This window comes from Flagellimonas lutimaris (assembly GCF_051494225.1).
In the GTDB taxonomy this organism is placed as follows: Bacteria; Bacteroidota; Bacteroidia; order Flavobacteriales; family Flavobacteriaceae; genus Flagellimonas; species Flagellimonas lutimaris_A.
The window spans coordinates 1-57,671 of record NZ_JBNPYE010000006.1 but is presented as its reverse complement, the minus strand read 5'-3'; the positions used below and the strand labels follow the sequence as shown (position 1 = coordinate 57,671).

The following is a 57,671-nucleotide window of genomic DNA, read 5'->3' as shown; positions in this document are numbered from 1 at the left end:
TTTTGGAATGAACTTGGCTCCTTTTTTCTTTACCTGTTTGGTGGTATAGATATCAAAAGGGAGAAATAAAAACCCAGGTTGATAATAATGGGTCTTATATTGATCTACCACGGTGATTTGCCATTCATTTTTAGGAAGTTTGGATACAAGATGGTTGGACATCATTGTTCCGGCTGTTCCCGCTCCTAATATGACTAAATTTTTCATGATTTCTAGATTGTATGATTTACTTGGGTAAAAGTAGTCAAAGGTTAAATTCGCAAATATGACAATTGTCAGTTTCCAGCTTTTTCCTGTGTAACAAAAGTTACATAAGTAATTGTTTTTTAATGATATAGTAAAACAAATTGAGCAATGACAACACCTTCGGAGCGCTGTCCGGTATTTTAAAATCGCGTTGATTTTGGTCGGAAATGTTTGAAAAAATCGCGAAAAATGAGATTTTGGGAGCTGTACTCAATCTAACCCTGCAACAATAGAATGCTAACCCACCGTGACGTCGAACAAATAACCTACCAATGCTGTAATTCCCATGGCAATGGTGCCCCAGAAGGTTATTCGAACCGTTGCTTTTACTATACTCGAACCTCCAGTTTTGGCCGCTAAGGCCCCTAAGGATATAAGAAAGAAAATTCCAAATCCATATAGGTAATACTCCAAATTTTTAATGGGTAACCATATCGAAACAAATAAAGGTAACAGAGCGCCAAAGGTAAAGGAAGCTCCGGAAACTAGTGCAGCCTGTATGGGTTTTGCCTGACTGATTTCATTAATGCCAAGTTCATCTCGGACATGAGCAGCAAGGGCATCTTTTTCTGTTAATTCCGTAGCTACTAATTTTGCAGTTTCTCTTTTAAGTCCCCTTTCTTGGTATATTTGAGTGAGCATTTCCAACTCCATTTCCGGCATTTCTTCCAATTCTTTTTGTTCCCGTTCAATATCTGCCTTTTCAACATCGGTTTGAGAACTTACGGAAACATATTCCCCTGCAGCCATGGATAGTGCACCTGCAACCAGTCCTGCCAAGGTGGCCAAGATTATAGGTTCCTTACTGTGACTGGCAGCAGCTACACCTATGGCAATACTGGTTGTTGATAAAATACCATCATTTGCACCAAGGACCGCAGCACGTAGCCAATTACTCCTTGTTATATAATGGGGATCTAGATAATTCTGTAATTGGGGCTGGCTTTCACTCATTGTAATAGGTTTTAACTCTAACAAGTTAAGAATAATGAGTAAAATATGATTGATTTTTATGAAGGGGTGTTGCTCGTTCTTTAAGGTATGTTTTTGTAGAGTCGCGGTATCTAGAATTTTTGTGAGGGAATTAAGCTTTAAACCGAATCGTAAAGGTGGTCCCTTGGTTAACTTGGCTGTCTACCTCAATACTCCCTCCAAGGCTGGTAACTTGTTCATGGACCAAATATAGACCGACCCCTTTGCTATCTTCATTGCTATGGAATTTCTGGTTCAATTTGAAAATAAGACCACCTATTTTCTCCATGTCAAAGCCAAGCCCATTGTCGGTATAGATAAGTTTTTTTTCTTCATTTTCTTGAATCGTGCTTATGGTGATTTCGGGGGGGATACTTGGTCTGGCATATTTAATGGAATTGGTGATCAAATTCAAAAAGATACTTTCCATGTAAATATCCTTGAAGTTTACGGCTGTCATAGCACAAAAGTCTATGTAAAATTTAACACTTGCCCTTTCTATCAGTGAACTTATGGAGTTCTTGACCTTATTAAAAACTTTCTTAAAATCTACCTCTTCCATTTCCATATCCAGAGCGTCTCCTTCCTTATAAGAGTCGATATAAGTATTCATGGAATCCTTCAATCCTTCGGCGGATAGTTGTATTAGGCTAAGTATTTCCTTGGTGTCCGCATCATCGATTTTGGTCAAGTCTATTAAATTGACCAAGGACATAATATTGTTCAATGGTGATCTAAGGTCATGCGCGGTGCTGTAGTTTTGCTGTTTAAGCTTTTTATTGATGTTGGAAAGTTGACTTAAATGTGAAATACGTTCTTTCTCTAGGTTTTTAGTATGAGTGATATCCTTGGCTATGGCATATATCAATCTTTCATTTTCCTGAGGCATAGATGTCCAATGTAGCCAGATAATGGCTCCGGACTTACTCAGGTATCTATTTTCAAAATTCACTAGCGGAACATTCCTCTTTAGTGCTTCCCTAAAAGAGGCTGTACGCTCTTGGTCTTCAGGATAAATAAATTCAGAAATCAATTTCGACTTCAATTCCTCTTCGGAATATCCCAAAAGTTTTATAAAAGCAGGATTTATTTTTACAAAATACCCCTCATAATCTGCAATGCAGAGACAATCCATGGATTGTTCAAAAAAGGGTTCTAATTGGGGATTCATTTTTTATAAGTTATGACATTTATAATTTCACCTCCCTTGGGTAGAAAGTAAGTTCAATTTAAGTGAAACATTTAGTGGTCGGTATTCTTTATCGTATCTATTACAATAATACAATTTTGCATACTTGATTATTGCATAAAGTAACGGAAATAGTAGCCAGTTATTTTAAAGTAGAAGGTGAGATGATAGAACATCACTTTTTAATTTTTTTAAGACGATGTCGGTTTGGTGCTTTTTTGATTGATTTTATATCAAATAAAATTAATAAAAGCCTCTAAATTACTGATTTACAGGTTTGATGTATTGTTTTGATGGTGTTTTGGTGTAGCCGGAGGAACCAGAACCTATCCCTCAAATCCCTTGTGAATAAAAGGATTTCAGCTATTCAAAATTTGATGCTCACCGAATAGGTGACTTTTTATAATTTTCATCGTTTATTTGAACTTTTATAGCATGTGCATTTAGGGCTATCGCTTTGAATATGGTCTTTTAACTCCAAAATCAAAGGAATAATCCACAATCCTTTTTATTGTCGCAATTTGTCCACAATGCCACATAGTATGCTTTATATTCCAATCAATCGCGTCAAATTTGGTTTTAGCAATTGGATGAGGAACTTTAGTGGGTTCAATGGTTTCATGCAAGTCGTTTACGGATAATGACCCGATTACTTTTAAAGATTTTCCCTGCATGATTTTCAAATGTTCCATTAATTGTTTTGGGTCGGTCTTTCCTACCATTTCTTTGGCATAGGTATCGTATTTACAAATTTCTGTGTAGTGACCTAAATTCAGTTTTTCAATTATTTCAGAAATATGCCCTACCGTTGTCATAATCGTGTGGTAATAAATGCTGATTATTTGATGACCGATCTGCCAACTTAAATTTGACCCGATTCCATCCGCTATGATATCCCACTTTTCGGCCGGTACAGAAACAATCAGTTTGTTTGTCCACTCGAATGCGCTTTCTGTCTGTTTGGTCAAGATTTGAATTTCGGTCATTTTATTTGTTTTTGCAATGGGTGATATATTGCACTATATATAATTCGTATATCGAGATATAAAACTACTTAATGGAATGTTCTATGTTGTGAATCATCGTTTATTCGAACTTTTTTAAATGTAGGAAACTCCTAATAAACAATATTTGAGTTTTCGGTGAAAAGAAAAGTGAAATGGTTAATAGAAGGTTCGCAAAAGGGGTAAGGCCACAGTGTAATAAAACGGTGAAATAATGTCTGCTTAAAAGAAAGAAATGGTTAGATAATTCAAGCAGAAAATTTTTCAATATCATTTAGTTATGATTCCGTGTTTTTAAAATTGGAAAGTCCAAAACTCACATGAGGATTTCCCAAAGAGTGTCCTATTCCTTATATGGGACACTGTCATACTTGTTATAGAGTTGTTCAAATCGATCCTGGGCAAATGGCTTTTCCTCTAAAACTTGTTTTAGACCTTTGAAAAAGCCCTCCCGTCCCATGGAGGGATTAAAGAACAAAAGTACCTTTACGGGTTCGTCGGTATCGTTCTTAAATCCATGTACCGTAAATTTTGGAATATGTACCATGGTGCCGGGTAGAGCAGTTTGCTGAGCATCCTTTGCCGTTATCGTCAGGTTTCCAGAGATCACAATGAAGAGCTCTTCCATGAACCGGTGATAGTGCAGGTCAGCTCCCATACTTTGAGGGGCAAGCTCGATTTGGTATACCCCGAATTGACCGTTTGTCATATCGCTGGTAATCTTTAGCAAAACGTTACTGTTATATATGCCAATGTCCTCACCCTCTTCTGGAGCGATTATCCGTGGTTTTCCTTTTAGGTCGTCAACCAGATATTCAGTCTCCTTATTTTGCATATTCATTGGTTTTAAAATAGTCCTCAATGGCTGCTTTTGAATTTTGTAGGGCGTATTCGGAACCTTCATAGGTTGTTCCGTAAATGCTAAAGCTGTTTATCTGGTCTATACCCATGTAATTCAGGATGCCCTCCAGGTAAGCCTCAACGCCATCGGGGGACTCCCCATTGATGGGCGCTCCACCCCTGGACACTATAACATTTGCGGACTTGTTTATAAGAAGCCCCTTCCTAATATAAGTTTTTGGATCGTAGGCAAACGTCTTGTTAATCCGGATTATATGATCGATATATGCTTTCAAGGTGCTTGGTACCGCATGATTGTATACCGGGGAACCGATAAGAATCTCGTCGGCCTGTTCCACTTCTGATATCAGTTCATCCGATAGGGTCAAGTCTGTCTCCCCATTCACATTCTTGGCAAAGGCACCATAGACCTCTTGGGTCAGGTGAGGTGGTTTGGTCCTTTCCAAATCGCGTCTTATAACCATACCATCCGGGTTGACGGTTTTCCATAGTTTTTCAAAATGGTCCGCCGCCTGTCGGCTGAACGAATTTGTTAGATTGAAACTGGAATCAATTCTTAAAAGTGTCTTCATATCTGTGTTTTTGTATACGACAATTATCTTATAAAAAAAGTGACGGGTAGAACAAGATTTTTGTTGTTCTATTTGAACCACAGTGCAGGATGATATCCTGGTACCCCTATTCCTTTAGTTCCGGGAATATAGTATGGACAAAGTAGGACTTGGTTGGGAAGAGGGCCAAAAAATTGAATGACACAAAGGATGAGTTGGATCTATGGTTCAAAAACAAATAGATAGGGTAGGGTACTATTCTGGCACTATTGATTCATTTTCTTGTGGAGAATCCCATTTGGCGACCATTTTTTAAGAGAACAATTGTTATCCATTATATCATTATTGATTAAATGATTCTCAGCACGGTAAAAGCGATAAGACCCGTGCATTACTCTGTTCGACATATCTGACTTCCTTGTTGACCTAAATAGGTGTGTCACATTATTTGATTGTGGCTTGTCTATATCTAGGAACTAACAATTGTAAAAATGTTACAAAATCGCTATGTCATATTCGAAACAAATAGGTCAGGGAACTATTGATGCAGGAGGGTTTGTGACACAATACAATTCTTTTATAAACTAATTTTAACAAAAACACTGTCCTTGGCAATCGGACCAAGGGTAGTACGTATTTAACAGTAAATCAAAATGAGTATGGAACAAAAACAAGTAATAATTAACGCCGTAACCAAATTTATAAAAGGGGGAGATGAAAGTGATATTAAAGCTTTAAAACATATTCTGCATGACCAATTTAGAAATGTACAATATGGTTTCTTTGGTAAAAAAGGAGTCTTTGTAATCAGTAAATCAGAATATATAGATCTTATTGAGCAAAAAACTTTTGGGGGAGTACCTCGCTCAATGGATATCCTCCAGATTGAAGTTTTAGGGAACATAGCAATGACCAAAGTTAAAATGGAAAGCACTGAATTGAAGTTCATTTCTTATATTTCCCTGATTCTTGATGACGGCGAATGGAAGGTAATTGAGAATTTTCCACATGTTGAATATAAGAGTAAATAAGATTTAGGGTTGGAAATCAAAAATTAAAAATGAAGGGGATAGATTGCCCACCAATCTATCCCTTAGATACACTGATTTAGTCCTTTCTAAAATCAGTTTTGACTCCATTTTTACTTCTTATAAGAACTAATTTTAAAGATTATCGGTGATCCCATAAATGACACATGTTTGAGTTCCCTTGGTTATCCTACTACTCAAAAAAATATAGGTAATTTATACACATGCATGAAAGTATGGGAAACCTTTGATGATAAACCAAGTTCTAATGGATATTGAAAAAATTCTAACAAAAAACAGGTTGACATTACCAGGACTCTCCAATCCTGGTGGTGAATATATTTCGGTCAACGTAAGGCATAAAATAATATATGTGGCAATTCAATTTCCGATTTTCAATGACAGGTTTCTGTACCAAGGCAGATTGGTCGATACTATTACTACAGAAGATGGACATAGGGCGACAGAACTTTGTGCATTGAACATACTTTCTCAAATACATCATAAAATTGGGTTTGAAAATGTACTCGGGCTCAATCATCTGGATATGTACTATCGGTCGACGGAGGATTGGGATGATGCCCCTAAAATTTTCGACGGGGCCTCTGGACTTTTTGCTAAAGTGTTGGGGGATAAGGGTCTTCATTCTAGGTCAATTTTTGGAGTAAATAAATTACCGAAGAATTTTTGTGTGGGAATAACATCATCTTTTACATTGGTATAATGGGATATACCTTTGATGCCTATACCCCGAGAAGACAGGCAATTTTTAAGGTTTTACTGATTCAGCACGTTACTGTATGTGAATTCTATTCATCAATTTGCTAAAGTTCGTGGGGTCTATTCTCAGGTAAGACGCCAAATCGTTTTGCGACACAAGTCCAAACAAATGAGGGCTTCTTTGCGAAAATATTTTAAAACGTTCTTCCGTATTGTAAGCTAAAAATTCGTGATGTCTTTCTATGATACCCAATAAAAAATACTCTGAAATTTTTCTGAATAGGGTTTCAAGTTCCCGATGTTCTTCAATTAGTCTATTGTGCTGAGTAAACGATAATCGTAAAAACGTACTGTCGGTTATGGTTTCCAAGTAATACTTTGATGGCGTTTGGGTAAAAAATGATTCCATAATTCCACTGAATGAAGGGGAATAAGCAAAGAACATGATGTGCTGTTTACCATTGTTCAAATAGTAGGATTTCTGAATACCGTCCAATACAAAATAGATGTAACGTTCAGTTTTGCCTTCCTCTGTCATTATGGTTTTCTTTGGTCTGGAGTACTCTTGCCAATGCGAGAGGTATTTATCCATAATAGAATCATCGACCTTATAGAAATTGTTAAGAAAATCTTTCATTAAACGGGTGCAAATGGATGGTTTATGGAAAATTTATTTTTATTAAATGAATATTCATTTATATTTGTCCCATGAGGAGTAAGGATGAAAATAAACGTTTGAGGATAAAGCAAGCTTGCATTGACTTAGCATTTGATGATGGAATTGAAGGTATATCCGCAATAAAATTAGCAAAAAAAGCTAAGGTCTCCGCAGCTAGTATTTATGTTTATTATGATAATATGAGTGACATGTTGCAGAAAATCAACGAGGAAATTCTTGTGGATTATTTTAATGAAATATCAGAGGTAATAGACTTGGATAGATCGGTCAAACAAAATTTTCTAACACTTTGGAATGCCGCATATAATTATTGTAAAAACCATTATAAGGAGTTTATTTTCACAACCCGAATATCCAATACCTGTGTTGTTGATCTTAAAAGGAAAAATGCCATTCCTCCACACCACAAAAGATTGTTCGAATATTTGGATAAGGCAATCAATGAGCATAAAGTAAAACCCTTGTCCGTGGAATGTTTCATTTATATTGCGTTTACGCCATTTTATGGTATTCTTAAAACCAACATTGAAAATGACGTTGTGAACATCGATGATGATATCCACAACTTATTGATTACAGCTGCCTGGGATGCAGTGAGAATATAATTTTTTTAATTTTAAAAATAAACGAATATTCATTTAATTATATATGACAAATACTTTTTTAATAAACGGGCATGAGCCTTATCCGTTCTCAAAAGGCGAATTGAACAAAACTTTTGTAGAAACTGCCAAAGAAACCTTGGAATCAATGGGGCATAATGTAAAATATGTTGCTATAACGGAGCCTTACGATGTGGAAAGTACCGTAGAGACCTTCTTCTGGGCAGATAACATCATTTATCAGACCCCTGTATTTTGGTTTGGTATTCCAGGTGCTTTTAAGACATTCATTGACAATGTTTTTAATACTGGTCTAACACGGTTTATTCAAATGGATCCTTCAATTGAATATGGAACTGGTGGCTTGTTGACCAATAAAAGATATATGCTTTCCACTACATGGAATGCCCCTAAAAGCTTTTTCAACAACCAAAATGGAAAACTTTTAAAGGACAAGAACCTAGATGATATTTTTTTGCCTTTTCATTTATCCAATAGGTATATAGGATTAAATCAGCTTCCAAGTTTTGCCACATATGATATTTACCATAACCCCAGTATAATGGAAGATATCGAAAAATATAAATCACATTTACAACAACACTTTATAAACTAGAAACATGAAAAGTATATCAATAATCGTATATGGCGGACCGGAAGAATTGATCATCAATCCGGAAACACCTGTGCCCCACGTTGCGGACAACCAAATTTTGGTGGAGAACTATGCCGCTGGAATAAATCCACATGACATGTATTTAAGAGGAGGTTTTTTAGCACCGTTCATAGGTGAAAATTTTCCCATAATACCGGGATTGGACATAGCTGGAAAAGTAATTCAAATAGGCAAAAAGGTACAGAAATTCAAAATTGGCGATTTGGTTTATGGCATGATGGATTCAAATGAAAAATTTTCCAGAACTGGATTTGCCCAATCTGGTGCCTACGCTGAATTTTGTGTTACTAGGGAGGATACACTTTCATTAAAACCTGAAATTCTCTCGTTTGAGGAAGCTGCTTCCATTCCCTTGGCGGCATTGACCGCATATCAAGCCTTAAGGAAATGTAACCCTGAAAGTGGTAAAACCATTCTTATCAATGGTGCTTCTGGAGGTGTTGGAAGCATGGCCGTTCAAATTGCAAAACATTATGGATTGCATGTCACTGCCGTGTGCAGTGAGGCCTCCGATAGTTTTGTCACCACCTTGAAGCCTGACTCGATTTTACATTATGACAAAATTGACTTTACTTCTTTAAAAAACAAATATGATATCATTTTTGATGTTGTTGGAAATAAGAGCTTCGAATTATGTCAATCCCATTTAACCGATAATGGCACCTACATTTCGAATGTTCCTAACGAGAAAACATTTCTTGCTTATCAAAATCCAAGTGAAGCCGAGGCTTATGGATTCAATGTAAAAAACCAATTCAATTGGGTGCTTCCTTCAGGGGCGGATCTCGAAGAAATTTCCAGGCTGATCGAAGAGGGGATCATAAAACCGGTGGTACACAAAAAATTTACACTTGAAGAAGCTACATCCGCCCATACATACTTTGATGAAAATAAAGTAAATGGCAAATTGGTGTTGAGTATCAAAAGTCAATAGGATGTGGACAAGGACCAATGGAAGAAAAATTTTCATTGGTCCAATTTTCCTATTTAATCAAAACGGGTATAAGAGATGTTGGTTTTTACCAAGAATTTTAGTCTTGACTTTATGGAAGTTTGTGCCGGTATGTAATGTAAACTGGCCCATTCAAATTCAATTTTAAATAATAACAAAGTTACCCTTGACCTTGTACGTTTTTCAAAAAGATAAACAAAATGACAAACCAAGAAATTGTAATAAAATTTTTAAGTGGGTTTAACAACCCGGAGATGATCGAAGATTCCCTGTCGTTATTGGACGATGACTATAAATTTAAAAATCCGATGGTTGAACTGGGTTCTAAAAAAGAGTTTATCGCCTTAGCAAGGGAAATTGGGGCGGTGTTGACCAATTTAAATATCATGTATACTGCTCAAAATGGTGAATGGGTAGCCGCATATTATGAGTTTAGGTCATCACTGCCGGGCGTAGAGTCAAATATGGCATCCGAATGGTTTAGGGTAGAAAATGGGATTATCAAAGAATCACATCTTATCTATGATGCTACCAACTGGAGAAAGATATATGCACAAATGGAATCTGATGATTGATTTCCTTACGGATAAAATCCTTTTTGTAATAACCAAATAAAAATCAATTGACAGCAAAAAACCGATAAGATGTCACGTTTTAAAGTTTTTGATGGTCATATTACCTTAATAACATAAACAATGAAAAGAAATTTAATAAGCTCCGGATCAACTTTTGAAGAAAAGATTTCTTATTCCAGGGTCGTCGTTGATGGCAATATGGTGTTTGTTTCGGGAACTACAGGGTACAACTACGAAACCATGTCAATTAAAGAAGATATTGTTGAGCAAACAGAGCAATGTTTTCTGAATATAGAGGCGGCCCTTAACAAAGCGGGATCTGGATTAAAAGATATCGTTAGGGTCATGTATATTTTGCCGGATGCCAAAGATTTTGAAAAGTGTTGGCCGGTATTCAGAAAGTATCTTGGGGACGTTAGACCATCTGCAACCATGATATCCGCAGGTCTGGCACATGAGGATATGAAAATTGAAATTCAGGTGACCGCTCTAAAAGGTAATACCGATTAATTTCTATAGTACAATGGAATCATCAAAGGAGATACTTCTTCAAAAAGTGGCCAAGATTGTAGGTTTCCTTTTCTTGTTCATTATGGGCACTGCAATGTATAATGAGTTCTATGTGCGCTCCAAACTTGTTGTAGCGGGTAATGCACTTCAGACTTTTGAGAATATTCGTGCCAATGAAGCATTATTCAGGATTGGAGTGGCAAGTGAATTATTGACGACGGTTTGTATTGCGGCCCTTGTTTTGGCACTTTTTGTTTTGCTCCGGGAAGTGAACAAAAATATTGCGCTATTGGCTCTATTCTTCCGAGGGGTGGAAGTCGTGGTATTTGCAATTATTGTATTGAACAGTTTTGTTGTTCTTAGGTTGGTCAATGGGTCAACAAGCTATTTTGGGAGCATGGATCAAGAAACATTGTCGTCATGGACCCTGTTGTTTATTATGGCTCATTCCAATGGGTACGATATAGCAGTGGTTTTCTTTGGCTTGGGCTCCCTTTTGTTTAGCTATCTATTGTACAGCTCGCGATATGTTCCTAAAATAATTTCAGGTTTGGGCATTTTCTCTGCTTTAACCGTGGTCATTTGCACTTTTGTTATGATTGTGGCCCCAAATACCATTGGGACACTATCGCCAATGTGTTATCTGCCTATTACAATATTTGAAGTATACTTGGGAGCTTGGCTCCTGATCAAAGGAGTCAAAATCTCGTGATAAACCAATTGAGATACTATGCCTACTGTTTTTAAAATAACTGAGAATTATAATCAATTACTATTCCCATATGCCTATAATGTCTTGGGATCGATCGAAGATTCCCAGGATGTCATACATGATGTCGTTAGCAAATTCTTGGGTAAAGGAATTGATGGTGAAGTTGACAATATAAAAGGATACCTAATCAAAAGTGTTATCAATAGGGCGATAAATGTCAAAAATAGACAAAAAAAGATAGTGTTGGATAGGGGGGAATTGCCAGATCCAATAGCTACGGATAGGGCGGATACTTCTTCGTACTTAAATGACATTGTTTCCTATTCACTATTGATTTTATTGGAAAAACTGAATGTTAAGGAAAGAGCGGTGTTTATCTTGAAAGAAGCCTTTGATTATTCACACGCCGAGATTGCCGAAGTTCTGTCAACTTCTACTGAAAACTCTAGGAAATTGTTGAGCAGGGCAAAATTAAAAATCAAAAAGGATGAACATTCCCAAAGAGTGTCTCCAAAAAAGACCCATGAATATTTAAATAGATATGTTCAAGCCATAAGAAACAAGGATATCGATTTTTTAGAAACTCTTTTAACCGATGATATATCGGTCGTTGCAGATGGTGGAGATAGCGTGAAAGTGGTGAGGAGGGTTACTACTGGTAAAAAGCTGAGTATGGACTTGCTTATCAGGGTGGATGAACTGTTCCTTCGGAATCAAGAGATTAAAATTCGTCATGTGAATCATCAACCTGCAATACTCTATTATGAAAACAACATCTTGACTTCCTGTCAGATATTTTCAGTGAACAAGGATCAACAGATTCATAGGGTGAGTTCGGTTGTCGACCCGCGAAAATTGCAGCAGGTCAATTTAATGTGTTAAGTTTTTTTGGCGGGAAGGTGATAGGTTATTTGATCTATTGCCCAATGCAGAAGCTTAAGAGCAAAATTATTTATAAAAATCTTGGTATCAAGATAAATTTAAACCTTCAATCATGAACCATTATAAACTATTAGGCATTTTTTTGTTACTCATTTGCCTTGGTTGCAATCAAGATAAACAAGCAACAATAAAGGAAGTAACTGGTTTTGTAAAGTCGGCAATGGACAGTATTCAAGTAGTACCGGGTGTTGCTGTTGCCATTGTGGATAGCACAGGTGTTGTAATGACAAAAGGGTTTGGATTTTCGGATCTTGAGAATGACATCAAGGTAACAGAAGAGACCAATTTTTATATTGCCTCGACCACCAAACCATTTGTGGGATTGTTGGGTGCTATTTTACATTACGAAGGGCTCTTGGACCTTGATAAAAAAATCGTTGACTATAAGCCTTTCAAGAATTTTGGTCGAAAGGACGTTTTTGAAAATGTAACGATAAGGGATTTGCTCTCACATCAAAGTGGTATCGACAATCCATACTTGTCCTTCAGACTTGCCTATACGGGCAGCTATACCAATGAGGATATCTTAAGGATCATTGAAGAGGAGACCCATTATCGGGAGGAGGGGAAAGAATTCGAATACACCAATTTTGGGTATTATCTTTTCAGTGTCTTGTTGCAAGAGGAATTTGGTGCCAAATGGCAAGATTTACTTGATGAAAAGGTGTTCGCCCCGCTAAACATGCCAGATGCTTCCGGATATATTTCAGAAAATAGACCGAGTTTATGGGCCCAACCTTATTATGGTACAAGGCCATCTACATTAAAAAAGGCAAGTACGCTAAAAACTGATGCTACCATGCACGCTGCCGGTGGCTTGGTCATGAATGCTAAAGATGTGGCCAATTTTATGCGTTTTATGATAAATAATGGGTACTTGGATGGTGAGCAAGTATATCCTGAGCAAGTTGTCCTGAACAATTATTCCAAAGAAGTGTCAACAGGAGATGATATTCCGGTCTTTAATGCACATGGATATGGTTTAGGCTGGTTGCTTGGAACCGTGAAAGGGCAAACCATGGTAAATCATCAGGGTGGTTATATAGGATATAAATCCAGCATCACCTTCTTCCCTGAAAAAAAGCTCGGGGTCGCTGTATTCACAAATCATCAAGAAATGGGACGGACACTCGCCAATACCATAAGTGATTATGTCTATGAATTGTATTTGGGAGAGAATAATGATTTGAACAGTTATGGCGAAAACCTATTTAAGGACATACGGGAAAGACTTCTGAAAGCCCAAAAGCGGGAGAATGATGAAATAGAAAAATGGGGAAGCCCCGATTGGAATCTAACATTGCCGAAAGAAGCTTACCCAGGGTCATTTTATAACAAAAATGATGGCACTGTGAATATTGAGTATGTCAACGACAAATTTGAAATTTCCAACGGGAACCTGTTTTGTATGGGCGAGCCATATTTTGATAAGGATTGTTTTAAGGTCGAATTGATTTCCACATCCAGAAAAACAATCTGTTTTATAATAGAAAATGGCGAAGTAACAGGTATTGATTTTAGGGATAAAGTGTTTGAAAAAATTAAAGACTAAATCGGATTTTGGGCAAAGCTGGAAATCGGATGCAAACAATTATGCTGAAAACAATACCAAAACAGTACGATCTACCTTAAACAAATGGAGGTGTCAAATTTTTGACACCTCTTATTTATAAACCTTACGATAAATTAAGAAAGCCCAATGAGAAATCCCTTGTCCGATACAGTTGGATTTGGTTCTCGGGAAAGGGCTTTTAAAAAAATTAACCAAAAAAATGCTTGACACATCTGTCTTGTTTTGGTCTTTAATGTGATTTGACCCATTCGACCGAATCCATGGCATATTCCATATTCTTAAAAGCTGGGAATCCTTGTTTTCTTTCAAAGGAGTCCATTTTCCAGGATTTTGTAAAGAGAACCTTCATCATAAACAGCATACCTCTTATTTTATTCCCAAAACCCTGTTTGGAGATGGGAAGTTCCAGGAGATATCTTTCCGTAATGGTTTTAAAATTATCTGGTTCTTTGCCGACTATATCCCTGACCGTGTTGTTTGGTGCTTTGAATGCAAACGCCCCTCTATGGGCTTCTTCCACATAGTATTTTACCTGTGATGCATCCATTTGCGGATAACCGGATGCCCGTAATACTTTGTAGATCATAGGAAAGGACATTTTGGATGCTTTTACTTTCCTTCCTAGGGCCTCTCCGATTATTTTTGCCATTTGGGCGGCTGTGAGCAGTTCATCTCCTGTAATTCGATAGGATTTATCTTTGTGTTTTTCCGGATCTTTCAGGATATGGGCTGCGACCAAACCTATGTCCTCGTTTGATGGCGGGGCATTGTTTCCAAAATCAGGCAGCATACCAAATTGGGTAAGAGGTTCTGGGGTCATAAAATATACAAATGCGAAAAGCCCAGGGTTTAGCAAAGTTACCTTTGACTTAGTCTGTCTTTTGAAGGCTTGGTCAACCAACCAATGTTCTTTGGTGTAAACCGATGGGTGCCTGTTGGAGGACAACCATTGTGTTAAGAGTACAACATGTTCAACCTTGGATTCCTCCAATGCATTGATAAAAGTTTCCCCTTGAAACAAAAGATTGGGGTAGGTGGGAACAAAATACACCCGGGAAATACCCTCCAATGCGTTCCTTACATCGTTAATGTCTTCGATGTTCCCTACAAACAACTCTGCGCCCAGTTGACCTAATAGGGCTGCTTTTTTTGCCTTGGAATTTCTTACAAATGCCCGTACAGAAAATCCGAGCCTTAATAATTCTTTGGCAGCGGGAAAACCGGTATGCCCGTTTGCTGCGGTAATCAAAACTTTAATATCCTTCATAAGTAACATGTTTAGTTTTATATTGTATATACAACTTGAATTGAAAATTTTTATTTGAATCCTTCCTCAAAAGTTGAAAATGCCTCTACCGATGTCTTTCCAAGTCGGTTATGAAGTTCATCCATGGCATTTTCCCAGGCAGGAAGTACCTCTTTCACCTTTTTAATTCCTGTTGGGGTCAGTCCTATTATCGGCCTGTTAATGGCTCCTTTTTTGATTACAAAGCCTTGGTTTATCAATCGTACCAGTATTCTGGTGAGGGAAGACGTTTCAAAATGGAGTGCCTCTGCTACCTCATGTTGTTCCGACATTCCAATTTTATATAACAACATCATGATACTTAGCTGGCTAGGAGTAACGTCATTTTCTTTTAAATGCTTTCGGTAAACGGCATCAATTATCCTGGTCAACCCATTTATTCTGGCCCCTAAACAACTATTTAGTTCATGTTTCATGGTGTAAATATAAAAAAATGTATTGTATATACAACTTAAAAATTAGAGATAGTAATAGATTGAATGATAACAGTCCTATTTGCATCGTCAAGGATATAAATTGTACAGTTTTGGTATTACTGGCTACATGGGAAACTTCCATAACGATGCTGATTTTATGTTTTTGAACGCAGGAGTAATGATAGCAAGATTCGGATTTTAACTTGGATTTTGAACAAAGAACTTTGCTCCAAATCCTGTTTTGATGAAAAAATCAATTTTTGTCTTGATATGCCTGTTTCATTTTACAATCATGGCGCAGCAAATAGATATCAACCAATTTAGTCTGATCGAGACCGCAGAGTTTATCGAGGAACCTAAAGATTTATTGGGACATGTTAAAAACTTGAAACCCGACCACCCAGTTGTATTTGTCACGTTCGAAAAAAGCAGTGGGGAATTATTGGACCATGCAACCATAACCAAAAAGGCGCTTATGGAGATTTTCAGTCGTTCCAATTTTGAACAACGATACTTTGTAGTTCTGATAGATGAAAAGGCGATTTTTTATATGGATTTATAAATTATCACCTACCTCAAATTTTACTAGCTGTTATTATTATTTCATCAAATCCCATAGTCGGGAAGCTGGTAATGGCCTTTTGTGGATACTTGTACCAAGAACCCTCATTTCTGGCATTTGACGACCAACACAATACGATGGTATACTTCTCCAACAATACTTTCCTTCAAAATCTGACCGATGGAAGTAATTCGATGAATTATGGAGGTATGAAGAAGTTTAATCGTGAAGAAATGTGGGTTTGGAAAACCATGTATAGAGGAACTATGGAATGTTTCTACATGTACTTCATTGAAACGACCCTGGAGTGAAAAGAGCAAGAATCGGGTTCTAAAAGGTCAAGAATTGTTCCTCCTTTGCGCCGCAATAACTAAATTCTAGACCAATGAAGAATACTTGTTTGCTTATTTTTTTAGGCTATTCAATAATGGGAATGGGGCAGGACCTTTTTGAACCGTTGCAAACAAAAATGAAAATTTCAGCTACCTATTCTCCACATAAAATAAAGATTGATGGTTATTTGGATGAACCCGTCTGGACCAAAGTGGAACCTATTGGAAACTTTGTCCAAATAGAGCCTAACCAAGGAGAACAAGCGACACACCATACCAAAGTCTGGGTACTCTACAACGAGGAAAATTTATACGTTGCGGCATTTTGTGCTGATAAGGAAGGTCGTAAATCGATAAGGGTGCCCGAGTTGAACCGCGATTTCAATTTTCGTCAGAATGACACCTTCGCGGTTGGTATCGATGGATTCCTTGATGAAAGGAACAGTGTTACCTTGGCCGTTAATCCCTATGGAGCACAAAAAGACTATCTGTCTTATGACGACACTTACTTTGATTCGGATTGGAACGGGTTATGGAAGGTAAGAACACGGATTACGAACGAAGGATGGTACGCGGAATTTGAAATTCCTTGGAAAACCCTGAAATACAAAGCAGCTTCAAACAATGATCAACAATGGGGGGTCAACTTTATACGAATGCATCGAAAATCCAATGAAATATCGGTATGGTCGGTCTATCCACGTTCTTTTGGTTTCAATAGATCGGAATATTTCGGGCTCTTGCAAGATTTTGAGGTTCCCAAACCTAAATCAAATATTCAGGTGAGCCCTTATTTTCTATCGGAATATAGAAAATTCAATACCAATGCGGTTGAAACAAAGGAAGATGCCGACCAGAAGTTGGGACTCGATGTCAGATGGGCCGTTAACCCAACAACTACTATCAATGCAACCGTCAACACTGATTTTGCCCAAGCGGATGCCGATGTCCAAGTGAACAACATTAGCAGGTTTTCCGTTTTCTTTCCCGAAAAAAGACAATTTTTCTTGGAAAATGCGTCGTTGTTTGGAACTGGTCTCTATGAAGATGCAGGCAATATGATCATTGCCCCCTTTTTTAGTAGAAAAATTGGATTGGATGAAAGCGGTGGCCCCATCCCCATGGATTTTGGAATGCGATTGGTGCATCAATCACCGACCGACAGTTATGGGGTCATGGCGATAAAGGAAGGGGGCACCTCTACCCAATCCTCCAGATATAATATGATTGCCAGGTATTCCAAAAATTTTGGAAAATCCAATCGTATCGGAACCCTTTTAACATCCCGATGGGATGACAACGGAACCAATATACTTGGTGGAATAGATGGATTCATGAGGTTCGATTCGGCCAACAGTCTAGGGTTCATGGGGTCCGTCACCCACTCAGGTAACAATGACGATATGGGAGTAGGGGGGCATGTACAATACCGTCACTATTCAAATGCATTGAATGCTTGGTGGACAACGTCTTTTGTTTCCAAAGATTTTGATCCTGCACTTGGGTTTGTTTCAAGAAGTAATGTTCTGGCAACAACTCCTGGAATATTTGCCAATTACAGGGGGAAATATCTACCTTTTAAAAAGTATTGGCGTGCGTTTAAGCCAGGTATAAGGGCAAATTGGTACCATTCTCTATCCAACGGACAACTTTTGGAAAGGGAATTGGCCATCACTCCTATTTGGATCGAAGGACAAAACGGCAATGGGTTCGGTACCATCATTAAATTTATAAAACAAGACCTGCAATCTCCCTTGACATTATTGGGAGAAACCATTGGTCTTGGTAAGTATGGGTATAGCCGATACAATCTTTTTTACGATACGGACCCTTCAAAAAGATTGGCGTTTCGTTCATCATTTGAGTTTGGGGAGTTTTATGACGGCCATCTCCAAAGTTGGAATACGACATTTACATTTGTTCCCATTCCCAATGTCTACCTATCCGCAGATTTGGACAATCATAATTTCAGTGGTCTCGGCACTGATGACAATGTCGGACATATCAACCTGTACACCCTTAGGACAAAATTATATCTAAACCCAAGGATAAGTTTGACGGGTATTTATCAAAAAAACTCCCAATACGATTCCGATTTTTTCAATATTCGTTTTTCATGGGAATACAGTCCGCTTTCATACATCCATTTGGTATTCAATTCAAATCGTACGGATGTATTGACCCAAGACCAGGCCATTGTCAAACTAAGCTTTTTAAAGCAATTCTGACCAGTAAATCAAAGAAGATGAAAGATTTCAGGTTATTTTTGGTAAAGAACAGATTATATGTGTTCATTGGTTACCATGTCTATGTAAACCTAGGTGAAATAGCCTGAAGACTCTTTACATTGCTCCACTAGGAAAACCAGGCTTTTTATAAATGGACAAGTAAGACACTAAATTTTTGGATGAATGTTGATAATACATATCACCCGTTTTTATCTTATTCAAACATAGCGTGTTTCGGATTTTATAGGAGCTTGCAATTTTGGAAATTCGTAGTATAAATTGAATGTTTTGAAAACACAGGCAATAATAAATTATAATCGAATAGCTGAGGCCATCGATTATTTAAAGGAAAATTTTAGAGCTCAGCCCACTTTGGATGAAGTGGCTAAAAAAGTACACTTGAGCCCAGCTCATTTTCAGCGGATGTTCACCCAGTGGGCCGGAACCAGTCCGAAGAAGTTTTTACAATATATTAGTGTGGAACATGCCAAACGATTGTTGTCCGAAGATCAAGCAACGTTGTTCGACACGGCATTTGAGACCGGTTTTTCCAGTACAAGCCGCTTGCACGATCTTTTCATCAACATTGAGGGAATGACTCCGGCTGAATACAAGAATGGAGGCAAGAACCTAGAAATCAATTACAGTTTCGCGGAGAGTCCGTTCGGTTCCTTGGTGGTTGCATCCACTCACAAGGGCATTTGTTATATGGCTTTTGAAAATGGGGAGGAAAAGGGATTGGACGAACTTAAATTGAAGTTCCCACGTGCAACCTTCCAACGAAAATTGGATCTCCAACAACAGAACGCCCTATTCATTTTCCAAAATGACTGGAACAAACTCAATGAAATTAAATTGCACTTGAAAGGAACCGATTTTCAATTGAAAGTATGGGAGAGCCTATTAAAGATTCCCATGGGAAAATTGTCCACGTATGGCAATATTGCCGAACAAATTGGGAACGCCAATGCTTCAAGGGCCGTGGGTACTGCCATTGGAAGCAATCCAGTTGCCTATTTAATACCTTGTCATAGGGTCATTAAATCTTCTGGGGTGTTCGGGGGTTATATGTGGGGATCTACCCGCAAGACCGCTATTATCGGCTGGGAAGGTGCAAAAGTGCGTTTAGAAGCTGACGGCAAATGATAGAACTGATTCAAAAAATAGAACAAACCGACTGGCAAAAGATAGCAGAATCAATGCATCAAAATGGTTATGCCACTATTCCCCGGTTGCTGTCGGACGAGCAATGTGAAAACTTGAAAGCACAATACTCCGACGAAGACCCCTATCGCAAGACCGTGGTAATGGAACGGTACCGGTTCGGGCTGGGTGAATATAAATATTTTGACTACCCATTACCAGAGATCATACAAACCATAAGATCTAGTATCTATCCGCATTTGGCACCAATTGCGAACATTTGGTTCAAAGCATTGAACATTAATGTTCGTTTTCCCTTGGAGCATGCAGAATTATTGAGACAATGCCATGGGAATGGGCAAAAGAAGGCTACCGTTTTGATTTTGAAATATGGTAAAGGAGGTTTCAATACATTGCACCAAGATCTGTACGGTGACATTTATTTTCCCATACAAATCGTTTTATTGCTCGATGAACCGGACAGGGATTTTACTGGGGGTGAATCGGTGTTTACCCAACAAGTTCCGAGAGCCCAGTCCAAAGCAATCGTCATTAAACCGAAGAAAGGGGATGTTTTGATTTTTACAACCAATTTTAAACCTGAAAAGGGGAAAAAGGGCTATTATAGGGTGAACATGAAACATGGTGTGAGTGAAGTAAAAAAAGGTGAGCGGCATGCGCTGGGCATCATTTTTCACGATGCGATCAGTTAGATGATGATACAACATACCGAAGTTACAGATACGGAGTTAAGACGATTGATCCAAAACAAGGAAATTTGTTATGGAGGAAACAGGAAATTGAAAATATATGGATTACTAAGTTGTTCATCGGGCAAGCGAATGAAAAAGAAAAACAGGGTTTTCTTTACCACTGAAGCGGCCGCTCTACAAAATGGGTACCGACCTTGTGGACATTGTATGCGGGAAGCTTATCATAATTGGAAAAATGGATCTATTCAATCAAACGATCGATAAAGGCAGGAATTGGCTGCCATATGATGGAACCGTGAACTATTACGGTAAAATTTTAAGTAAGGAAAGGGCCGACTTCTTTTTTAAAAAATTATTGAAAAACATTGTTTGGCGAAACGATGAAGCCATCATCTTCGGAAAAAAAATAATCACCAAACGAAAAGTGGCTTGGTATGGGGAAAGGCCTTATGAATACACTTATTCCAAAACCACCAAGCGGGCGTTACCTTGGACAAGTGAATTGCTGGCACTAAAACGAATGATAGAAAGAGAAACAGGTGAAACCTTCAATTCCTGTCTTCTTAATCTGTACCATGATGGCACGGAAGGTATGGCTTGGCACAGTGATGGCGAAACGGATTTAAAAAAGAACGGCGCCATCGGTTCTTTGAGTTTTGGGGCGGAACGCAAGTTTGCTTTTAAACACAAAAGGAGCAAGGGAAAGGTGGAACTCCTATTGGAACATGGGAGCCTTATGGTCATGAAAGGCATCACTCAAACCCATTGGCTGCATAGGTTGCCACCCACAAAGAAGGTTCACATGCCAAGAATCAATCTTACTTTCCGAACCATTGTGGAGTAAACACAATGTAGGCTGTCACAAAATACTTCTCTTATTTGTCTTCTTGTCTATGAATGGAGAATAGAGAGTAGTTAACAAATCCTCAACATTGATTGAAAGCCACTTTGACAAATGTGTTTTATGGGAAAGCTGGTGTTTTGGGAGATGTACGACCATAATTTAATGGAGTCACTTAGGTCTGGTCTTTAGCTTAGATTTCCTTACTGTTCACAATGTTATGGAACAAAAACATTTTGATAAAGAATAATGGTGTCTAATTACTTCGTTCTTAATATGTTGATACTATGTTTCTTAAACAACAAATACCCTATATTTTATTTATATTTCAAAGGTCAATTGATAAGTTTGAGCAAAGCATATCGGTTGTTGATGAATTTTCAATTCTAAACGTATTTGGGGGGCTCTGGGTTTTACTTTCTCTACTTTTATTGCTTAAGGTGAGGTCTTATTTGATAATAAACAGCTATATACTATATATCGTATTTGGTATTACATACTTCATTACTCTTTATCGCCTATTCCCGGCAGATGGACAATTTCAAAAGCCTATTGTTTATAGCTTATTGACCTCACTGTTTTTTTTGGGCTTTCCGGTCTTTTTAAGAATACGAGCTCCAGAGAAAGTCCATAACAAAGATGATTTTTCAAACCTGAATAATAAGGCCAAGTATCAGAAAACGGGCTTGTCCGATACATATTCCAAAGAAATAAAAGATAGGCTGGAATATTTAATGGAACGAGAAAAGTTGTTTCTGGACCCTGAACTTCGTCTCGATAAAATTGCTGAGTTATTACATATTTCTAGGCACCATGCTTCTCAGGTCATCAATGAAAATTTTAATATGCATTTTAACGATTACGTCAATACATACAGAATAGAGGAAGTGAAATGCAGGTTGAGCTCCAATTTTCAGAATTCTTCAGTCACCATTTCGGAAATCGCTTATTCATGTGGGTTTAACAATAGGACGTCATTTTATAGAGCATTTAAAAAAATTACAAATCTTTCACCAAAAGAGTATATTCAAAAAGTGAGTTCTTGATATGTTCCGATAATAGTCCTTTGCTTCAACACTTTCAAGAACCTATCAATTTTCTGGATTTTTCAAGGTGTTTTCTGAAGTTCGCAGGGGAAATCTCAATAATCTCGCAACCAACATTACTTTTTATTTTATTGTAACATTGCGAACGTACATCCCGTTTTCATTTCTTTACCCAATAAGTCTTTGTCGGGAGCATTGTAACTAATAGGTTCCTCTATATTAATTAGCTCTTCGGAGATGATGGGTGCTTTTTCAAATGAAGTTTTCTTTTTTTGATCAATCAAATAATTGGTGGTAATCCTATAAACCCAAGTATCGAATTTACTTTTTCCTTCATACCAACTTCAGTTTGGAACCATTTTTATTAAAATTTCTTGAGGTGCATCTTCAGCATAGGTTTTATTCCACAAAAAACGCAGGGACAAATTATAAACTAACCATCAGCGGATTTTATGAGTTTTTCCAGACTTTTTTTATTGCCCTTTTAAGCTGTCTACGACAAGTTGATTTTCCATTCTTTGATTTAATAAAACGGGGTCCCGATCATTGACCCCGTTCCATTTAATTTTTATTCTGATAAAATAGACTCTAATTTAATTAATTCTTCCTTAAGCTGTTCTGTTTGAGCAGCTAAAGTTCCCTCAATTTCCTCTAATGGTACTGGAGGGGCAACCAATACAAAGGAGTAAATGGCCTTCTCGTCCGGACCAATATTTACTCTTGAGTAAGCAACACCAACACTACCATCCGGCATTGTCATATACCAATCTATAGTACCTAATTCCTTATCGATTTTTGTCTCCAAACCAATCTTGAGTTCACCATTGGGAGTTATCAAAAGAGCTGTTTTATCATCAGCTTCCTTAAAAGCCCCTATCCACTTAGGTAAGTTCTTGGGCTCTGCAATAAAGTTAAATATAATTTCTTTTGTTGTTGACAAATTGATACTTTGTACGTCGTGATTCTTGATTTTAATCATGATTCTAAAATTTTAAATAACCAATTCGTTTTGGTTACTTAATATTTGACAGTAAAAAATGAACACTGTGAATTTTTTTATGCTTTTATTTCTACTTCCGTATTATATCAGTCAACGCATAGGTTGTTTATAGAAATCCAAAACACACTTTTACACTTCCCAAATTATACAAATCGATTATTTGATTATCCTTTATTGGAGTCCTTTATTTTAAACTCAACAACAATCTCACGTATACACCAAGCTGTATTTAAGAACCTTGAACATCAAAGGCGATTTATAAAATTCTTTGTTTCTTTTCAAAAAAACTGGATACAATTACCAAGATGGCGGCAGCAAGGGCCATTGTATATCCTCCATCATTAACATATAGGTGCGCGGACAGGGCAAGGACAGAATCAAAGAAGAATCCGGCATATGCCCATTCTTTCAAAGTATCGGATTTTTTAGCCCATATCGCTATTAATCCCAAAACCTTGGCTATGGCCAATGGATAAATGATATATGTCGGATAGCCCAATATGCCAAAATATTTGGAAACCACTTCATAATTGAAGAAATACATTCCTGCCGACATCAGCATTATAGCGGTCAGTAAACCCGTAGCAATAAAATAAATTAATCTGTTTCTTTTTTGATTCACAATTTTGATTTTAAAGTTTTGGCATTCGTTTTTTATGACATCAATGTTAATAATATGAAATACGATTTCGTGTCACGTTACAAAAAAGCCAAAGCCACACCAATGCCGGGCGATCAAATCAAAAGGTTTGACAGGGCGATAAAAGCCTCCTCACCCAACAAAAACCCGACCTGTCCAATATCGGTTGTCTCAATGAAACATTCGTAAGTACGATAGCAGCAAGGGCATTTTAATAATTTATTGAATCAATCGTGATCAGAATTATCGCTAACTCCAATTATCAAACTTATCATTAGCTATAAATAGTCAAGATATTTTGCGATAACTTACGTAATCTTTCTGCATGTTTTTAAGTTTATTTGTTTTCTTCTGTATCGGTTTTTTGGTTTGAACACTGCATCCATAAAGTCGCTTTCATACAATTTAACTGAATGGAAAAGTATCTGGACACATAGTATTCGCATAACTTATCGGATTTTACAAAAAACAACCGAATGTTCATGAAATATATAAGAGGCAAATGGAAATAGGTCATCTTAATCCACCTTGCCCAAGAAAATCAAGGTTGAACGACCTTCTATTATCGACCAGAGCTTTCACTTGTAAAAATGAATCTCAATATACCTATCCCATCCTATGGGGAGCGCTGTGGATCACCGGTGTGTACTTGATAAAAGGATTTGTAATGGGGACAATGGGAATAAAAGAAAGACTCTGGACAGCGATGGTCACATCATATATAAGGGCCATTTTTGGATAAAACGGCCTTAACCGTTCTTGCCAATGCATTTTTTCATCAATGAAAGTGCCCTTTTGGAAGGTTCGATCTGATAGGTCGTCCGTATGCGCTCCATTTCCCTTTCAATCCCATTCCAAAACCTGGCCTCGGAAATATTACCCTCCTTATGGTTGGCCAAGGCCAATAACCATTTAAAATAGGGGAACGAAACATAATTTTTCAAGAACTGTGACTCCCGATCGATCAAGTTGAACCTTCGTATGGTCTTTTTTACCTTCAGGAATTCCCCCAATTGGGCCAAAGTCTCCATATAGGTCCTAAAGAATTTGTTCCAATTGTGTTCCAAAATATCCTTTTCGTACATGGAAAGCCTGTTTTCTGCGTACTGCTTGGAATTTAGATACTGCCCATTGTCGTTATAACACTTCATCAAAGATGAAATGAACAGGGTCCGGTTGTACTTATTGGACATTTGTCGGGCAAATGGTCTGGCTTTGATCAAAAGGCTGAGAGCCTCTTCTGATCTTCCCAATTTGGAGAGGTTGAAGCAATAATTGTTCAGGTACATGATATAATCGTTCCCCTGCTCGCTTATGGACAACCTTCCATAGTACAAGGCCTGATCGTACTGCTTCAGTTTCATTAGGATGAGTTGTTTGTTGCCATAATAATTGAACAGAAGTTTTTTGGAATAATAGGAGCCGTCCTCCAATTGAGGCTCCAATTCAATATAATAGGCAAGTACCTCTTCAAGGGCGTCATTTTTAAGCAATGCTACATAGCTCAACAATATAAGGGTCTGGTAGCGGTTATAGCCGTCAAGGTTTTGGTCGTTCCACAATCTGGTCAACCAGGATATCCACTTCATGGAGTTTGGTGAGATCTTTAAATTATGGTAGTCCGTAACTATGTCAACTGTGGCTTGGGTCATACGATTGCCTACTTCCTTGCACCTGACATAATCATCATGGTAGTCATGGACAAATTTATGGATCAATTCATAATCGTTGAGCCTTACCCGAACCAAAAGAAACATGAGATAGTTTTTCACTACCTCATAAAAACGGATGAAGTGAAAATGGTGCGGCCGGTACTGTTTGATCAATTTCAGGAGTTCATTTTCCTCATCCGAAGAAATGGTGTCCGTTTTGATCCGAATATCAAAATAATTGAGCCGTTCGTAAAATTGATCGGTACAAAATCCATCCAAACGCGACTGCATCCAATGCATTAGGTGCGAATATTTTCGCTTGTCAATCTTTGGATCAAAACACCTCTTACCATCCTTATTGCATACCTTATGGTAGAGAACGTCGAAAATGTCGGCGCGTTCCCGATCTTGGAACTGTTTCACGTTGTCCAAGAGAATTACCTCGTGGGGCAACAACGATTCCGCAAAGGTCTGGAATTTGTTAAGTTTCATACATCAAAATGCTTTAATTCAAGTCAATTCTCCAGGCCCAGTATTGTTGTTTCGGATAGGGTTACATTACCAACCCTCCATCTACACTGATCACAGCACCATTAATGAAGTTGGCTTCATCCGAAGACAAGAACAAATAGGCATTGGCAATATCCTCAGGGGTGCCCATTCTGCCAAGCGGTGTTTTTTCCTCCAGGCCCTTGATCACTTTTTCAGGAATAGTCCCTACCATTTCTGTGGCAATGAACCCAGGAGCCACGGCATTCACACAGATGCCCTTTCGTCCCAATTCCCGTGCCCATACCTTGGTCATGCCGATTACCCCTGATTTTGTGGCCACATAATTGGTCTGTCCAAAATTTCCGTAGAGGCCCACTATGGATGCGGCATTTAGAATTCGACCACTTCCTCGTTCTGCCATATGTTCAGCAACGGCTTGCGTACAGTTGAAAACCCCGGTAAGATTCACATCGATCACCGTTTTCCATTGTTCCGGGGTCATTTTTTTGAGTGTGGCGTCCCGTGTGATCCCCGCATTGTTAATCAAGATGTCGATATGCCCATGGGCTTTCACGACTTCGGAAATGGCAGGGTCCAAGGAAGCCCTATCCACGGTGTCCACCTTTTGAAAATGAAAGGGCATCCCTTTGTACGTGTTATATAGGCTATCTGCCGCTTTGGCGTCGATGTCCCAACAAATCACTGTTGCACCTTCCTCCAAGAATTTTTTAACGGTAGCTTTACCTATCCCCTTGGCACCACCTGTAATGATGGCGATTTTGTCCTTTAGTCGTTCCATAAATTTGAGTTTTGCATAAAGCTAATGCATAATCAGGGTTAAAGAACTGCCATTATTTTACATAGTTAATATTGACATTTTGTAATTAAATTGTATTAACAACTGTATATCAATAAGTTAAATTTAATTTATAAGCTATTGACTATTCTATTTTATTTATCAAAATATAAGCTCATTGCGTATTTTTTGTTTAAAAGAACATCAAAATATCCAAAAATAGGTATAAACACCTTATAAAGTCAATGGCAACAATCTTTATTTCCTTGAATTCTTATTGAATAAAAAAAATAATATTTAAATGAGATATTCATATAAAATACGATTGAATATTATTAAATACTTATTCTTTTAACCTCTAAAAAACGTATTCTAAGGTAATGTCGAACTCCTATCAAATAACTACGTTGACCGTCCTTCTTGGGTTTGTATCCATTCTCTTTTATTTGGTATTTAAGTCAAGGGTTTCCACCAATAGCTTGGAAGTATACGCTGTAGGGAACAAATCGTTTTCATCCATCTCCGTGGCACTTTCATTGGCGGCTTCGATAACCAGTGCTGCGACTTTTATTATAAATCCAGGTTTTATAGCCCTATATGGCTTGAGTGCCTTTATTGCCTTTGGCGTGGTCATGCCATTGGCCATATACGGGGCACTGATCATTTTCATTAAGCGCTTTAGAAAATATGGTATGGATGTAAAGTCCATATCCATTGCAGATTGGGTAGGTAAACGATATGACTCTCGTTTTCTTAAAATCCTATTTGGGTTTTTAAGTATGTTATTGATCACTTTCATTGTTTTGATATGCGTTGGAATGACCAAGGTGGTATCGAAGGCATTGAATGCCAATGAGCTTTCCATACTTATTATTATCGTGGCAGTAGTATTTACCTATATGATGATTGGTGGAGCCAACACCATGGTCTACACCAACTCGGTGCAGGCCATTTTAATGATTGTGGTCGCGGTTCTTCTTTTAGGTTCTGGAGCTTATTTACTTTTTAAGACTGGAGATGATGGCATCATCAACCGTTTGAATGAAATAGACCCTGCACTCACTCAGACATTCAACAAACAAAGTCCATTGTTTCGGGATTTCTTCGAGGTAGTGGTCTGCAACACCATTGTTGGCATTGCCATTGTTTGTCAACCCCATATTTTGACCAAATCGCTATTGATAAAGAAAGATTCGCAGGTTAATAAATTCTTATTATATACAGTACTTGTCCTGTTATTATTTTTCTCAGTGGTTTTTGTAGGCATCTATGCCAGAATAAGCTTCCCTGATTTAATGTACAATGGTGCCAAGTTAAATATGGACGACATTGTTTCAGCCTATGTGCTTAACCGATTCCCAGTTTATGTGGGCATTGTGGTGATCTTGGGCCTTCTGGCTGCAGGATTGTCCACTTTGGAAGGGTTGATTCAGTCCATACCGACCACCATCACCAACGATTTTGTAATGCCTTTGACCAAAATGGCAAACCTAAATACAGCTCCGATGAAAATCAATAAAGTACTGACCGTAATCGTAGGGATAATTGCCATTCTATTGTCGTATGATCAATTGGTGAACCCAAGTTTGAGTGTGGGAATTTTTGCCCAAAACGGGGTGTATGCCTTTTTCTCAGCAGCATTTGTTCCCGTATTCTTTGGCATTTTCACCAAAACCCAAAACAAATGGATTCCCATTGCTGCTTCCCTAGTGGCCATCACCACTCACTTTAGTGTGTACTATTTGGAACTGACGCCTTATATGGAGGGCATGGCTGTGAAGAATCCAGCCATAGCGTCGGCGCTTGCACTGATTTTATCCACCGTTATGGGTTTGGCCATCTACGCCATAAAACCCATGAACAAAAAAGTACAGAAATATGCCAACGCTTAAAAACATTATTCAGAGGAGGTGGCAGTGGACCCTTATGGGTATTCTTGCCTTGACTTTTATTCAATACAGTATGGGACAAGATATTGCATCCAAGAAAATAAGCCTTCCGAATCAAAATTTGGAGATTCATTACCAACAAGCGGGTCATGGAAAAGCAAAATGGGTTTTGATTCATGGACTGGGCAGTTACTCCAAGGCGTATATCAAAATATTATCCGACTTGCCCAAACATGTGGAGGCCTATGCTTTGGACCTTCCCGGATTTGGTGATACCCCATTAAATGGAACAACCATTACCATGGAAAATTATGCCGCGGTTGTAGACGGGTTTATTAAAGAACTTGGACTGAAAAATGTGGTTTTGGCAGGACACTCCATGGGAGGTCAAGTTGCCATAACAGCTGCCATTCAACAACCCAAATGGTTAAAAAGTTTGGTGCTTTTTGCTCCCGCTGGCATTGAACGATTCACAGAAAAGGACCACGCTTGGTTCGAGGCCGTTGCCACCGAATCGCTTTATCTGAATTTGACGGACGAGCAGATTCGTCAAAACTTCAATGTAAACTTCTATGGCATGCAACTCCCGGAAGATGCAGAGTTCATGTACCAAGACCGTATAAGAATAAAAGAGGACTCTGAAACCTATAAAACCTATTGCTCCACTACAGTTTCGAGCATAAAAGCAATGCTTTCGGGTCCTGTTTACGACCAAATTGGTCAAATTAAGGTACCGACTCTGGTGCTTTTTGGAAAGAATGACCTTTTGATTCCCAATAAAATTCTTCATCCTGATTTAACCATTGCCCAATTAATGGAAACCCTTCAAAACGATTATCCAACAACTACAAACAAACTACTGGATGAAGCGGGACATTTTATCATCTGGGACCAGTCAGAAAAGGTTGTGGAAGAGATTGAAAAATTTACAGATACACACAAATAATTAATTAACTAAACTTAACAAACAATGAGACTTTTACAGACACTATTAGTATTGTTCATGGGCGTTACAGGGCTTTTTGCTCAAGATATTGCTATAAGCGGTACCGTTACCGATGAGGAAGGAAATCCTCTTGAAGGTGCCAGCGTGTATGTGGCCGAAATCAGTGTTGGTACTACAACCGATGCCAGTGGACGCTACGAATTATTATTAAAAGAAGGAAAACACATTATCCAATTTTCATACATTGGATTTGCACAAGTAGCCAGACCTATTACTTTGGGAGCTAGTGGAATGACAATTGATGTTAGTTTACAGGCCAGTATGAGCCTGGACGAGGTGGTCATCGTGTCTGGATCCAAAAAGGCCGAAAAAATTACGAATTCACCAGCTACTGTAGTAACCATCTCACCCAGACAAATTAATGAGTATGCAGGTAATCCAGCTGAACTATTGGCAAGAAAAAAAGGGATTGATTATTTCAGGGCCGGTATTGCCACACCTGCATTCAATGTTCGTGGGTTCAATTCCAACTTTAACTCCAAGAACCTTCAAGTTGCGGATGGCCGTATTTCAAACCTGATTGCCACTGGACTTCCAATGGGGCCTTTAACAACCACCATCAAAGAGGACATTGAGCAAATAGAGGTTGTTTTAGGACCTAATGCTACACTTTATGGGCCAAATGCCCATAATGGTTTATTGAATACCATCACAAAAGACCCAAGAAGATACGAAGGCACCACCATCGCCACCAATTTGGGTGTGAACAGCGATGGCTATGGCTACTATTCTGGAAGACTACGTTTTGCCAAAAAACTGAGTGATAAATGGGCCATTAAGGCCACTGGGGAATACACCAAGGCCACAGAATTCATTTATGCTGATTCTGTATATATCGACAGGGACTTGAACGGTATCAAGGAAGGATATCCAGAATATGACTTGGACAACGACGTTAAGTTTTTCAAGACCGAAGCCAGCGCTTATTTTTCTCCAACCGAGGGCACTGACCTTATCGCTACCTATGGACATAGCAACAGCACCTATTTGGCTCCTACCAATGTGGGAAGAAACCAGATTGTGGATTGGAGAATCACCTTTGGTCAATTGAGGTTCAAAACAAGTAATTTCTTTGCCCAGGTGTATTATACCCAAAGTAAAACGGATGACACCTATGCCATTGATGAGCGTACCAAACAATATTATAGAGGAATAGATGCTGGCCTTACCGAAGAAGAAGCCTCAGGAGAGTTTTCGTATGCAAGTGGTGCTTTGTTTATTGACGATTCCAAGCGTTGGAATGCAGAAATTCAATATTCCAACACTCTTTTTGATGACAAATTGGAATTTGTAACAGGTCTTCAATGGCAATTGGACAAGGCCAATAGCCATGGTACCTACCTGCTCGATGAAGATGAGGACGATTATATCGATGTCTCGCAAGTGGGGGGGTATCTTCATTTGGATTATGATTTTGGAGGAGGGTTCCGAGGAATAGCCGCGACCCGAATCGACAACCATGAAATCTATGGGACCAATTTTGTTCCAAAATTGGGGGTACTCAAAGCGTTCAATAAGGGAACATTGCGCTTTACTTATGGGCAAGGTATCGCCGCTCCCACGATTCTCAACCTGTACGGGGATCTTTTCGCCGGTTTGATCTTGGGTAACTCCGATGGGTTTACCTTGAGTGATGGCTCTATGGTTCCTTCTCAAGGAGTTGAAAAAGTGGACACTTATGAAATCGGATATCGAGGCTCCTTGACACCAAAATTGTACGGAGATTTTAATGCGTATTATAACATCAACAAAGATTTTCTAAGTCCAGTTACCGTTATCGGCATTGCAACGCACCGTGGTGACACTCCGATTGAAGAAGTTCAATCAGGTTATGCGTTCTATAACGGTTTGGTAGCAACCTACATCAACTTTGGACGCGTAAACACCTATGGTGCCGATTTGGCATTGACTTACAGCATTTCTCCTAAATGGAGTGCCACGGCAAATTATTCTTACTTCGACTATTCATTTGATGAAAACGATACTGATAATGATTTTAATGGCGACGGAAATGTTGACTTTTTGGATTTCTTGATCAATGCGCCAACCAATAAAATCGGAATGGGCATAAACTATAGTGGGGATAAATTCTTTGGAGGCGTATTCAGCAGATGGGTAGAAGAATACAACTATTTCTCAAGCTACCAAATTGCTTCAGAAACATTACCGGGGTACACCTATAGAGGAACTCCTATAGTTGAGAATGCAAGAAGTACTGACTCCTATAACTACGGACCATTGGGAGGCTTTGTAACCTTCGATCTTAACTTTGGTTACCACTTTAATAAAAGCTTTACGCTTTCGTTTGCCGCAACTAACCTGTTCAATACGGAAATGAGGGAGTTCACTGCAACTCCTCCAACTGGTGGACTATACGTACTAGAAGCAAAACTGAACTTGGATTAATAAAACAGTCAAATAGCATAGATGAAAAATGCAAAGATTATATCCTCGGGAATGTATGTTCCCGATGACGTATATACCAATGCCTATTTTAACGAGCTTCTAGGTGAAGATGTAGACACCTGGTTACGGGAGAATGTGGAAATTTTTGAGCGCAGATGGTGCAAAGAAGGAGAGTCTACAGCCGACCTTTGCCAAAAAGCAGCCAATACTGCTCTTAAAAATGCAGGGATGAAGGCATCAGAGCTCGACCTGCTCATTATTGCCACCGATACCCCAGAATATATTTCTCCTTCCACTGCTTCCGTGGTGCAACATAGAATTGGAGCGGTTAATGCAGGTACCTTTGACCTAAATTCGGCCTGTGCAGGATTTGTTACCGCTACCGAAACTGCAGCGCATTACATTAAAAGTGGCGGACTCCACAAAATAATGGTGATCGGTGCCTACGGCATGAGCAAATATTTGGACAAAATGGATAAGAAAACGGTTACCCTTTTTGCTGATGGTGCTGGGGCGGTCATCATGACCTCAACAGAAGAAAAAAACAAAGGTCACCAAACGGGAAAATTAATTTCCAAAGGAGAATATGCCGATTGGATGGGCATTTATGCTGGCGGAACCAAATATCCCACAAATCATCAGGTCATTGATCGCAAAGACCATCAACTAAAATTTGTCAAGAAATTTCCACCTGAACTCAATCCGCAAATGTGGAGTATGATGGCCCATCAATTGGCAGACAATATAAACATTTCTGTTTCGGAAGTTGACCAATTCCTCATTACACAAATCAATATAAATGCCATCCGAGAGACCTTAAAAATTCTAGGTGTTCCAGAAGACAAAGCCTACACGGTGATGCATCATTACGGTTATACGGGTTCTGCCTGTATTCCGATGGCATTTCATAAGGCTTGGGAAAATCAAAAAATAAAAGAAGGCGATACCTTATTCTTTATTGGATCTGGAGGTGGATTGGCCTTTGCCGCAAATGCTTTTATACTGTAACTTTAGCATATTATGGTCAACACCTTCGATTGGTTTAATAAATGGTCGGGCTATACCCCGGATAAAGTAGCACTCAAGGATGCCGAAACCGGCAAAACCCTAACCTATGCCCAAATCAACAATGCAGCGAACAGCATTGCTTTTTATCTAAAAGACAAACATCAACTTGGCAAAGGAGATAGAATTGCCATTATTGCTGAAAACGATTTAACCCAAGTGTTACTTTTTGGAGCGGCACAAAAAATGGGGGTTATTTTGGTGCCCATCAATTATCGCTTAGCGCATACAGAAGTAGAATTTTTATTAAAGGATTCCGATTCTTCGTTGGTTCTTTATGATGAAAATTGCTATGATGTGCGTGCCTTAAAATATAAGGCAAAATACGAGCCTATTGCATCTTTCATTCATTTTGTAGATGATGAAGGGCCCAACTATTCAGAGCAATTGCATGAAGAGGATCCCATATTTATTTTATATACCAGCGGTACCACTGGATTTCCTAAAGGAGCGCTGTACACCCACAAAATGCTGTTTTGGAACAGCATCAATACGGCAATGAGCTTGGTCATCGGCAGTGATACCAAGACATTGAACTGTATGCCCCTATTCCATACCGGCGGTTGGAACGTGTTGTTGACCCCGGTACTCCATCATGGGGGCACTGTTATCATTTTCAAAAAGTTTGATGCCGCAAAGGTGCTCAAAGCCATAGTGAAGGAGAAATTGAACCTGTTTATGGGGGTGCCTACCATGTTGAAAATGATTGCGGAACTACCTGAATTTGATCATGAAGATATCGGCTTTCTGAACTACATCATTGTGGGCGGTGAAAGTATGCCCATACCATTGATCAGAAAGTTCCACGAAAAAAAGGTCCCTATCCGGCAAGGGTATGGCCTAACGGAGGTTGGGCCTAACCTCACATCCCTTCATCAGCGGGACGCTGAACGAAAACAAGGTTCCATTGGAAAGCCAAATTTTTATGTAAAGGTCAGGGTGGTGGACGATTTTGGGAAAGAGGTCTCCACCAATGAACAAGGAGAACTATGGATATCCGGCCCCATGGTTACCCCCGGATATTGGCACAACCCCGAGGGGACTGAAGACAGTCAAGAAAATGGTTGGTTGAAGACCGGGGACGTGGCCAAAATGGATGACGAAGGATTCCTTTACATCGTAGACAGAAAAAAACACATGTACATCAGTGGAGGCGAAAATGTGTATCCAGTTGAAATAGAGCGGGTATTGTTGCAGCACGAGGCTGTCAAGGAAGCCGTTGTATTCGGCATTCCCCATGAAAAATGGGGTGAAAGCGGTGCAGCACTGATTGTGAAGAACAGCGAGACCACCCTAGCGGAAATACAAAAGTATTGCCTTGAAAGATTGGCCAAGTTCAAGGTGCCTTCCAAAATTCGTTTTATTGATTCCATTCCCAAAGGAGATACGGGTAAGATAGACCGGATGAAATTAAAGGACCAACTCCTGTCCCAAGATGCCCCTTGGGAGGACAAAGAAAGATTTTAGACCATACCGTTGACACTTTATAAGGGGATGCCCATTTAAAATCAAAATGGCCGTAATGTGCAGTGGAATCCGGAATAAAACGGATTACGAACCATTGTCCTGTTATTCTTACGGAAAGCATTTTATTTTCCAAGATACTTTCAAAATAAGAATGCCCATCTGTTTGTGGAACATCTTGGGGATTTATATCATACAATAGGTACATAAACATTTTAAATATATCACCCATTTGTTCAATTTTCAAGGTTCCATTATTGTATAATTGAAGTGTGGTATCAAATTCCACCACGTCCAAATCGGGATCGGGATCATGGTTTCTTCCACCAATCCAATAAGAATGTTTCAACACATAGGTCAGTAAAAATTTTTGAGCCACTTTAGGCAATGACCACTACCTCATGCTTACCCACTCCTAAACTTTTGTTTATGGTAACAGAACATATGGCTTCCCGTTTCTTTATTCTGCCTCATAGACCACTTGTATTGAATAGATGTATTCCCCTACGGGACGGTCATAGAAAATGGAAGTTTCTACTTGTTGGCCCACATATTGGTTATCCTCAATGGTTAGGATGCGTACAATTTTTTTATCAAGGGCCGAGGCTATGGCAATTGCCTTGGCTTTTGCATCTTTCAGTGCTACCTCATACAGTTTTTTCAATTCCTTAGCATCGATTTCCAGAACGGCGACGGTATTCAATCTTTGCAATCCCAGGGACTTTATCCTTAAGAAAGTCCTCATTTTTTCGATTGAGGTCGTAGTAAATTCATATACGGAACCTTCTTTATCATATCCCATGGTCTCAAAGCCAAATTCATAAGGTGTTTCCTTGATTTCTTCCCATCCGATACCTTTGGATTCCAATGCTTTTTTGTAATGGGATTTCAATTGTTCCAAATCCATACCATCTGAACCATAGCTGGAATATGCCGGACTCAATGACATTGTGACCTTGTAGGTGGGGGAGGAGTCCGCATGAACTGCCCTTCCACTTACTTTGATGGTGGTGTTTTCTTGGGATAGCCCCAAAAAGGGCAATAGTGCCCATAAGAGGTAGAATAGATGTTTCATAATGATAGTGATAAAACCCCAGCATTAGGCTGGGGTTATGGGTTTTTACTCTGGAATATTGAAGTGTGCTACGATTTCTTCGTAGCTCATTTTGGTGTAGTCAACGGTACTTTTCCCCGTTGATGGAGTGCCGCCCGGTATAATGATGTACCTGTAATCATCATAAATGGGAATCTCTATATCGGAGCCATCGATGGAACTGATCCAAATGTTGATGTTCTGGTTCAAATCATTGATTTGGAAATCATAATGTTGCATCCGAAGGCCGAATAACGATTTTGGAAGTGGTTGAATAACGGTGTATGCCTGGGTATATCTGCCGTAGATTGCGATATAGCCGTTTGACTTTACTTCATCAGTCAATTCTGCTACATTTTCAATTGCAAAAGACGCATAAGTATCTGCAATGGGCGATTCAAAACCGGAGGGTATCCAATCGGAATAGATGACATTGGCGGTGCCAGTTTCGCCTCTTTCTCCTTGAGGTCCCGTTGCCCCCTGCTCTCCTTGTGGGCCTGTTGGCCCTTGTTCACCTTGAATGCCCTGTGGCCCTAAAGCTCCATCCTCGCCATCTTCTGGGGAGCATCCCAGGAATATTATTCCCAAGAACAACATTGTAAATAGTGACTTTTTCATTTGGGTTGAGATTTTTTTTTAAAGTTGGGGGAACTTTGGTTGCAAAGAATTACTCAGGAATATTGAAATATGCAATCAACTCCTCGTAGCTCATTTTGGTGAAGTCCACGGCCGAAGCTGATTTTCCGGAAGTGGAGACACCTCCTGGGATAAGCACATATCGGTATTGTTCCAAAAAAGAACCGTCACCTACACTTTCCCCTTCTTCATTAGCTACAACAGAAATTCTGATTTCATCACTTTGCGCCCTAAAATAATAAGATTGTTGTCTGGCAGCTCCAAATACTATGGGAAGCTGGTAAACGATATTGCCTATTTCTGGGTCTATTCGTCTCGCATAGACCAAAATGGTTCCAAAATTCAACATGTCGGCACCAATTTCTGGAGCGGCAATGGTGAAGGAACTTGAAGTGCTAATGATATTGTTTTCAAACTCGGTATTTACCCAGTCAGAGTACATGACATTGGCAGTTCCGGTTTCCCCTTGCTCGCCTTGCTCACCCTGTTCCCCTTGTGGACCGGCAACACCCTGTTCGCCTTGTGGACCTTGTGGGCCAACCGGACCGTCAGCCCCATCTTCTGAGGAACAGGAGGTAATTAAAACCAAGGACAATACCATTGGCAAGAACACTTTGAATGATAATACGTTTGTTTTCATGTTTTTGTTTTTTTGGGTTTCGAAAAGCCAAATTAGGAGGATGAATACTGTGGCAATTTGTAATTGTGATTTGTTGTAGAATCAGTTTCGTCAGAAACCAATATTCATGTGCGGATCGATGAACGGATATATTCAATACAGGATCTGCCATTCATACGCAATAGATGCGGTACATACACCATTTGGCACCATACATCACGATGAGGGAAAGAGAACGGGATTCAATCTTTAATTTGTAGAAAAAGTAGCAATAGATTATGAGGGCAATTATTGTAGATGATGAGTTGGCGGCCATAAACAGTTTGTCGTGGGAATTGCGAAAATACCCGGACTTCATTTCCGTGATTGAGACATTTACTTCTCCCAAAGAAGCCATTTCGGGAATCAATTACCTTAAACCCGACTGTGTTTTTTTGGATATTGAAATGCCGGAAATGAGCGGCTTTTCTCTTCTTGACAAATTGGAATATCGAAATTTTGCCATCGTCATCACCACCGCCTACAATCAATACGCCATTCAGGCCATTAAGGAAAGTGCCGTGGATTATTTGCTGAAACCAGTGGATCAAGATGATATTTCGGGGGTCATTGAAAAATTGAAAAAGTTGAATGGGTCACAGAATTTTCAACTTCAATTTGAACAGACCTTTGAGGCGCTTTCCAAAGCAAGTTCTCCCCAAGTGGTACAGATTCCAGTTAGCGGTAAAATTTTATTCTTGAGGGTGGATGAAATTGTGTATTGCGAATCTGATGGAAATTATTCCAAGGTTTTTATGGAATCCGGGGAACAGTTGTTGGTATCCAAAAAATTGAAGGAGTTAGAGGATTTGTTGCCCGACCGCGTATTTTTTAGGATACACAACTCCTTTATTGTGCATCTGCTAAAGGTTAACGAGTACTTACGATCGGATGGATATTTGGTATTGTCCAACCACAAGAAAATACCGATTTCCAGGACCAAAAGAGATGCTTTTTTAAACCGAATGAGCCATTGACCTATGCTAAAAACTGTAACAGACTTCTTTAAAGAAAGCAACCAAAATGGGTTTGGTTTTTTTGTAGTGTCTGTACTCTTCTATCTTTTTGTTTTCTTTCTGATTCAGTTCTTTCAGCACAAAAGAAGGTTTTATCTTTTTTACAGTCTTTATGCTCTCATGAACGGCATTACCCTGCTCAAGTATATTGATGGGGTCTTTTTTTCTGATTTTTTCCATACTCCAGCGGGAAGGGTTTTTGTGGGGTGGGTACACTATCCTACCCAATTATTGGCTTCCATGTTGTTCAGTTTTTTTATTCTGGATATTATGCAATTAAAAAAGGGACACCCTAAGTTTGTGAAATGGGCATACCGAGCCTATTTTGGGGTTGCTCCCATATATTTGCTTTTATGGGGTGTCCAATTAAATGATCACAGGTCGTATCTGATAGATTATTTCCATGGGTTTTTCTTTTTGCCCATGAGCTTGGTCATATTTATATGGGGTTTTTATTTGATAATAAAGCAAAAACGAATAATCAAGGGATACATTCTGTCCGGTATGTCGGTACTTTTTGTTTCGTACCTAATTATTACATTGTTCTCCTTTGAAAAGACCAGTGCGAATTCTGAAACACTGTATATTTTCTATTTGGGTGTGTTAGTGGAGAGTCTATTATTTGCTCTTGCGATAGGATTAGAGCAGAAAATGGTTTATAAGGAAAAAGCACGGGTACAAAGAAAATACATTGATCAATTGGAGGAAAACCAAGTGATTAAAGAGAGCATCAACAGGACCTTGTCAGATGAACTGCTTCAGACCAAGGCCGAAATAGAGGGACTGAGTTCCGAGGCGCAAAAGGAACGGACGGAAAAACTCACCATAAAAATGGAGAACAAGTTTGCCCAACTCCGATTGGATGCACTCCGGAGCCAAATGAACCCGCATTTTATTTTCAATGCATTAAACTCCATTAAATCCTATTTGATCGAGAACAATCAGGAAAAGGCCATTTATTACTTGGGAAGGTTTTCCAAACTGATCCGAGGTATCCTGGAAAGCTCACGTAAAGATTTGGTGACCTTGGAAGAGGAAATGAACATTATTAAAATGTATGTGGAAATTGAAAGCGATCGCTTTAAAAATAACATCGAGTACATGGTCCATATTGATAAAGAATTATCGGCGGATCACATTTTGATACCCTCGTTGTTACTCCAGCCCTTTGTAGAAAATGCCATTTGGCATGGTCTTACAACAAGAAAGGGAAAAAAACGATTGGAAATTGGAGTTCAGCAATCCAAAAGTACCGACCATCTTCAAATTACCATTGAGGATAATGGTATAGGGAGACAGGCTTCCCAATTGCGGAACTACCAAAATCCATTGAAAAGCCAATCGTTGGGGTTATCCATTATCCAAGATCGTTTGGACTTTTTTTCCAAAAGGTACAAAGGCAATTTTAATTTTATCGTGTATGATCTGAAGGATGATAAATCGGCCATGGCCATGGGTACCAAAGTAGTGTTGAATTTACCAAAACTTGTAGTGGAAAATGCCAAGACATAAAAGATATTGCCACAGAAAAGCTTAGCATCCATGGCGAACAGCAAGCGTTTTATAAATCAGATTGGCGACAACTTGTTTTATTTCGTTTATTTGAATTTTTAAATAATTCTAAATCCTATCGGAACCGTTCGATAGACCATTAATTTTTTATCATCCTTTGAAAAAGGCTCTAATACTTCAAGTGAGTTCATTATTCTGAAACATTCGGTGTCCAAAGGAGGATGAACTCCTTCAAGAATACCAAGGTTACCAATTTTACCATCTTTAGCTATTGTAAATTGAACAATCACCTTTCCTTATATGTTTTCTTCTTGGGTAACAGTTTCATGACTTTTGTAATCATTTGTAATCATTTTTTTGAGGTCTAGTTCTTTTGGACAACCATCCGTTCCGTAACGCATATGCCTTCTTGTATTCAAATCAATCATGAATGGCCCATTTCTCACAATATCTGAATTTATCATAGTTGGGCGTTTGTATTCGCCCCATTAATGAATGGAAAATAAAAACCTCTTAATTCTTGTCAATCAATACTGATAAAATTTCCACCTCAAATAATAATTTTTCAACCTACCTCCGTTAATCGAAGTCTATTTTTACATTGATTCCCTTAAAGGAATTGATTCAAACAAAAGATATCCTTAATCATTAAATTCTATTTATTTTGAGCCAATTGAATGCCTGTACATTCTTTTTTTTATTGTCATTCTATTCCTTTTCTCAAATCGGTGAATTTGAAAAAGCAGTGGATGTTGGAAACCCAAAAATTAAAGGGACTTCCCATTATAATGAAGAAACCCAAACCTATATCCTCGAAGGAGGTGGAAGTAATATTTGGTTCAATCATGATGAATTTCACTTTCTATATAAAAAAATATCCGGCGACTTTATCCTGACCGCCCATTTTGAACTGATGGGGAATGAAGAAGGGAACGATCATAGAAAAACGGGCTGGATGATTCGCGAAACCATTGATGATGATGCGGTAAGCATCAATTCTTGTTTACATGGAGATGGATTGGCGGTATTGCAATGGCGCCTGATGCGAGGAGCATATATGCGTGACCCAGAAGATGAAATTTTCTTCCCAAAGCAATATTTTGGTGAGAGCATCATTCAGCTGGAACGTATAGGAAAAACGATTACAATGCGCATGGCCCATCCTGGGGAACCTTTTGAAGAAATGGAAATATTGACGATGCCCAACTTGAACGAAAAAGTTCTTATTGGTCCTTATGTGCTGGCTCATGACCCCGACGATATCCAAAAAGCCAAAATTTGGAACGTACGAATTTCAAGGCCCGTATCCCCAAACTGGCATCCAAACCCTTTGGTGAAGACAACTTCTCACAAAGGGTTTCCCAGAGGCAGTAGGGTGGAAACCGTTAATATTGAGACTCAAAAAAGAACAATTGTCCATACTTCTGACCATGAGCTGAATGCACCCTTTTTTTCACAAGATGGAACCTTGATTTACTTTTTAGATCATCAAAAAACGTTTTGCATACCACTTGATAAAAATGTGTCAAAGCCTATTTTTACAAGTAATGCCAATGGTATTGGCAAAAAAAATAAGCTTCATGGATTTATATACTTTAGTCAGGGAAAGACATCTACCAATCAGATTTGGCGCAAAAAATCCAATGGAACCAAAAGCACTCAAATGACCTTTGATTTGGAGCATTCGCGGTTCCCACATATATCACCAGATGGAAAATGGGTAGCCTTCCTTTCTTTTCCCCATGATTCCAACCCAAATGAAGCTGTCCGTTTTCAAAGGGTAAGCCTCAATATTATGCCTTCAAAGGGAGGGGCTCCAAAAACCATTGCCCATTTTTATGGAGGCAAAGGCAGTTTTGAAAATTACACATGGTCCCCGGATAGTAAATCATTGGTCTTTGTCAGTACCTTGGAATAGTTGGATAAAAAAGTCCCCAAATCAAATATTGATCCATGGACTTAATTACAAATAGTCTACCCTAAATTATATTTGACCAATATACTCCATATTGTGCTTCATACTTTCCATAGGGGTTGTTGCATATTCTTCCTGCTCAATAAAGATGTGTTTTACTCCTGATTTTTTGACATTCTTTAGCATCAAGGCAATATCCAATCCACCCTTACCAAACTCGGTACTTACTTTTTCTTTCATATTCATATCCTTTAGGTGCCAAAGTGGGAACCTACCTTCATACCTGTCGAAATAATCTAAAGGATCCTTTCCAGCTACAATGGTCCAGCCTAAATCCAGTTCCATATGTACCAAATCTGAATCCGTGTTTTCCAAAAGCACTTCATAAAGGACTTGGCCCCCATCGGACTCAAATTCATATTGATGGTTATGGTAACCAAATTTAAGTCCAGCTGCCTTACAATCCTCTCCGGCCTTGTTAAATGCATCTGCCACACTTTTGTAATTGGAAACGGTTTGCCCCTTGCTCGGCATAGTTGAGCAAATCAAGTATTCCTGCCCGGAAGCAACCGCTTCTTCAATGGTCTTTTCCCACTGATTGTCCAAATGGACGTGTCCGCTTACCAATTTCATTCCCAATGTCTCGCAGGTTTCTTTCATTTCTTTGGGTGTCAAACCATAATAATGACCTTTTCCACTTCGGGCAGTTTCGATTTTTTTTATTCCAATTGCCGCAATTTTCTCAAGGGTCCTCTTGGGATCATTTGCCATTTCATCTCTAAATGTATATAATTGGACCCCTAGGTTTTTATCCGTACCATCTCCTACAAAGGCACAGGATGTTGGCAATAAAAGAGTACCCAAAGCAAATGCTCCGGATTGCCACAAAAATTCTTTTCTCGTAATCATAATGGAGTTGTTAGAAGGGTTTTGATTTGAAGTATGAGAAGGAAAGTTGCAAACCCTCCTTCCCATCAAATTCAAAAATTAAATAATAACTAAACTAAAAAAACTAAACTTGAAACGTTCATTTCTTGGAATTGCTTACAAATGCAATATGCTTGCTATCTGGCGACCAAGAATTTACATTAATTGTTCCTTGCCCGCCATACATATAAGCCAAAACCCTAGGAGCACCTCCTGATGTTGGCATTAATCGCAACATGACCTGCTTGTATGAAGGGTGGGAATTTAATTCGATATCCGGTTTAAACGAAATAAATGCAATCCACTTACCATCCGGAGATATATGGGGGAACCAATCGTTGTATTCGTCAAAAGTGAGTTGCTCTTTTTGACTTCCGTCCGGGCGCATACGCCAAAGTTGCATGGTACCTCCATTTGTGGAGCCATTATAATAAATGTATTTACCATCAGGAGAATATTCACATCCATCTACGTGCTCTAATTTACCATTGCTGGTAAGCTTTGTTTCATTTCCTCCCCGAATTGATTTTTTATAGATGTCGTAGACTTCGGATCCATCTCTTTTTGCCACATAGACCATATCCCTATTGTTAGGGGCCCACCCGTGTAAATAAGATGGTGCTGTTGTCGTCAAAGCTTTGGGTTCCCCTCCCTCAAGAGGCAGATAAAAAACATTGGATCCCTCACCATCGTTATGGCTAATTCCCAATAGTTTGCCATTGAAGGAAATACAGTGATCGTTGTTCAACCGATCTGCAAAGCCAGTGTTCAATTTATCGAGCTCGCCCCCATCAATTGGGATTGTATATAAAGAGCCCTCCATATTAAACAATAATTCATCACCCTTTGGCATCCAATTCGGTGCCTCAAACCGGCTTTCTTTTTCATAAATGACTTTTCGTTTCATATCAAAGACATTCATGGTTTCCAAACGGCACCCGATCCATCCTTCGGAATTCGGATTGTAATCTTCCGCAACCGGTTGATCAACACGAACATTCCACACTTGAGCGGTTTCAATAACATCTTCATCATGGGAACAGATTACTATCCCCAGCAATGCTTCTTCCGGCATGAATCTCAATTCTTTTGTGCTAATCACCTGGAGCGGTTCTCCTTCATGTGCCGCTCTGACAATAAATGTATCCCCTTTTCTTTCCAATTGTATGATGTCGTAAAATGATTTTGGTGCCCAAACATCATCATATGGATTCTGCATTTCGGCTCCCTTGCGTTCTCTCCATTGCCCTGCCGTTAGACCGTCCCCATGCAGAAAACCACCGACCATTACAGCATTATCATCTTCCGATGACCGAGCCATCCAGCCAATCTTACGATGCACTTCATTATGGCCCTCAAACTTAAAGTTGGCCGTTGCTATAAAGTTCCCCTTAATGGTATTGAAGAGAAATCGATGCTCATCACGCGGTCCCCATATGTTATATCCTGCTCCTTTTATGGTGTAGGTTTGGGTACCTTCATCATAGGTCGCGGAACCAGTTAATTTTGGATTGCCGATATCCTTGTTATTTTCAAAAAAACCTATCGAAGTTTCCTGTGCGACTAGTATCCCTGATAGAAAAAGGCAGGCAGTTAATACAACTAAATTTTTCATAATTTAAAATGAGTTTCTATTATTCTATTATTATCATGTTCTAGCATTCAACAATGTGCTCAATATTACTTGGCAAAAAACTATTATAGCTTCTTGTAATCTTTTAGGTGGATATTAAAATCCATCTTTTATGCAAATTGCATAGCTACAGGATCCCACTGTATTATTTTTTGTTCAAAAAAACTTTTGTTTGCTCCCAAAGCAGCAGCAGCGGCACGAAATCCGAAAACTGCATCTTCTACTACCGTACTCCCAGTTCGAATGGACTCAAAAAAGTTGGCAAAGTGATCTATATGATCACTATACGTTCCGTCTATCCTAAACTCTTGTTCCCCGTTTTCTTTGACTTTGGGAGGTGGAGCTGGATATTTAGAGGCATACCATTTTTCAAATTCCTCTTTATTGGCTTCATCGAACGTATCAAAAGAGTCCCAACCATCGTAACCAGGTTGATTGGACATTTTGCTCTTGGTGACCCTTACTGCACTGTCACCAACAGTCATTACGCCTTCACTGCCCACTAATCGTATTCTTCCACCGCCACCGCCACCATCGATGAAATTCACTCTAACCTGTATGTTAAATGCTGGATGGTTCTCATTTTTAGGGTAATCATAACATCCTATCATTACGTCAGGCACATCCCGTCCATCTTTCCAGTAGCGGAGACCTCCGGTTGTATATATTTTGGAAGGGCCCGAGGACCCAGTTATAAAGTGAATACCAGAAAAAAGATGAATGAACAAATCTCCAGCTACACCGGTTCCATAGTCTTGATAGTTTCGCCATCTAAAAAACCGCTTTGGATCAAAACCTACCTTGGGGGCATCGCCCAAAAATCTATCCCAGTCTATGGTATCCGGCGAAGCGTCCAAAGGAATGGAATAATTCCAAGCGCCCAGATTTGATTGTCGATCATTCCATGTTTCTATCAAAACTAGTTGACCTATGGCCCCAGCCTCATAAAGTTCTTTGGCCTTTTCATAAACCAAAGAACTTACTCTTTGGCTTCCTACTTGAAACACTTGGTCGTTTTTTTGTTGGTTTTCAATTACTGCCCATCCTTCCTCTATATTATGGACCATAGGTTTTTCACAATAAACAGCTTTTCCTTGGTCCATGGCATCCATCGAAATACGATCATGCCAATGATCGGGAGTTGCTATAATTACGGCATCCACATCATCCCTTCGCAAAATCTCTTTGTAATCATTTGTGGTGAATACGTCCTTGCCAAATACTTCTTTGGTGCTTTTTTGGCGTCCTTGGTATAAGTCACAGGCTGCTACCAGTTTAACACCAGGAGTAGCCAATGCAGCACGGGTATCATTGAAACCTTGAATACCCATTCCTATTGTCGCCAATTGAATATTGTCGTTGGCCGAATAGCTCTTGAAAGGACGTCTTAAGGTTTCATAGGTTTTAACAGAAGAATTTCCAAACATCAAATTGGGTACTGTTCCGGCCACTAGCGCAGTTCCGGATATGTTCTTTAGAAAGGAACGCCTTCTATTTGAATCCGATTTTTTCATTGTTCTTTATTTTATTATCAAACCCTATTCAGACTAATTGAAAATAAATGCCTGAAAGGAAGTTTCATCAAATATTGCTGTGAATCTCTGTAGTAAACCAAAGAACGGTCTAATATGCAACCGCTCTTTGGCAATTAAATAAACAATCAAAACTATCTTTAGGCATCATTGCCATTCTGGATTTTGCTCCAAAACACCATTGCTCAAATCTATTGCCTCTAGTGGTATTGGCAATACATTGTGTCTTGCTTCCACTGGAATTCCCAAATCTATTCCTGGAATGGTACGCTCTTCATTGGGAAAGTACGTATTCATAGTAGATTCCAAGATACCCCATCTAACAAGGTCAAAATATCGATGTCCCTCCATCCCCAGTTCAATCCTTCTTTCAAAACGAACAGCCTTTCGGGCATATTCTTGATTGGGAAATGAAGTATAGGGTTCCACTTGATAATTTGTGGGGTCAACTCCATCTACGGTGGGCACATAAGTCATATTTTTTGCCCGATTTCTAACTCTGTTGACATAGTCAAGAGCAATATCCAAACTTCCGGTTTCCACAGCGGCTTCTGCCGCCATGAGCAAAACATCCGAAAAGCGAATGATATTATAATTTATTCCCGAGCGGTCTTGGCCCCATGCTCCACCAGTCGATCTTGCATCAGGTTCATAGGCCCTATATGTGTTTTTTGCGGATAAATAAGGTCCTCCCGCAGACTGAACGCGCACCCAATCAAATCCTGGGTTTCTCCCAAATCCATTGAAATCAATATCCCTTCTTCCAACCGTATAGTCCAGTCTTGGATCTAAAGGTCCACTATGAACCGTAAATGGTTCTTCGGATAAAATTCCTTGATCATTGGACACATCTGTTTGGTTCCAGGTGTCCAATAAGGGCATACCGGAAGCATCTGTTTGGAATGCATTCACAAGATCTTGGGATGGTTGATAAAATCCACAACACGTGTTCAGGGGACCGCCACCTGGATGATTGAGGGCACCACCACGGTTTCCATTGTAGGATTCGCCACCATCGTTTAAGAACTGTATACTAAAAACCGCTTCTATTCCATTTTCACCACGAATATTAAAGTTGTCTTCATATTCGGCATGCAGCCCATAAGGCCCATTATTGATCACATCTTGAAATATGGCCAAAGCATCAGCGAATTTTTCTTGGTAAAGGTAGACTTTGCCCAAATATGCTTTTGCAGTCCAACGATTTGCCCTTGCCACTTCCTCACTGGTTTCTGAGAGATTATCGATGGCCGCTTGAAAATCCTCTTCGATTTTATCCCAAATTGGACCAGGGTTCGGTTTATTGGGATCATTCAGATCTTCCTTGTCCAAGAATGGGATATTGCGATAGGTGCGTTGTAATTCAAAATTAAAATGTCCTCTTAAAAATCTTGCTTCCGCAATTTGTTGGGTAAGGTCGACCCCTTCAATATCATCTGCCAGAGCCAAAACAGCATTGGCCCTGTTTACACCAGCGAATGGACCTACCCATTCATCCCTGATGTAAGGGTTATTGGTTGCCCAATCAAAGTGCTCCAACAAATAAAGCTCATTTTGATCGCCATTGGTAGCACCTTTGTGTGCATCATCCGATATTACATCAAACCACCAATTGTCACCACTGGACCTATAATCCTGGGTAAGGCCAAACCTGAATCCGTCCAACATGGAATATACCCCTACCAGAAGAAGATTGACCCCTTGCTCATTGTTGAGTGCATCAGAGTTTAAACTACCTTTTGGTGCTATTTCCGTAAAATTCTCGGAACACGAAAAAAGTATTAAGAAAACGCAGAGTGCTTTTATTACTATTTTTTTCATCTTGAATATGTTTATTTGTTTAGTTTAAAAGTTGAAGTTGAGACCTAAAATATAGGTTCTAGGTTGTGGAAATCGCCCGTCATCAACTCCTATCGTCAAGTCACCCGCTGGAGGATTTGAATCATCTCCAGCCGAGGTTTGTCCAATTTCCGGTTCCGACCCTTTGTAATTCGTAATGGTAAACAGGTTGGTGCCTTGTACATACACCCGGGCACCTGTAATCCCCAAGCTTGGCATTTCAAAATTATACCCTATCTGAAGGTTTCTGAGTCTAAGGTAGGAGCCGTCCTCAACAAAATAGGAGTTGGGCTGTGACTCATTGTTCCTAATGCTTGTGCTCAAAGCAGGAAGGCTGGCATCGGTATTGTTTGGACTCCAGGAATCCAATACCCTTACACTTCGATTACTGTTCAAGAATGTCGGGAAATCACTCTCAATTTTAGCAAAATGATATAGTTCATTTCCTTGAACCCCTTGTAGGAACATGGTAAGGAAAAAATCTTTATAGCTCAGGTTTGCATTGAATCCATAGGTGAAATCGGGGTGCGGATCACCTAAAACAGTACGATCATCATCATTGATCACACCATTGCCATCGATGTCACGGTACCTAAACCTCCCAACTCCATCCTCTGGAGTGCCAAAACCCTGGTCGGGTGCAGCGGCGACTTCTTCGGGAGTTTGGAAAATACCGATAACATCCCGTCCAAAATAATAGGAAATAGGTAGCCCGTTACTACTTCTGGTAATGGTACCCGACCTAAAAACCGATCCGTTGAGAAACGCATCGGGATTATCCCCGTTCACCTTAACAAGCTCATTGGTATAAGCAGAAATATTAAAGCCCAGGTCCCATTTCAGTTCTGAAGTTTGATCGGGATTTAAATAGTTAATGGAAATATCAAAACCTTTGTTTTTGACCTCTCCCGCGTTTATAAATGCTGGATTGGCATCAATCGCCGTTGCTGGCAATGGACTGGCAATAATCATGTCTTTGGTGGTATTATTGAAGTAATCCACCGAAAGGCTTAAATTGTGATTAAAGAATCTGGTGTCCAGACCAATATTGAATTGATTGGAACGTTCCCAATTCAAATCTTGATTACCTAAAGAAGACAGTATTGCTCCAGTAGCTACGGAAGCCCCGCTAATGGGATAAAAGCCAACTTCTTGCTGTGCTTCCAATATATTAACGTCTGGATTTGGAACGGGTATATCCTGGTTTCCAAGCTGACCATAGGAGGCCCTAATTTTTAAATAGGTCAACCAAGAATCATTAGGCATGAAATCCTCCTGGCTCATCACCCAACCAATACTGGTGGATGGGAACAAACCTGTATTATTTCCTTCTGCAAATCTTGAAGTCTTGTCATGACGTAGGGAAACAGAAAGTAAATATTTATTCTTAAAGGAATAATTCGCATTAAATAAATAAGAGAATAAAGTACTGGACTCCCAACGGCTATCGATTAGGGATGGAGTTCCTGTTCCAGCACCCAAAATGAAGAAATCCTTGTCTTCCAAAAGAAAGTTCTGCACTCTTGTTGAGTTAATTCGGAAATCTTCTTTTACGGCTTCCACACCACCAAGGATTTGGATGTTGTGATCACCAAAAGACTTATCCCATCTTAGCGTGTTGCTCCAAATCCAAGAAACAAACCGACTATGGGTTTCTGTAAGCGCATTGGTCTTGGGTTCCGGTGCTTCAGGATTTGCTCGGGTTATATTGTTGATCATATTGTCCACCATATTGAAACCAAATGTCGTTTTAGCGGTAAAACCGTCCAAAAACCTGACCTCAGCATAGGTATCCCCGATAATGCGAAAAGCTCTATCAAAATTATCTCTACCGCGGATCAATTCGGCAACGGGATTGGATACATTACTCAAACCTGCTGCGGTTGATGGACCGCCTCCAGCAAAATTGCCAGCTTCATCATAAATGGGGACCAAAGGAGGCATTCGCTGCGCATTGCCCAATTGATTTTGGGACAATTGATCGGTAAAACCTGCACTTAAGTGCTCTCCCACACGAACATTGTCCAAAATATCAAACTCCGCATTTATTCTTGTGACCATTCGTTCAAAACCCGTATGAAGCTGAATTCCTTCTGTGTTTTGATAGCCGATCGACATCAAATAGCGACTTTTGGGACTACCTCCACTTACTGAAATGTCATAATTCTGCAGAATGCCCGTTTGAAAAATCTCATCGAGCCAACGGGTATCCCCACTACGGGTAATCCTGTTGTTGTTAAGGTCATAGGGCATAGTGTCCGTTCCCCTGATGAATTCCGGAATGGTCGGTTGGGCACCACTCCCATATTGGGGATGGGAGGGAACTACTCCGTCGTTGATAAAACTTTCCCATAAGACGTCCCCCAGTTGCTGGGCATTTAAAACATTCTGTGTTTTGGCCACCGTTTGAAAACCTAAATAAGACCGAACACTAATTGTGGGTTTTTCATCACGAGAACCTGACTTTGTAGTTACAATGACCACCCCATTGGATGCCCTTGCCCCATAAATTGCAGCGGAAGCATCCTTTAGTACATTTATGGATTGGATGTCATTGGGGTTTATTTGGCTCAGGATATTGGCGTCGGTGGTCTGCATCCCATCGATTACAAGTAGGGGACCGTTCTCGTTCGTAGTCCCAAATCCTCGTATTCTGATCAAAGGGGTGCTGCCGGGCTGACCTCCTCCAACAACATGTACCCCGGAAGCTCGTCCCTGTAAAGCTTGTCCCGCATTTTGAACTGGTACGTCCAATGCTTCTTCAATATCCACCTGGGCCATTGCACCGGTAACGGTTGCTTTGGACTGTGTCGTATATCCTGTAATGACAACTTCATCCAGTTGACGAGTATCTTCCTCTAAGGTGACATTGATGACCGTATTTCCACTTACAACGATCTCTTGTGGAGTGAACCCTATATAAGAGAAGACCAAAATAGCATCGTTGTTGGCTTCAATGGTGTAGTTTCCATCAAAATCGGTCTGGGTTCCATTGGTAGATCCCTTGACCAGGACATTGGCACCTGGAAGCACCATACCACTGGCATCGGTTACCGTGCCTGTAATAATATGCTGTTCCAAGAGATTCTGTTTATCCTTGTCAATAGTGTTGATATTTGCCCTAATGAGTTGTCCACATAAACAAGTTAACATGGAAAGAACCCAAACTTTTCTTGATAGTGCCTTGGTTTTGGCCCCTATCCAGTGACAGACTAATTTTTGATTCATAATTACTTTAGTTTGTTAGTTAATTAAAGTGCACTACAGAACATTCTACCACATCCAGAGATAGATTTGACCGGAGGTTCCGTAATTCAATAGGGTGAATGTAAATTGACTTTTTAGAGAAGAGGTCGAATAACAGTTTTAAGAAGTCGAATAACTATCATCATGTCTTTTGAGACCATAAATAATGGTCGATTACATAACGTAGGAATAAAACATGAATATTGTATTGCGACACATTGTTTTCGCAATGGACTTTTTTAGATTGCCCGTAATGGTTGCAACTTGATCGACCCTTTGTAGTTTCTTTATCGCTGTTCCAACCAAAACTGAGGGCTCATTTTATTCGCGCGAAGCTATTATCTTCCTATCGCGGTGCGATATAACGATGGGGGTGTTAACCTTTGTTTCTTTTATTGGACATAAAAGTGGACGGAGTTTCCCCGTAGTATTTCTTGAAAAGGGTCCCAAAATATTTAGCATCTGAAAACCCTACATTGTAAGCGACTTCACTAACATTGTAATCATATTCCAGAAGCATTTTTCGTCCTTTTTTCATCCGTACGGTCCTTAAAAATTCATTGGGAGAAACATCCATAAGAGCCTTTAACTTATGATAAAAAGAGGTTCTGCTCATCCCCATGGCCTTACACATTTCCTTTACGGTAAAATTGGCATCACTTAAGTTTTCCTCTACAAGATTGGTAAGATCGCACATGAATTTATCATCAAGCTCGTTCGAAAATTGAATCTCATCCTCTCCATCGTTCAAAACCAAAAACTTACGTTTCAACACCTGTCTATTTTGCAAAAGTCCCTCTATTTTACCCAATAAAAGTTGATAATCATATGGCTTGACAATATAATCATCTGCACCACTCTCCAATCCTTGCATTATATTTTCCTTGGATTCCAAACCTGAGAACAAAATAATGGGCACATGACAAGTTTCTATGTTTTTTTTAAGGGCGGTACAGAATTGATAGCCATTCATTTTTGGCATGAGTACATCACATAAGATGATATCCGGTAGATTGTCCTGAATCATTTTTTGTGCTTCAAATCCATTATTGGCCGTAATTACCTGATACCTATCCTTCAATTTACCTCTACTGTATTCCATTAGGTCCAAATCGTCTTCCACAATAAGGATCTTTTCCTTCTTGCCTTCGGAATCTTCATTTTGTTCCTCACCCTCTTCCATCTCATCAAACAACTCCTCCCTTGTCGCAATATCAGGCAATGTTTTATAAGGTAACTTGATTGCGAACACGGACCCTTCCTCTATTGAAGATTTCACCAAAGTGACACTTCCTTTTAACATTCTCGCCAAGTCTTGTGCCAAGACCAGTCCGACACCGGTACCCATGCTCCCCGATTCCTGTACGTTATTGGCTCTATAGAACAGCCTAAAAACTTTCTTTCGTTCGGCCATTGGAATCCCAATGCCCGTATCCCGTACCAATATTTGACATTTTTTATCGCTCAATTTCAACGCTATCTCTATTTTACCATCCTGTCTTGTATATTTGACAGCATTGGAAAGTAGATTACTGATAACCTTATCCAAAATAGCTTCATCCGATTCGATAAACAGTGAGGATAAATCCGTCCTCAAATTCAAAGCTATATTTTTCTTGTCGGCCAATATTTGAAAAGCAACTATTTTGTCTTTGATCAATTGGATCAAGTCCATGGGTTGTAGATTGACCACGTTCTTTTTGCCCTCCAATTTTCGGAAATCCAAAAATTGTATCAATTGCATATGGACCTTCTCCGCATTTTTAAGTGCAATATTGATGTTTTCCTTGGCATCCTGTCCCACCGACATATTTTGCACCAAATCTTTTAAAGGTGATTTCACCAACATCAATGGAGTTTTGATCTCGTGTGCCATATTGGCCAAATAGTTCAATTTAGTACGCGAATGGCTTGCAATAATCCAAAGTTTATAGGCATAAAGCATTAAGCCCAATAAAAGCAGTGCTAGAAGCACATAGAGAACATAGGCTACTGGAGTCCTCCAAAAAGGAGGGGCGATAACAAGGTCAATTTGTTTTACGGGAGTGATCAACTGATCTTTTGGGCCGGTCATTTTAAGTTTAAACTTATAATTACCAGGGTTTAAGTTAGTATAGCTTGCCACGGTCCCAGTTTGCCCGCTTATCCAGTCCTCATCAAAATTGTCCAGTTTCCACTGAAAGGCCCCCTTGTCAAAATGCATGTAATCGATACTGGTAAAACCAAAAGAGAAAGAATTCTGATCATGGTCCAGTTTTAGCACATCCGTATCATTGATGCGTTTGTTCAAAGGTGATTTATCTCCGGGCAATACCTGTTTGTGATTCAAATAAAAATCAGTGAAAAGTATGGTCTTTTTAGACTCGATCGGCTTGATGTCATAGGGATTAAAACTGATGACCCCATCATTGGTGCCAAAATAAATCCTATCTGTGCTATCGGTTATGGCCGCATCATAATTAAAGTCCACAGAAATCAATCCATCCGATTTGGTAAAATTATCAACATAAAAAGAATTGTCGATTCGGGACAATCCTTTTGAGGTACTTGCCCAAACATTGTTCGGGCCAGCAGCCAGGGCAAATATTCTATTAGACAACAATCCATCCCCAGTTGTAAGCCGCTTTATGCTTTGTTTAAATAGATTAATTACAAACAAGCCCTCATATCTGGTACCTACCCAAAGTTGTTTGTTCCGATCCATGACCAAGCTGGAGATCATTGCTGACTTTAAGGGCGAGGTATCAATCATTGTCATGTTCTCTAATTTCCCTTTTTTGATGTTAAGTATTTTCAATCCAGCTGATGTTCCTATGGCCAATCGATTTGCCCCCGTACCGATTATGGTTTGAACCTTTCCGATTTCTTGGGGATAATACCCTAATCGATCTGTCTTAAGTGAATAGTGATAAATACGTTTGGTTTCATCTTCGCACAACCAAATGGTATCCCCGACGCCTGCATATATTTTACTGGCATTTATAGATTGAAGGTCTGGATTAAACTCTTTGGTGCTATTATATTTGAATCTTTGAAATTGTTTGAAGAGAACAATTGAATCCGTATATGAGCTGGCCCATATATTATTGTATTTGTCCACTGCAATCGACCTAGAATTGGAAATATGGGCTTGGCCGTTCAAATTTATTTCCAAATGCCTCCATTGATCTGAAGCCCTGTCCCATATGCTCATCCCCTTATCCGTACCAAATCCAATAATATCGGGAGATACATTGAACAAATGTAGAACCACATTGTTTCGCAGTGAATTATTCTTGTAGAGGTAATGCCGTATTGCCCGAAAATTAAGTTTCCCCGGGCTGTAAACATTCAATCCCCCACGAAAGGTCGCAATAAAAAAAACATTGGAACTACTGCGGAATATATGATGAACAGATGCAGAACTCAAGGCTCCCAAGTCATTTTGTTGCGGAGTAATTTTTCCTACTTCCTTTTCTTGGGCAAGATTCCAGATCAAAAGCCCCTCACCATCAATTCCCACTATGATTTCATCAGATGAATAACGTTCTATACTCCTCACTTTTAGCCCTTCATATTCCGATAGCCCTTTGGGAATAATGAACTCAAAATTGATCAGGTTAAATGCACAAAGTCCCAGTTTGTTCGACCCTACCCATAATCTATGATTTTCCTTGTCAAAATAAAGAGAGGGAATCTGCGTACCTCTAAGGCCCGTTGGCTTCATGGGAGTTTTGTCAAGAAGATTGAACAATAGGTTTCTATTGGAATCCAGTACAAAAACTCCATCTTCCGTACCTAGGTAATAGGTGTTGGCATCATCCTGAATTATAGAAGAAGTACGGGTTTGTATACCTTTTAACTTTATTATTTCCCTAGTAAGGGGGTCAAATACAAAAACTCCATTTTCCATACCTATCCAGAGATGGTTCAAATGATCGATATAAAACTCATTGACCTCCAATTCCATATCTTCCTTAATGGAATAGTACAAAACAAATTCATCTTTCATGGGCTCGTACTTATAAAAAAGCCCCCCAAGGGTAACCAACCAAATTCTATTATTCGAATCTATTTTGATATGATATTCAACATAATTAGCGGTTCTGTACTCGTACAGTTTAGGTAGGTCATAGTGTTTGAAATTGTTCCCATTAAAACGATCTACTCCCTCTTCCGTGGCAATCCAGATAAAACCTTCTTTGTCTTCAACAGAGGAAAAGACCGTGTTGCTGCTCAGCCCTTCACTTACACCAAATTTTTGAAAGGAGATATCCTGAGCGTACAATTGACACTTCAATATAGAATACACCAAAAGAAAGAAAATGGTTAAAACTCCTATTTTCAGTTGGGCCACTCGACCTCCTGCTATATTCTGGTTTAAGGTGGACATTGTATTTAGGGGATTAAATTGTAACTATAATAACAAAAAGGGGTTTCTATCAAAGACCAATCTAATATTGGTTACATTGGTTGACAATATGCAATGAAAATTTATGTCCGCTGATGTATTTCTAAATATACATAATTAATAAAAGTAATACTTATAGTGCTTCTCAGGTGATGGGCTACTTCCAAGCAGAGCCTTAAATTGCAAACATATCGGACTAACCGGAGGCAGGAAAACTAAAAATTATAGGCCTCATTTAACCCAAAGATGAAATTTGGTAGTAAACGAAATTTATCTTAGTTGACCTCATAAACGATATTGAATAGCCGTAATAATACAGATTAGATACTTCAATAATACTTATTGGGCCCCATCATTTATTTGAATTTTGACATAAAGATACTAAACACCTTTTTCCATTCCCATTAAGTTTTGCTGTGTAAATTCTTCACAAGATTGATACTGTTAAAAAGACTATGGGCTATGATATATGTCAGATTTCAGTTGAAAAAGAAAGGTCACATTTGTGTCTTGTTTAATCTAAAAAATGGTTGTGCCTAAATCAACACACACCTTTCATATTCCAGTAATGGGATTAGCGTATACCATAGACAGCCCAATTCGTGTGGCCCACTATGGTATTTCTTCTGTAATATCCATTATTGACGATGAGCTAATGGAGAAAATGAATTTGTTTTATAGCAAAAAATTCAATTTTCCCTATAAAGAAATATCAAAAAAAACACAGGATTATCGTGGCAAACGTATTACTTCCTATCTAAATTTAGTAGATACCATCGTCAAGGAAAAATTCTCGAAATTTAAAAAAGAACTGGCTGAAAGTAAATCTGCATTGGAAAGCTTCATCGCCACCTTGCCCAATAAATCCTATATAAAGGAAGGGCTTTCCAATTTAATAAATGAAGGTTCAGTTCGTAAGGATGACATAGAAAATTTTTTGGAAGTACATTTAAAAGCTGGAGATATTGATGTGAATATCATGACAAAAGTTGATAAGGATAACTTTGTCAAAAGTGAGCAATTGCCTATCGAATTTAACGATGCGCACGCATCACTTCGGGGTTTTGCCAAGAGTAATTTAAATTCTTCAGTAGTGCTCTCGGCAGGAATGAACCCAAGGTTATACAGCTACTTTGAAAATTTCAAAGATTTCTTTCCCGATAGGAACAACCAGTTAAAAAAGAAGATTGTTCTTAAGGTCAGTGATTATCGCTCGGCAACCATTCAAGGCAAATTTTTAGCAAAAAAAGGACTTTGGGTCTCAGAATATAGGATTGAATCTGGTTTAAATTGTGGCGGACATGCATTTGCAACAGATGGCTTCTTATTGGGCCCTATTTTAGAAGAGTTTAAAAGTAAAAAAGCAGAATTAATACAAGACACGCACAATGTTCTTGCGAAAGGGTTGATTCAGAAAGGGCTGGCTGTCCCAGAACAGCCTTTGGATTTGAAGATCACCGTACAGGGAGGTGTTGGCACAGCAGATGAACACGAATTTTTAATTGAAAATTACCAAGTTGATTCCGTAGGTTGGGGAACCCCATTTTTATTGGTTCCAGAAGCTACATCGGTAGATAAGAAAACTAGGGCATTATTAGCTAATGCCATTGAAAAGGATTTGTATTTAAGCAATATTTCGCCTTTAGGAATTCCTTTTAACACCATAAAAGGCACCACAAATGAGTACCACAGACAAAAACGTATCGACAACAATAAAGCAGGAAGTTCTTGTCCAAAAAAATACTTGGCATTGAGCAAAGAATTGGGTACAAAAGGTATTTGTACAGCTTCAAAAAAATATCAAGCTGTGAAACTGCAAGAATTAGAAGCCAAAAGATTTGAAGTCTCTCAAAATAAGTATGAAAACGCCAAAGCCAAAATAACTGAAAAAGCCTGCCTCTGTGTAGGTTTGGCCAATGCGTCTTTTTTGGAGAACAATATTAAAATAAAAGGGCAGGAACAAGGTGTGGTTATTTGTCCAGGACCTAATATGGCTTATTTCCATAATGAAGTGTCGCTTTCCAAAATGATGCAGCATATTTATGGAAAAGGGTCTGTACTTTCCCCTATATATCGCCCAAATATGTTTGTGAAAGAATTGAAAATGTATGTGGATTATTTGAAAAATGAAATAGAAACTATTTCAGAAGAAGTTACGACTAAACAAATCAAGAAATGGGAAGCTTTTAAAAGTAATCTGTTTAACGGAATCGCCTATTATCAGGATTTGTTTCAAACGTATCTATCTCCTGAAAGCGCCAATATACAAAAGGACCTTCTATTTTTTAAGGAAGAACTCATAGCAGTTACTATTCCAGTAATGAAAGAGGTATAATTCAAGGGTTGATAAAACCAAAAGTTTATTTGAACTTTTAAGTACGTATTTTATTCATTAATAGGTATTGGTCAATCTAATAGTGGATTTCCAATTGTAAGTATAATCTCAGCATTGTTCAAATCAGTTTCAATACCCAATGAATCTACC

At 39.1% G+C, this 57,671-nt stretch carries 50 protein-coding genes (1 of these 50 running past the window's edge); 26 read left to right on the top strand and 24 right to left on the bottom strand.

The window, feature by feature from the left end:
- From sqr to ACQQ5U_RS12350, 6 genes are all read right to left on the bottom strand, one after another.
- Nucleotides 1-207: the beginning of a type III sulfide quinone reductase, selenoprotein subtype gene (gene sqr, locus ACQQ5U_RS12375; RefSeq protein WP_437397943.1), read on the bottom strand. Its footprint begins 1,041 nt before the window's first position; the window shows 207 of its 1,248 coding nt (coding positions 1-207); its start codon is at nucleotides 205-207; its stop codon lies off the left edge, out of view.
- Between the two features lie 276 nt (nucleotides 208-483).
- Nucleotides 484-1,200: a VIT1/CCC1 transporter family protein gene (locus ACQQ5U_RS12370; RefSeq protein ID WP_437397941.1), complete on the bottom strand. Its 717-nt coding sequence runs from the start codon at nucleotides 1,198-1,200 to the stop codon at nucleotides 484-486.
- Between the two features lie 130 nt (nucleotides 1,201-1,330).
- Nucleotides 1,331-2,389, bottom strand: coding sequence for a sensor histidine kinase (locus ACQQ5U_RS12365; protein WP_437397939.1), 1,059 nt, complete (start codon nucleotides 2,387-2,389; stop codon nucleotides 1,331-1,333).
- Between the two features lie 467 nt (nucleotides 2,390-2,856).
- Nucleotides 2,857-3,393: a DinB family protein gene (locus ACQQ5U_RS12360; RefSeq protein WP_437397938.1), complete on the bottom strand. Its 537-nt coding sequence runs from the start codon at nucleotides 3,391-3,393 to the stop codon at nucleotides 2,857-2,859.
- Between the two features lie 361 nt (nucleotides 3,394-3,754).
- Complete coding sequence (locus ACQQ5U_RS12355; protein ID WP_437397937.1) at nucleotides 3,755-4,246, bottom strand: cupin domain-containing protein; 492 nt, start codon at nucleotides 4,244-4,246, stop codon at nucleotides 3,755-3,757.
- Nucleotides 4,236-4,844, bottom strand: a complete 609-nt coding sequence (locus tag ACQQ5U_RS12350) for an FMN-dependent NADH-azoreductase (protein WP_437397935.1) — start codon at nucleotides 4,842-4,844, stop codon at nucleotides 4,236-4,238. The genes ACQQ5U_RS12355 and ACQQ5U_RS12350 overlap by 11 nt, the downstream gene beginning before the upstream one ends.
- A 638-nt stretch (nucleotides 4,845-5,482) precedes the next feature.
- Between ACQQ5U_RS12350 and ACQQ5U_RS12345 the strand changes: the two genes are divergently transcribed.
- Together ACQQ5U_RS12345 and ACQQ5U_RS12340 are read left to right on the top strand one after the other, a co-directional pair.
- Nucleotides 5,483-5,854 (top strand): nuclear transport factor 2 family protein, encoded by a 372-nt coding sequence (locus ACQQ5U_RS12345; protein ID WP_437397933.1) that lies wholly within the window; start codon nucleotides 5,483-5,485, stop codon nucleotides 5,852-5,854.
- Between the two features lie 265 nt (nucleotides 5,855-6,119).
- A complete protein-coding gene (locus ACQQ5U_RS12340) occupies nucleotides 6,120-6,575 on the top strand; it encodes a RidA family protein (RefSeq protein ID WP_437397932.1) in 456 nt (151 codons plus the stop codon).
- 69 nt (nucleotides 6,576-6,644) lie between these two features.
- On the opposite strand, the gene ACQQ5U_RS12335 is transcribed toward ACQQ5U_RS12340, so the two are convergent.
- Nucleotides 6,645-7,208, bottom strand: coding sequence for a Crp/Fnr family transcriptional regulator (locus ACQQ5U_RS12335; RefSeq protein WP_437397930.1), 564 nt, complete (start codon nucleotides 7,206-7,208; stop codon nucleotides 6,645-6,647).
- Between the two features lie 71 nt (nucleotides 7,209-7,279).
- Here ACQQ5U_RS12335 and ACQQ5U_RS12330 point away from each other — a divergent pair, with 71 nt between their 5' ends.
- The 8 genes from ACQQ5U_RS12330 (at nucleotide 7,280) to ACQQ5U_RS12295 (ending at nucleotide 13,771) form a co-directional block, all read left to right on the top strand.
- The gene (locus tag ACQQ5U_RS12330) at nucleotides 7,280-7,855 is read left to right on the top strand and encodes a hypothetical protein (protein WP_437397929.1); all 576 of its coding nucleotides are present in this window, start codon (nucleotides 7,280-7,282) and stop codon (nucleotides 7,853-7,855) included.
- A gap of 43 nt (nucleotides 7,856-7,898) precedes the next feature.
- A complete protein-coding gene (locus tag ACQQ5U_RS12325; RefSeq protein ID WP_437397927.1) occupies nucleotides 7,899-8,468 on the top strand; it encodes an NAD(P)H-dependent oxidoreductase in 570 nt (189 codons plus the stop codon).
- 4 nt (nucleotides 8,469-8,472) lie between these two features.
- Nucleotides 8,473-9,462 (top strand): NADP-dependent oxidoreductase, encoded by a 990-nt coding sequence (locus tag ACQQ5U_RS12320; RefSeq protein WP_437397925.1) that lies wholly within the window; start codon nucleotides 8,473-8,475, stop codon nucleotides 9,460-9,462.
- 218 nt (nucleotides 9,463-9,680) lie between these two features.
- On the top strand, nucleotides 9,681-10,055 hold the full coding sequence (locus ACQQ5U_RS12315) for a hypothetical protein (protein ID WP_437397923.1): 375 nt from the start codon (nucleotides 9,681-9,683) through the stop codon (nucleotides 10,053-10,055).
- A gap of 120 nt (nucleotides 10,056-10,175) precedes the next feature.
- Complete coding sequence (locus tag ACQQ5U_RS12310; protein WP_437397922.1) at nucleotides 10,176-10,565, top strand: RidA family protein; 390 nt, start codon at nucleotides 10,176-10,178, stop codon at nucleotides 10,563-10,565.
- Nucleotides 10,566-10,578: 13 nt separating this feature from the next.
- Entirely contained in the window at nucleotides 10,579-11,277 is a 699-nt protein-coding gene (locus tag ACQQ5U_RS12305; protein ID WP_437397920.1) for a DUF4386 domain-containing protein, read from the top strand.
- 18 nt (nucleotides 11,278-11,295) lie between these two features.
- Nucleotides 11,296-12,159 (top strand): sigma-70 family RNA polymerase sigma factor, encoded by an 864-nt coding sequence (locus ACQQ5U_RS12300; RefSeq protein WP_437397919.1) that lies wholly within the window; start codon nucleotides 11,296-11,298, stop codon nucleotides 12,157-12,159.
- Nucleotides 12,160-12,271: 112 nt separating this feature from the next.
- Nucleotides 12,272-13,771, top strand: a complete 1,500-nt coding sequence (locus tag ACQQ5U_RS12295) for a serine hydrolase domain-containing protein (protein ID WP_437397917.1) — start codon at nucleotides 12,272-12,274, stop codon at nucleotides 13,769-13,771.
- 250 nt (nucleotides 13,772-14,021) lie between these two features.
- Here ACQQ5U_RS12295 and ACQQ5U_RS12290 read toward each other — a convergent pair whose 3' ends face one another.
- Entirely contained in the window at nucleotides 14,022-15,059 is a 1,038-nt protein-coding gene (locus ACQQ5U_RS12290; protein WP_437397915.1) for an NmrA family NAD(P)-binding protein, read from the bottom strand.
- Nucleotides 15,060-15,109: 50 nt separating this feature from the next.
- The gene (locus ACQQ5U_RS12285) at nucleotides 15,110-15,514 is read right to left on the bottom strand and encodes a MarR family winged helix-turn-helix transcriptional regulator (RefSeq protein WP_437397913.1); all 405 of its coding nucleotides are present in this window, start codon (nucleotides 15,512-15,514) and stop codon (nucleotides 15,110-15,112) included.
- A 244-nt stretch (nucleotides 15,515-15,758) separates the two neighbouring features.
- Here ACQQ5U_RS12285 and ACQQ5U_RS12280 point away from each other — a divergent pair, with 244 nt between their 5' ends.
- The 7 genes from ACQQ5U_RS12280 (at nucleotide 15,759) to ACQQ5U_RS12250 (ending at nucleotide 22,379) form a co-directional block, all read left to right on the top strand.
- Nucleotides 15,759-16,076 (top strand): hypothetical protein, encoded by a 318-nt coding sequence (locus ACQQ5U_RS12280; protein ID WP_437397911.1) that lies wholly within the window; start codon nucleotides 15,759-15,761, stop codon nucleotides 16,074-16,076.
- 385 nt (nucleotides 16,077-16,461) lie between these two features.
- Complete coding sequence (locus ACQQ5U_RS12275) at nucleotides 16,462-18,636, top strand: DUF5916 domain-containing protein (RefSeq protein WP_437397909.1); 2,175 nt, start codon at nucleotides 16,462-16,464, stop codon at nucleotides 18,634-18,636.
- Nucleotides 18,637-18,924: 288 nt separating this feature from the next.
- Nucleotides 18,925-19,782, top strand: a complete 858-nt coding sequence (locus ACQQ5U_RS12270; protein WP_437397908.1) for a methylated-DNA--[protein]-cysteine S-methyltransferase — start codon at nucleotides 18,925-18,927, stop codon at nucleotides 19,780-19,782.
- Complete coding sequence (locus tag ACQQ5U_RS12265; protein ID WP_437397906.1) at nucleotides 19,779-20,492, top strand: 2OG-Fe(II) oxygenase; 714 nt, start codon at nucleotides 19,779-19,781, stop codon at nucleotides 20,490-20,492. Before ACQQ5U_RS12270 ends, ACQQ5U_RS12265 begins: the two co-directional genes overlap by 4 nt.
- Nucleotides 20,493-20,756 carry an Ada metal-binding domain-containing protein gene (locus ACQQ5U_RS12260; RefSeq protein ID WP_437397904.1) on the top strand — a complete coding sequence of 88 codons (264 nt, stop codon included), beginning with the start codon at nucleotides 20,493-20,495 and terminating at the stop codon, nucleotides 20,754-20,756.
- Nucleotides 20,728-21,336, top strand: a complete 609-nt coding sequence (locus ACQQ5U_RS12255) for an alpha-ketoglutarate-dependent dioxygenase AlkB family protein (protein WP_437397902.1) — start codon at nucleotides 20,728-20,730, stop codon at nucleotides 21,334-21,336. The genes ACQQ5U_RS12260 and ACQQ5U_RS12255 overlap by 29 nt, the downstream gene beginning before the upstream one ends.
- Before the next feature lie 563 nt (nucleotides 21,337-21,899).
- Nucleotides 21,900-22,379, top strand: a complete 480-nt coding sequence (locus ACQQ5U_RS12250; protein ID WP_437397900.1) for a helix-turn-helix domain-containing protein — start codon at nucleotides 21,900-21,902, stop codon at nucleotides 22,377-22,379.
- 568 nt (nucleotides 22,380-22,947) lie between these two features.
- Here ACQQ5U_RS12250 and ACQQ5U_RS12245 read toward each other — a convergent pair.
- The 4 genes from ACQQ5U_RS12245 to ACQQ5U_RS12230 form a co-directional block, all read right to left on the bottom strand.
- Entirely contained in the window at nucleotides 22,948-23,358 is a 411-nt protein-coding gene (locus tag ACQQ5U_RS12245; RefSeq protein ID WP_437397898.1) for a hypothetical protein, read from the bottom strand.
- Nucleotides 23,359-23,635: 277 nt separating this feature from the next.
- Complete coding sequence (locus tag ACQQ5U_RS12240; protein ID WP_437397896.1) at nucleotides 23,636-24,001, bottom strand: DoxX family protein; 366 nt, start codon at nucleotides 23,999-24,001, stop codon at nucleotides 23,636-23,638.
- 767 nt (nucleotides 24,002-24,768) lie between these two features.
- Nucleotides 24,769-26,163, bottom strand: a complete 1,395-nt coding sequence (locus ACQQ5U_RS12235; protein ID WP_437397894.1) for a hypothetical protein — start codon at nucleotides 26,161-26,163, stop codon at nucleotides 24,769-24,771.
- Between the two features lie 61 nt (nucleotides 26,164-26,224).
- A complete protein-coding gene (locus ACQQ5U_RS12230) occupies nucleotides 26,225-26,962 on the bottom strand; it encodes a beta-ketoacyl-ACP reductase (RefSeq protein WP_437397892.1) in 738 nt (245 codons plus the stop codon).
- A gap of 377 nt (nucleotides 26,963-27,339) precedes the next feature.
- Here ACQQ5U_RS12230 and ACQQ5U_RS12225 point away from each other — a divergent pair, with 377 nt between their 5' ends.
- The 5 genes from ACQQ5U_RS12225 to menE are packed head-to-tail and all read left to right on the top strand — an operon-like array spanning nucleotide 27,340 to nucleotide 34,792.
- Entirely contained in the window at nucleotides 27,340-28,851 is a 1,512-nt protein-coding gene (locus ACQQ5U_RS12225) for a sodium:solute symporter family transporter (protein WP_437397890.1), read from the top strand.
- Complete coding sequence (locus ACQQ5U_RS12220) at nucleotides 28,838-29,794, top strand: alpha/beta fold hydrolase (RefSeq protein ID WP_437397888.1); 957 nt, start codon at nucleotides 28,838-28,840, stop codon at nucleotides 29,792-29,794. The genes ACQQ5U_RS12225 and ACQQ5U_RS12220 overlap by 14 nt, the downstream gene beginning before the upstream one ends.
- Before the next feature lie 24 nt (nucleotides 29,795-29,818).
- Entirely contained in the window at nucleotides 29,819-32,260 is a 2,442-nt protein-coding gene (locus ACQQ5U_RS12215) for a TonB-dependent receptor (RefSeq protein ID WP_437397886.1), read from the top strand.
- Nucleotides 32,261-32,281: 21 nt separating this feature from the next.
- On the top strand, nucleotides 32,282-33,268 hold the full coding sequence (locus ACQQ5U_RS12210) for a 3-oxoacyl-ACP synthase III family protein (RefSeq protein WP_437397885.1): 987 nt from the start codon (nucleotides 32,282-32,284) through the stop codon (nucleotides 33,266-33,268).
- A gap of 12 nt (nucleotides 33,269-33,280) precedes the next feature.
- Entirely contained in the window at nucleotides 33,281-34,792 is a 1,512-nt protein-coding gene (gene menE, locus ACQQ5U_RS12205) for an o-succinylbenzoate--CoA ligase (RefSeq protein ID WP_437397883.1), read from the top strand.
- 457 nt (nucleotides 34,793-35,249) lie between these two features.
- Here the strand turns inward: menE and ACQQ5U_RS12200 are convergent, their stop codons facing one another.
- The 3 genes from ACQQ5U_RS12200 to ACQQ5U_RS12190 are packed head-to-tail and all read right to left on the bottom strand — an operon-like array spanning nucleotide 35,250 to nucleotide 37,158.
- A complete protein-coding gene (locus ACQQ5U_RS12200; RefSeq protein WP_437397881.1) occupies nucleotides 35,250-35,864 on the bottom strand; it encodes an SIMPL domain-containing protein in 615 nt (204 codons plus the stop codon).
- A 45-nt stretch (nucleotides 35,865-35,909) separates the two neighbouring features.
- On the bottom strand, nucleotides 35,910-36,500 hold the full coding sequence (locus ACQQ5U_RS12195) for a hypothetical protein (protein ID WP_437397879.1): 591 nt from the start codon (nucleotides 36,498-36,500) through the stop codon (nucleotides 35,910-35,912).
- Between the two features lie 49 nt (nucleotides 36,501-36,549).
- A complete protein-coding gene (locus tag ACQQ5U_RS12190) occupies nucleotides 36,550-37,158 on the bottom strand; it encodes a hypothetical protein (protein ID WP_437397878.1) in 609 nt (202 codons plus the stop codon).
- A gap of 257 nt (nucleotides 37,159-37,415) precedes the next feature.
- Here ACQQ5U_RS12190 and ACQQ5U_RS12185 point away from each other — a divergent pair, with 257 nt between their 5' ends.
- Together ACQQ5U_RS12185 and ACQQ5U_RS12180 are read left to right on the top strand one after the other, a co-directional pair.
- Nucleotides 37,416-38,153 (top strand): LytR/AlgR family response regulator transcription factor, encoded by a 738-nt coding sequence (locus ACQQ5U_RS12185; protein WP_437397877.1) that lies wholly within the window; start codon nucleotides 37,416-37,418, stop codon nucleotides 38,151-38,153.
- 3 nt (nucleotides 38,154-38,156) lie between these two features.
- Nucleotides 38,157-39,704: a histidine kinase gene (locus ACQQ5U_RS12180; RefSeq protein ID WP_437397876.1), complete on the top strand. Its 1,548-nt coding sequence runs from the start codon at nucleotides 38,157-38,159 to the stop codon at nucleotides 39,702-39,704.
- Between the two features lie 98 nt (nucleotides 39,705-39,802).
- Here ACQQ5U_RS12180 and ACQQ5U_RS12175 read toward each other — a convergent pair whose 3' ends face one another.
- Together ACQQ5U_RS12175 and ACQQ5U_RS12170 are read right to left on the bottom strand one after the other, a co-directional pair.
- Nucleotides 39,803-39,994 carry an energy transducer TonB gene (locus tag ACQQ5U_RS12175; protein WP_437397874.1) on the bottom strand — a complete coding sequence of 64 codons (192 nt, stop codon included), beginning with the start codon at nucleotides 39,992-39,994 and terminating at the stop codon, nucleotides 39,803-39,805.
- Between the two features lie 6 nt (nucleotides 39,995-40,000).
- Nucleotides 40,001-40,168, bottom strand: coding sequence for a hypothetical protein (locus ACQQ5U_RS12170; RefSeq protein ID WP_437397873.1), 168 nt, complete (start codon nucleotides 40,166-40,168; stop codon nucleotides 40,001-40,003).
- A gap of 200 nt (nucleotides 40,169-40,368) precedes the next feature.
- Here ACQQ5U_RS12170 and ACQQ5U_RS12165 point away from each other — a divergent pair, with 200 nt between their 5' ends.
- Complete coding sequence (locus ACQQ5U_RS12165) at nucleotides 40,369-41,622, top strand: TolB family protein (RefSeq protein ID WP_437397871.1); 1,254 nt, start codon at nucleotides 40,369-40,371, stop codon at nucleotides 41,620-41,622.
- Nucleotides 41,623-41,688: 66 nt separating this feature from the next.
- Here the strand turns inward: ACQQ5U_RS12165 and ACQQ5U_RS12160 are convergent, their stop codons facing one another.
- The 6 genes from ACQQ5U_RS12160 to ACQQ5U_RS12135 form a co-directional block, all read right to left on the bottom strand.
- The gene (locus tag ACQQ5U_RS12160; RefSeq protein WP_437397869.1) at nucleotides 41,689-42,528 is read right to left on the bottom strand and encodes a sugar phosphate isomerase/epimerase family protein; all 840 of its coding nucleotides are present in this window, start codon (nucleotides 42,526-42,528) and stop codon (nucleotides 41,689-41,691) included.
- A gap of 118 nt (nucleotides 42,529-42,646) precedes the next feature.
- Nucleotides 42,647-44,161: a TolB family protein gene (locus ACQQ5U_RS12155; protein ID WP_437397867.1), complete on the bottom strand. Its 1,515-nt coding sequence runs from the start codon at nucleotides 44,159-44,161 to the stop codon at nucleotides 42,647-42,649.
- Between the two features lie 128 nt (nucleotides 44,162-44,289).
- The gene (locus ACQQ5U_RS12150; RefSeq protein WP_437397865.1) at nucleotides 44,290-45,693 is read right to left on the bottom strand and encodes a Gfo/Idh/MocA family protein; all 1,404 of its coding nucleotides are present in this window, start codon (nucleotides 45,691-45,693) and stop codon (nucleotides 44,290-44,292) included.
- Between the two features lie 165 nt (nucleotides 45,694-45,858).
- Nucleotides 45,859-47,532, bottom strand: coding sequence for a RagB/SusD family nutrient uptake outer membrane protein (locus ACQQ5U_RS12145; RefSeq protein ID WP_437397863.1), 1,674 nt, complete (start codon nucleotides 47,530-47,532; stop codon nucleotides 45,859-45,861).
- 24 nt (nucleotides 47,533-47,556) lie between these two features.
- On the bottom strand, nucleotides 47,557-50,778 hold the full coding sequence (locus tag ACQQ5U_RS12140) for a SusC/RagA family TonB-linked outer membrane protein (RefSeq protein WP_437397861.1): 3,222 nt from the start codon (nucleotides 50,776-50,778) through the stop codon (nucleotides 47,557-47,559).
- Nucleotides 50,779-51,172: 394 nt separating this feature from the next.
- A complete protein-coding gene (locus tag ACQQ5U_RS12135) occupies nucleotides 51,173-55,168 on the bottom strand; it encodes a hybrid sensor histidine kinase/response regulator transcription factor (protein WP_437397859.1) in 3,996 nt (1,331 codons plus the stop codon).
- Nucleotides 55,169-55,712: 544 nt separating this feature from the next.
- Here ACQQ5U_RS12135 and ACQQ5U_RS12130 point away from each other — a divergent pair.
- Complete coding sequence (locus ACQQ5U_RS12130; RefSeq protein ID WP_437397857.1) at nucleotides 55,713-57,521, top strand: hypothetical protein; 1,809 nt, start codon at nucleotides 55,713-55,715, stop codon at nucleotides 57,519-57,521.
- The last annotated feature ends 150 nt before the right edge of the window (nucleotides 57,522-57,671 follow it).

What these genes read in the sequence shown, in the direction of transcription:
- ACQQ5U_RS12370 (WP_437397941.1), bottom strand. Translation starts at nt 1,200, where the DNA reads ATGAGTGAAAGCCAGCCCCAATTACAGAATTATCTAGATCCCCATTAT.
- ACQQ5U_RS12365 (WP_437397939.1), bottom strand. Translation starts at nt 2,389, where the DNA reads ATGAATCCCCAATTAGAACCCTTTTTTGAACAATCCATGGATTGTCTC.
- ACQQ5U_RS12360 (WP_437397938.1), bottom strand. Translation starts at nt 3,393, where the DNA reads ATGACCGAAATTCAAATCTTGACCAAACAGACAGAAAGCGCATTCGAG.
- ACQQ5U_RS12355 (WP_437397937.1), bottom strand. Translation starts at nt 4,246, where the DNA reads ATGCAAAATAAGGAGACTGAATATCTGGTTGACGACCTAAAAGGAAAA.
- ACQQ5U_RS12350 (WP_437397935.1), bottom strand. Translation starts at nt 4,844, where the DNA reads ATGAAGACACTTTTAAGAATTGATTCCAGTTTCAATCTAACAAATTCG.
- ACQQ5U_RS12345 (WP_437397933.1), top strand. Translation starts at nt 5,483, where the DNA reads ATGGAACAAAAACAAGTAATAATTAACGCCGTAACCAAATTTATAAAA.
- ACQQ5U_RS12340 (WP_437397932.1), top strand. Translation starts at nt 6,120, where the DNA reads ATGGATATTGAAAAAATTCTAACAAAAAACAGGTTGACATTACCAGGA.
- ACQQ5U_RS12335 (WP_437397930.1), bottom strand. Translation starts at nt 7,208, where the DNA reads ATGAAAGATTTTCTTAACAATTTCTATAAGGTCGATGATTCTATTATG.
- ACQQ5U_RS12330 (WP_437397929.1), top strand. Translation starts at nt 7,280, where the DNA reads ATGAGGAGTAAGGATGAAAATAAACGTTTGAGGATAAAGCAAGCTTGC.
- ACQQ5U_RS12325 (WP_437397927.1), top strand. Translation starts at nt 7,899, where the DNA reads ATGACAAATACTTTTTTAATAAACGGGCATGAGCCTTATCCGTTCTCA.
- ACQQ5U_RS12320 (WP_437397925.1), top strand. Translation starts at nt 8,473, where the DNA reads ATGAAAAGTATATCAATAATCGTATATGGCGGACCGGAAGAATTGATC.
- ACQQ5U_RS12315 (WP_437397923.1), top strand. Translation starts at nt 9,681, where the DNA reads ATGACAAACCAAGAAATTGTAATAAAATTTTTAAGTGGGTTTAACAAC.
- ACQQ5U_RS12310 (WP_437397922.1), top strand. Translation starts at nt 10,176, where the DNA reads ATGAAAAGAAATTTAATAAGCTCCGGATCAACTTTTGAAGAAAAGATT.
- ACQQ5U_RS12305 (WP_437397920.1), top strand. Translation starts at nt 10,579, where the DNA reads ATGGAATCATCAAAGGAGATACTTCTTCAAAAAGTGGCCAAGATTGTA.
- ACQQ5U_RS12300 (WP_437397919.1), top strand. Translation starts at nt 11,296, where the DNA reads ATGCCTACTGTTTTTAAAATAACTGAGAATTATAATCAATTACTATTC.
- ACQQ5U_RS12295 (WP_437397917.1), top strand. Translation starts at nt 12,272, where the DNA reads ATGAACCATTATAAACTATTAGGCATTTTTTTGTTACTCATTTGCCTT.
- ACQQ5U_RS12290 (WP_437397915.1), bottom strand. Translation starts at nt 15,059, where the DNA reads ATGAAGGATATTAAAGTTTTGATTACCGCAGCAAACGGGCATACCGGT.
- ACQQ5U_RS12285 (WP_437397913.1), bottom strand. Translation starts at nt 15,514, where the DNA reads ATGAAACATGAACTAAATAGTTGTTTAGGGGCCAGAATAAATGGGTTG.
- ACQQ5U_RS12280 (WP_437397911.1), top strand. Translation starts at nt 15,759, where the DNA reads ATGAAAAAATCAATTTTTGTCTTGATATGCCTGTTTCATTTTACAATC.
- ACQQ5U_RS12275 (WP_437397909.1), top strand. Translation starts at nt 16,462, where the DNA reads ATGAAGAATACTTGTTTGCTTATTTTTTTAGGCTATTCAATAATGGGA.
- ACQQ5U_RS12265 (WP_437397906.1), top strand. Translation starts at nt 19,779, where the DNA reads ATGATAGAACTGATTCAAAAAATAGAACAAACCGACTGGCAAAAGATA.
- ACQQ5U_RS12260 (WP_437397904.1), top strand. Translation starts at nt 20,493, where the DNA reads ATGATGATACAACATACCGAAGTTACAGATACGGAGTTAAGACGATTG.
- ACQQ5U_RS12255 (WP_437397902.1), top strand. Translation starts at nt 20,728, where the DNA reads ATGGATCTATTCAATCAAACGATCGATAAAGGCAGGAATTGGCTGCCA.
- ACQQ5U_RS12245 (WP_437397898.1), bottom strand. Translation starts at nt 23,358, where the DNA reads ATGATTAAAATCAAGAATCACGACGTACAAAGTATCAATTTGTCAACA.
- ACQQ5U_RS12235 (WP_437397894.1), bottom strand. Translation starts at nt 26,163, where the DNA reads ATGAAACTTAACAAATTCCAGACCTTTGCGGAATCGTTGTTGCCCCAC.
- ACQQ5U_RS12230 (WP_437397892.1), bottom strand. Translation starts at nt 26,962, where the DNA reads ATGGAACGACTAAAGGACAAAATCGCCATCATTACAGGTGGTGCCAAG.
- ACQQ5U_RS12225 (WP_437397890.1), top strand. Translation starts at nt 27,340, where the DNA reads ATGTCGAACTCCTATCAAATAACTACGTTGACCGTCCTTCTTGGGTTT.
- ACQQ5U_RS12220 (WP_437397888.1), top strand. Translation starts at nt 28,838, where the DNA reads ATGCCAACGCTTAAAAACATTATTCAGAGGAGGTGGCAGTGGACCCTT.
- ACQQ5U_RS12215 (WP_437397886.1), top strand. Translation starts at nt 29,819, where the DNA reads ATGAGACTTTTACAGACACTATTAGTATTGTTCATGGGCGTTACAGGG.
- ACQQ5U_RS12210 (WP_437397885.1), top strand. Translation starts at nt 32,282, where the DNA reads ATGAAAAATGCAAAGATTATATCCTCGGGAATGTATGTTCCCGATGAC.
- menE (WP_437397883.1), top strand. Translation starts at nt 33,281, where the DNA reads ATGGTCAACACCTTCGATTGGTTTAATAAATGGTCGGGCTATACCCCG.
- ACQQ5U_RS12200 (WP_437397881.1), bottom strand. Translation starts at nt 35,864, where the DNA reads ATGAAACATCTATTCTACCTCTTATGGGCACTATTGCCCTTTTTGGGG.
- ACQQ5U_RS12195 (WP_437397879.1), bottom strand. Translation starts at nt 36,500, where the DNA reads ATGAAAAAGTCACTATTTACAATGTTGTTCTTGGGAATAATATTCCTG.
- ACQQ5U_RS12190 (WP_437397878.1), bottom strand. Translation starts at nt 37,158, where the DNA reads ATGAAAACAAACGTATTATCATTCAAAGTGTTCTTGCCAATGGTATTG.
- ACQQ5U_RS12185 (WP_437397877.1), top strand. Translation starts at nt 37,416, where the DNA reads ATGAGGGCAATTATTGTAGATGATGAGTTGGCGGCCATAAACAGTTTG.
- ACQQ5U_RS12180 (WP_437397876.1), top strand. Translation starts at nt 38,157, where the DNA reads ATGCTAAAAACTGTAACAGACTTCTTTAAAGAAAGCAACCAAAATGGG.
- ACQQ5U_RS12170 (WP_437397873.1), bottom strand. Translation starts at nt 40,168, where the DNA reads ATGATAAATTCAGATATTGTGAGAAATGGGCCATTCATGATTGATTTG.
- ACQQ5U_RS12160 (WP_437397869.1), bottom strand. Translation starts at nt 42,528, where the DNA reads ATGATTACGAGAAAAGAATTTTTGTGGCAATCCGGAGCATTTGCTTTG.
- ACQQ5U_RS12155 (WP_437397867.1), bottom strand. Translation starts at nt 44,161, where the DNA reads ATGAAAAATTTAGTTGTATTAACTGCCTGCCTTTTTCTATCAGGGATA.
- ACQQ5U_RS12150 (WP_437397865.1), bottom strand. Translation starts at nt 45,693, where the DNA reads ATGAAAAAATCGGATTCAAATAGAAGGCGTTCCTTTCTAAAGAACATA.
- ACQQ5U_RS12145 (WP_437397863.1), bottom strand. Translation starts at nt 47,532, where the DNA reads ATGAAAAAAATAGTAATAAAAGCACTCTGCGTTTTCTTAATACTTTTT.
- ACQQ5U_RS12140 (WP_437397861.1), bottom strand. Translation starts at nt 50,778, where the DNA reads ATGAATCAAAAATTAGTCTGTCACTGGATAGGGGCCAAAACCAAGGCA.
- ACQQ5U_RS12135 (WP_437397859.1), bottom strand. Translation starts at nt 55,168, where the DNA reads ATGTCCACCTTAAACCAGAATATAGCAGGAGGTCGAGTGGCCCAACTG.
- ACQQ5U_RS12130 (WP_437397857.1), top strand. Translation starts at nt 55,713, where the DNA reads ATGGTTGTGCCTAAATCAACACACACCTTTCATATTCCAGTAATGGGA.